The following is a 55,616-nucleotide window of genomic DNA, read 5'->3' as shown; positions in this document are numbered from 1 at the left end:
AACCGAGGGAACTACTCCCCTTCAGGAAACTAAAACCTTATAGGGGTAGGAACTCTGGCGCAAGATCAAAAAAGCCACGGGTGATACCCATGGCGTGTAACCGAGGAGCTTTAGTGCTGGCCCTCTGCAAACTCCTCAACCAGCTTGGCATTAAAGGCTGGCAGGTCATCGGGAGTACGGGAGGACACCAAGCCCTGATCGCAGTGGACTTCCTCATCTACCCACGTGGCGCCCGCATTGCGCAGGTCGGTCTGCAAGGAGGGGAAGGACGTCAAGGTACGACCCTTAAGAGCTTCAGCATCGGCCAAGATCCATGCACCGTGGCAGATAGCACCAAGCGGGAGATCCTTGCTCATGTGGTTGCGCACGATTTCTACTGCGGCCTTGTCCAAGCGCAACAGGTCGGCATTGTCGGTACCGCCAGGCAAGATAATGCCATCGAAAGACTCGCCGGTTGAATCAGCGGTAACGGCGTCAACGGAAATCTCCGTGCCCTTCTTGCCGGTAATAGTACCGGACTTAGGGGCGATGACGCGCACGGTAGCACCAGCGTTCTTCACGGCCTCCAGCGGAGAAGTCAGCTCAGAGTCTTCGAAACCATCGGTAGCGATAACAGCAATAATCTTGTTGTCTAGTTCAGCCATAATGTGACCTCCTATTATTTGAGTATGCCGCCCACAATAACGCGGAAGATTCTCAATCGCTACAATTTCTCCGCCTGCGCGGGCAGTGCCTTCTCCGTTAGGAGGCCCAAGACTTAGAAGACGCGGAATTAACCGCCGATCTTAAAGTCGCACACGTCGCCGTCTTGCATGATGTAGTCCTTGCCTTCTTGGCGGACCTTGCCGTGAGCGCGAGCTTCGGCCATAGAGCCAGCGGCTACTAGGTCATCATAGGAAACGATTTCGGCCTTGATGAACTTCTTTTCAAAGTCAGTGTGGATAACGCCGGCAGCTTGCGGGGCGGCAGAGCCCTGCTTGATGGTCCACGCGCGGGCTTCCTTCTCACCGGCGGTGAGATAGGTCTGCAGGCCCAGCGTGGCAAAACCCGCCTTGGCCAAAGTAGCCAACCCCGGCTCATCTTGGCCCACGGACTCAAGCAATTCGCGCGCTTCGTCTACTTCCAGCTCAAGCAGCTCAGTTTCTGTCTGGGCGTCAAGGAACACGGCCTCGGCCGGGCCGACGAGCTGGCGAAGCTCTTCCTTCTTTGCGTCGTCGGTAAGCACGGCCTCGTCCGAGTTAAAGACATAGAGGAAAGGCTTTGCCGTCATCAAGTGCAGATCGCGCACGAGCGAGAGGTCAATCTCGCCCTCCTTAGCTGCTGCGAAGAGGGTGCGGTCATCTTCTAGAATCTCCTGCGCCTTCTTGGTGGCTTCCACCTCAGCAGCCAGGTCCTTATTCTTGCGCGCATCTTTTTCAAGGCGCGGCAGAGCCTTTTCGATGGTTTGGAGGTCCGCGAGGATGAGCTCGGTATTAATAACGGAGATGTCATTGCGCGGGTCAACTTTGCCATCAACGTGGATGACATTGTCATCGGAAAAAGCGCGCACCACCTGGCAGATGGCATCTGCCTCACGGATATTGGCTAGGAAGGCGTTACCCATGCCTTCACCCTGCGAAGCGCCAGAGACGATACCGGCAATATCCACGAAGGACACGGTAGCGGGCAGGATACGCTCCGAGTTAAACATTTCCGCCAGGTGGGTCAGGCGGGAGTCCGGCAGCTCCACCAGGCCCACGTTGGGCTCGATGGTGGCAAACGGGTAGTTCGCCGCCAGGATCTCGGAACGGGTCAGGGCATTAAACAATGTGGACTTGCCCACGTTGGGCAGGCCGACGATTCCTAGTGTAAGACTCACGGGGCCAATCCTAACTCACCCACCTTCTTTTAAGGCAAGATGGTGGGGTGAGTTCTGATAACCAACCGCTGCCCGAGGCTCCCAAGACGGGCCTGGGCGATAAGTTTGATGAAAGCTTCGATACCAGCAAGCTGGAGGATGTATCGCCACATCCACCGGGCGATCAGGTAGATCGCTCTGTCATTGCCGGCGAGGTAGTTAAGTCTGCGTCCCTATGGGCGGTCCGCCTGCTCATCATCTGCGTTTTCCTCTACGCCCTCTACCGCTTGCTCGGCAATTTCTGGCAGGGCATCTTGCCAGTGCTTTTGGCCCTCATCATCTGCACCGTCCTAGCCCCAGTGGCTAAGAAGTTGCGCAGCATTGGCCTCCCCGCCGCGTTGGCGGCTGCCGTAACCATTTTGGTTTCTTTCACGGCAGTGGGTGGACTCATTTCCTTCGTTGCCCCGGACTTCATGCGCCAATCCCGCTCTTTGTACTTGCAGACGGTCTCCGGCATCCAAAGCCTGCAGCTCTGGGCACAGGGCCCACCCCTCAACCTCGATAGCGAGGATATGAGCAGCTACATCGATGAAGCGGCTTCCTGGCTGCAGCAGCGCGCTGGCGCCATCGCGGGTTCCGTCTTTACCGGTATCGGCACCGCTACCTCCATCTTGGTCACCCTCTTCATTGTGTTGGTGCTGACCTTCTTCTTCCTCAAGGACGGCGCCAAGTTCCTCCCCTGGCTGCGCGATGCCACCGGTAAACGCGCCGGCTGGCACCTTACTGAGCTACTCACCCGCGCATGGACCACGCTTGGAGGCTTTATTCGTGCGCAGGCAGTTGTCTCGCTTGTCGACGCCGTCTTTATCGGCATCGGCCTCGCCCTCATCGGCGTCCCCCTGGCCATGGCTTTGGCAATCATCACCTTCATCGCCGGCTTTATCCCCTTCGTCGGTGCAATTGTGGCCGGTGCCCTTTCCGTCACCATCGCACTGGTGTCCCTTGGTATTACCAAGGCCTTGCTCGTTCTTGGACTGGTCTTGCTGGTCCAACAGCTGGAGGGAAATGTCCTTTCCCCTTGGCTGCAGTCCAAGGCCATGGACCTGCACCCCGTCATCGTCTTGGTTTCTGTGACCGTAGGCTCTGCGCTATTTGGCCTGGTGGGAGGTTTCCTCGCGGTTCCGGCAGCCGCGATGTTCGCGGTGGCCTATCGCTACAGCCAAGATATGATGAAGCTCCAGTCGGGCGAAAAGACCGCCGCGGAGCTGGACTTTTCCACCGTAGCTGGCTACCTCATCGGCCGTTATACGGAGGAACAAGGGCGCTATAAGCGCGAGGCGTGGCTTAAAATGCCGGACTACGCAGCCCCAGAAGGCGCAGTGGCGGACGTAGCCGCGGACGGCAACTCCAATTCCCTCGACGCTGCCCTCAACGTGGAATCCACCCCGAAAGAGCATGAGAAGCCCGGCGTGCGCTCCAACCTGCGCCGTGCCCGCGATGCCTTCGAGGGCCTTTTGAACGGAGATTCGAAAAAATAGTGGGCTGTGTCGGCTGTACGTGCCATGCTGGGTTCCATGACTTCCACATTGCCCGTGCTGCTACTTTTTATCGGCCTCACCCTCGGCGCGGTAATGGGTTGGTTGGCCCATTCCTACTCCGCTGCTCGTTCGGCGCCAAGTGCCGAACACCGCGCGCTGCAAGAATCGCAGCGTCGCCAAGCTGAGCTCCAGCCGCTGGAAAAGGCCATGGACCGCTTGGGGTTTCAGCTCCAAGAAATTGAGGAAGACCGCACCGCGCTGCTCGCTTCCCTTTCTAGCCAGGTCCAGGCGGTAACCCGTACCTCCTCTCGTCTGACTGAACGCACTGACAAACTTGTTAGTGCCTTGCGCTCGCCCAATACCCGCGGTCGTTGGGGCGAGGTGCAATTGGAGCGGGTGGTTGAAATAGGCGGCATGACCAAACATGTGGACTTTGACTGCCAGGTTTCTGCTCCGCTGGGTGGTCGCATCGTTCGCCCAGACATGGTTATCAAGTTGGCTGGTGGCCGCCATATCATTGTCGATGCCAAGGTGCCTTTTACTTCTTACCTCGACGCGCTGGAGACCGATGACCCAGAAGAACACGCCGGCTTCTTGCGCCGCCACGCACACTTGATGCGTGGCCACGTCCAAGCACTATCGCACAAAGACTATATTGAAGCGTTTCAACCTACACCCGAATTCGTCATCCTGTTTGTCCCTGCAGATCCTTTCCTCGATGCTGCATTGTCAGTGGACCCAGAACTCATCGAGTATGCCTTTGAACGCAATGTAGTAATTGCCACCCCCAGCTCGCTTTTCGCCCTCCTGCGCACGGTGGCTATGGGGTGGCACCAAGAAGACATCTCAGCCAAGGCAAAGGAGGTTCAGCGCCTAGGGCGCGAACTGTACACGCGCCTGAATACACTTTCTGATCACTATGGCAGGGTGGGCCACAACTTGGAAAAGGCAGTCGAAGCCTACAATGCCACACTGTCCTCGCTAGATTCCCGGGTCGGCGTCACCGCCCGCAAATTGCACGAGATGGATATCCCAGGCCGCACGGACCGCACGCCACGGGAGCCCATAGCCATCGATACGTGGCCGCGCGGGCATTCGCCACTATAAATCCGGCGACTTAGTGCGTGGAAATAGCCATGGGCAGGCACGAACCGGTAGGATCTTCCGACGTGTCACAAGCCAAGCAAAGAAAGTCTTCCGCCGCCCAAAGCTCTGGACTCCCCAGCATCACGCTGGGCACGGGCCTTGGGCTGCTCGCGGCAATTTTGCTCACCGGCGCGTTGATTTCCATCCTGATGGGTACCATCGGGTGGGCTTACCTCGCCTTCCTCGTCATCGGCTCGCTGCTGGTGGCGCTCATCGTAGAAGAACGCGGCCTCTTCCTCACGGTGGCTTCCATCCCCATCTTGTATGCCATCACGGTGGTACTGGCCGGATTCTTTATTACCAAGGCCAACTTGCCAGAGGGAGCATCACCGTTTTCCAAGACGGCTACCGTAACCGCAGCTTTCCCCCTTGTCCAAAGCTTTCTCTGGCTCCTCATCGCTTTAGTAGGCGCAGGAATCATCGGCTGGTTGCGATGGGTCCGCTACCGTAAGACGGCACGTCGCACCGCTAAAATGGAAACTTCCTCTCGCCGTTCCGATGCTGAGCAAGACCGCCGCAATCGCGCTGAGCGTTTGTCGGTCGCTGACTTGATGGCGCGCGATAGGCTGGCAAAGGAACCTACTAAAATTCAAGCCACTCCGCAGCGCGCCCGCGCTTCTCACGCATTAAAGAAGTCCCGCCCCGCGCCCAAGGATCGTCTGCGTGGACGCGACCGAGAGGAACGCCGCCGCCTCCAACAAGAGGAACGCGCAAATCCAATGCGCCCGGATCCAACCCGGCGCGCCGGCGATTCGGTACCGGCGTCTCAGGAGCACAAGCAAGCGCCCAAGCAAGGTTGGGACGATAACCTCTATGACGAGGACTAAAATAAAAGAAAGGCCCGGAAACGGGCCTTTCTTTTATTTTAGATGTAGTTTAAGCACGCGCTCATTTAAGTGCGTGCTGGGCGCAGGTCGCGCGGCAGGGCGAAGGTAATCGTCTCCGTAGAGGTAGTTACCTGTTCTACGTCGCTATAGCCACGCGCATCGAGGAATTCCAACACCTCGCGTACCAGCAATTCTGGTACCGATGCACCACATGTGACTCCGACGGTGCGCACGCCTTCCAGCCAGGCATCGTCGATCTCCTTGGCAAAATCTACGAGGTGTGAAGCCTTAGCACCAGCCTCGAGCGCCACTTCGACCAGGCGCACCGAGTTAGAGGAGTTTTTAGACCCCACCACAATCATCAGGTCGCACTTGGGGGCAATGGCTTTGACGGATTCTTGGCGGTTTTGGGTGGCGTAGCAAATATCGTCTGAAGGCGGATTTTCCAGATGCGGGAAACGCTCGCGCAGTTTATTGACGATGGTGATCGTCTCATCCACCGAGAGCGTGGTTTGGGACAGCCAAATAAGCTTCTCGTCCTGCAGGAAATCCGGCAGCTTAGCAACGCCCTCGACGCCATCCACAAGGTGGGTAACCTCCGGTGCTTCGCCGGCGGTTCCTTCCACTTCCTCATGTCCTTCGTGGCCAACCAAGAGGATGTGATAGCCATCGCGCTGGAAGCGCTGGGCTTCCTTATGCACCTTGGTTACCAATGGGCACGTGGCATCCAACGTTAGTTGCTTGCGCTGCGTTGCCTCTGCCCGAACGGCCGGGGAAATACCATGGGCGGAAAAGACTAGGTGGGCACCTTCTGGGGCTTCAGAGGCCTCGTCAACAAAGATGACGCCGCGTTCTGCCAAAGACTCTACGACGTAGCGGTTGTGCACGATTTGCTTGCGTACATAAATGGGCGCGCCGTACTTTTCCAGCGCCTTTTCTACGGTTTCAACTGCGCGATCTACGCCTGCGCAGTATCCGCGCGGTGCCGCGAGGAGAACATTTTTACCTTCAGTCATGGCTCCCAGAGTATCGAAACAGCACGCAAAACAATAGTGGGGCCCACCGCCGCCATTCCGGCTACCCCGAGCGGGGCAATCATCTGCGCTGGCCCCTAAACTAGGCGGAAGAACACGGCAGACTGAAGAAAGGGAGGCTGTGTGAATCAACCGGCAAATACTCCGGATACTCCCTGGCCCGTTGGTAAAGTCAACGACCAAGTCAAGGGCTGGATCGAGCGCTTGGGCTACCTGTGGGTAGAGGGTCAATTAACCCAAATTAATTTCAAACCCACCTGGAAGCTGTCCTATCTCACGCTGCGTGATGTACAGCAGGAAAAGTCCGTGCAGCTGACTTGCCCATCATCAATGTTGCAGTCATTGTCAGCACCGCTAAAAAACGGCGACCGCGTCATTGTCCATGGCAAGCCGGCTTTTTATGCCGGCCGCGGTTCTTTTTCACTGTGGACCACGGAGATTCGTCATGTGGGCATAGGTGATCTACTCGCGCGCATTGAGAAATTACGCCAGCAGCTTTCGGCAGAGGGACTTTTTGATCCTGCTCGCAAGCGGCCACTGCCCTACCTGCCGCACAAAATTGGGCTGATTACCGGCCGCGGTTCGGCCGCGGAGCGAGATGTGATGGCGGTAGCTCATGATCGCTGGCCAGCGGTGCAATTCCGGGTACTCAATACCGCGGTTCAAGGTGCGAATACCGTGCCAGAGGTTATCGATGCCCTCCAGCAGCTAGATGCGGATCCAGAGGTAGACGTCATCATCATCGCCCGCGGTGGTGGCTCTGTAGAAGACCTGCTTCCCTTCTCAGAAGAAGCGCTGCAACGCGCGGTCGCGGCTGCTGGCACTCCGGTGGTCTCCGCCATCGGCCATGAGCCGGATAGCCCGGTGCTCGATAACGTCGCGGATCTGCGCGCTGCCACGCCTACCGACGCCGCAAAGCGCGTCGTCCCCTCCGTGGCCGAGGAGCGTGCCGTTATCGCAGAGGCACGCTCCCGGATGGCTGCCGCCTTGCGCGGCTGGGTGGAAAGGGAGCGACGCGGCCTGGACAATATTCGTTCCCGGCCCGTCATGGCAGACCCCATGACCCCCATTCGTACGCGCCGCGAGGAAGTAGAGCGCACTCGTGACACCATGCGCCGGGAAATTGAGGTCATGGTAGAACGCGAGACCCGCCACGTGGAGTCGCTGCGTGCTCGCGTTTCAGCTTTGGGACCTTCAGCAACTCTTGCCCGCGGGTATTCCATCGTCCAAGTGGTACCCAAAGATGGCTCCGGCCCCGAAGTTGTCACCTCTTATGAGCAATCCCCTCCCGGCGCGCAACTGCGCATCCGCGTGGGCGATGGATCTATTACCGCTGTTTCTATGGCCTCCCAGGCCGCCGATTAATCACCGAACAAGGAGAAAATAATGTCAGAGGACACCATTGGCACCGGTCAACCAGGCCAGGATGCTTTTACCCCAGTAGAAAAATTGAGTTATGAGCAAGCCCGAGACGAGCTCATTGAAACCGTAAAGATCTTAGAGCTCGGGCAGATGGGCTTGGATGAGTCATTGAAGTATTGGGAGCGCGGCGAGGCCCTTGCCCGAACGTGCGAGGCACATCTCGACGGCGCAGCAAAGCGCGTTGAAGCAGCGCTCGAGAGGGCCGAAGTAGCAGACGCAGAAGGAGACGAGTAGTGCAGATTTATGGGTATCCAGGTGAGCGGGTGGATTTTGTGTCGAAGTCTGCGGCCGCCGGTTCCATCATGGCGGGAGACTCCCGGGAATTCGTAGAGGAATTCTTTGGCCCAGCACATACCCGCGATGATGACGAGGTGAGCTATTTCTCCCAATCCGTGGTGCTGCGCTTTACAGGCGATAAGGTACGCGAAATCGCTATTTATCCGCAGCGTTCCCAGCGTGAGCGCATCGATGTTTTTGTAGGAAAGACGCGCCTTAGCGGCTTAGATGAGGAATCCCTCGCAGAGGTCATTGCCCAGGCCGGCGACGGTCTTAGCGCCACCGCTGCGGCAGAAGGATTGGGCGAGGTTATTTTTCGGCTATAGGTGCGGCGTCGATAAACGCAGCGGTAGCAGCCTCAAAATCGCTATCGTCTGCGGCACCGGAGATAATGAGGCGGGCGTCGCCCAAATCTGTCACCCACAGGCGGCGCACGGAGTCGTCATCACTTTCTAGTACCCGCACTTGGTGCCCTTTGACCTCACGGGCAGATTCGATGCCGCGGTAGTTGGCGTCGTATTCCTTGCCCGCATCATCGGCCGCCACCTGTGTCTGAGTAGACTCCACAAACCCTTGGTCAGCGGTCACCCAGCTGACCACGGTGGCGTTTTCTCCTCCCATATCAACGCGGCGGGCAGCATTAGCCTCCCAGCCCTCTGGCATATCAGGATTGCGAATAGCGCCAATTCCTGCGCGAGCTTGGGTTTCAAGGAAGGTTTGTTCATCCACTTCCTGCACTGCTCCCTGTTGAGTTTCGGAATTGATCGAGCATAGGCCGGTCGCTCCAACGGCCAGCAGCATCATGATCACCACGACGGCGAGGGACAGGGAGATATCCTTCGCGCCTTCAAAAATCTTTGGTCTTTCTTCTGCAGCCACGCGCCTTAGTATCGCACGGTGTGCTTCCAAAAAGCCACACGGCCCCTTCTCCCCCGAAAGTTTGATGAATCCCCCACAAATGGGGCGCAAAATCGGACCCATTAGAGCAAAAAAGTGCGAGAATGGAAAGGTAGAGCATCAAGGGGAACACCCCTCGATGAGAAAACTATGGAAGGCAACCACTACACATGTCCGAAAATACGTCTTATCTTCCTGACCGCAACCTGGCGATGGAACTGGTCCGTGTCACCGAGGCAGCAGCGCTCGCTTCCGGCCGTTGGGTAGGCCGCGGCCAGAAGAATGAGGGCGATGGCGCGGCGGTCGACGCCATGCGTAAGCTCATCAACTCCGTTGCAATGAACGGCGTCGTTGTCATTGGTGAGGGCGAAAAGGATGAGGCCCCTATGCTATTTAACGGCGAAGAAGTAGGCACCGGCGAGGGCGCCGCCATGGATATCGCCGTGGACCCCGTTGACGGAACTCGTTTGATGGCAGAAGGCCGCCCCAACGCTATCTCCGTCATCGCGGCCGCAGAGCGCGGAACCATGTATGACCCTTCCGCAGTCTTCTACATGGAAAAGATTGCTGTTGGCCCAGAAGCAGTCGGCGCTATCGACATCAACGAGTCAGTGGAGTGGAACATTAACTCCGTGGCTAAGGCCAAGAATATTCGCCCCGAAGATCTGACCGTGGTGGTCCTTGATCGCCCGCGCCACGAGCAGCTCATCTCGGAAATTCGCGCCGCAGATGCCAAGGTACGCCTCATTATGGATGGCGACGTTGCAGGCGCCATCGCCACCTGCCAGGATTCCAACTCCATCGACATGATGATGGGCATCGGCGGCACCCCAGAAGGCATCATCACCGCCTGCGCTATGCGCTGCATGGGCGGCGAAATCCAAGGCAAGCTGTGGCCAAAGGATGAAGAGGAAGCAGAAAAGGCCCGCGCAGCCGGCCACGATTTGGACCGCGTCCTCAAGACCACTGACTTGGTCTCCTCCGAAAACTGCTACTTCGCTGCCACCGGCGTGACCAATGGTGACATGCTGCGCGGTGTTTCCTACCGCAATTCCGGCGCTACTACCCGCTCACTGGTTATGCGATCCAAGTCCGGCACCATTCGCTACATCGACTCCATCCATAAGCTATCCAAGCTGCAGGAATATTCCGTAGTAGATTACACCACCCCGACCAAAAACTAGGGGGCACCCCCGAAGGCGGACCTCCTGGTAGATCTCCGCCATACTGGAAAGCACACACTACCCAATTAACTGAGGTGATCTTCACATGACTGAATACCGCATCGAACATGACACCATGGGCGAAGTAAAGGTTCCTACAGATGCCCTGTGGCGCGCACAGACCCAGCGCGCAGTGGACAACTTCCCCATTTCCGGCCGCGGCCTGGAAAATGCGCAGATTCGCGCACTTGGCCTCCTAAAGGCAGCTTGTGCTCAGGTAAATAAGGATTCCGGCAAGTTGGACGCGGACAAGGCCGATGCCATTATCGCCGCCGCTACTGAAATCGCCGAGGGCAAGCACAATGATGCTTTCCCTATCGACGTTTTCCAGACTGGTTCGGGCACCTCGTCCAATATGAATACCAATGAGGTTATCGCCTCCTTGGCACACCAAAATGGCGTGGAGATTCACCCGAATGACCACGTGAATATGGGCCAGTCCTCCAATGACACCTTCCCTACCGCCACCCACGTGGCCGCTACGGAAGCAGCCGTCAATGACCTCATTCCAGGTCTGAAGGTTCTGCACGAGTCCCTGAGCAAGAAGGCCAAGGAATTCGCCGACGTGGTCAAGGCGGGCCGTACCCACTTGATGGACGCCACCCCGGTTACCCTCGGTCAAGAATTCGGTGGCTACGCCCGCCAGATTGAGCTGGGCATCGAGCGGATCGAGGCCACCCTGCCACGCTTGGGCGAGCTGGCCATCGGCGGTACCGCCACCGGCACCGGCCTGAATACCTCTGCGGACTTTGGCGCTAAGGTCACCGAAGAGCTCAAGAAGCTCACCGGTGTTGCGGAACTAAAGGAAGCAGAGAACCACTTTGAGGCACAGGCCGCACGCGATGGCTTGGTGGAGTTCTCCGGCGCCATGCGCGCGGTTGCTGTGTCCCTTAATAAGATTGCTAATGACCTCCGCATGATGGGCTCTGGCCCACTGACCGGCCTGGCAGAGATTCACCTGAAGGACCTGCAGCCAGGTTCTTCCATCATGCCGGGTAAGGTCAACCCGGTCATTCCGGAGGCCGTCACCATGGTTGCCGGCCAGGTGGTGGGCAATGACGCCGCAGTCGCCTTCGGCGGTGCCCAGGGCCACTTCGAGCTCAATGTCTTCATCCCGATGATGGCACGCAACGTGCTCGAGTCTGCTCGCCTGCTGTCCAATGCCTCCCGCGTCTTCGCCGATAAGTGCATCAATCACATCGAGGCCAACGAGGAGCGCATGAAGCACTTTGCGGAGTCTTCCACTTCCATCGTGACCCCGCTCAACTCTGCTATTGGTTACGAGAACGCAGCCAAGGCCGCCAAGCATGCCTTGCATGAGAAAATCACTGTTCGCCAGGCCGTCATTGATTTGGGCTTTGTCGACGGCGAAAACCTCACCGAGGAAGAGCTGGACAAGCGCCTCGACGTGCTGAGCATGACTAACCGCGACCGCGATAACTTCTAAGAATCCGCCGCACCGCTACCCCGCCCGGGCAGGACCCGGGCGGGGTTTCGCATGCCTGGGGTAAGGGGGACGTCGGCAAGAGCAATGACACATCTCACATAAGGAAGGATGCACCTCTAAAATCACCCTTTTTGCACTTGGTGCAAGTTTGCACCGAGTGTAAAGTTGCATGGCGTGCAAGAAGAACTATCACTACGCGAGCAGAAACGCCTCGAGACGCGCCTGCGCATAGAGGATGCCGCCACAAAACTGGTGGATGAACAGTCCTTTAGCGCAGTCACCATTGAGCGGATCTGCGAAGTAGCCGGTATTTCTCGGCGCACCTTCTTCAATTACTTCGATTCCAAGGAATCCGCCGTTTTGGGCGCTCCAAGCACCGAGTTTACGGAAGAGATGCGGGAACTCTTCCTTAATGAGCCAACGACCAGCATGGTAGACCTCGTCCTTCAGTTGGTCAGACGGCATATGGAAGGCCACCACATCAACCCGACTATCCGGGATCGCCGCAAACGCATCTCCAATGATCCAGATGCAGCTGCGGCGGCAATAAGCCGGAAGCGAGCAAAATCCATTGAGCTCATCGATCTCATTGAAGAGCGCCTTAACAAAGAACCGGAGCTTCGCGTCCTTGACAACTGCTCTTCTAGCACCGAGGCGATGCTCATCGCCGGCCTCGTCCGTGAGGCACTTTGGTTGGCGATGGCATCCCCGGATGCAGATTGCAGCCTAGACCTCGGCGCGCGTCTCGATACTTCCCTCACGCTAATAACAGACTTTATGAAAGGAATGCGATGGTAGATACGGCTGCTAAGGCCCCTTCCCAGGGCCAGTCCCGCGCCGATAACCTCGGGCTTATTTTCTCGGCCCTAATGCTCACCATGCTGATGAGCTCCTTGGGCCAAATGATTTTCTCTTCTGCTCTTCCAACCATCGTTGGTGAGCTCGGCGGCGTCGACCACATGAGTTGGGTCATCTCCGCCTTCCTTGTCACCATGACCATCGCCATGCCTATCTCCGGCAAGCTGGGTGACATGTTGGGCCGCAAGTGGCTCTACATTGGGGGTATCGCCACCTTCGTCGTGGGATCCACCCTCGGTGGCTTTGCCAACTCCATGTCGCTGCTGATTATCGCCCGCGCCGTGCAAGGCTTTGGCGCTGGATTCATGATGATCTCTTCGCAATCCATCATCGCCGAGGTCACCTCCTCCCGTGAGCGCGGCAAGTTCATGGGCATCATGGGCGGCGTCTTTGGCCTGTCTTCCGTCCTCGGCCCCGTCCTCGGCGGCTGGTTCACCGACGGTCCGGGGTGGCGCTGGGGCATGTGGATGAACATCCCGCTTGGCATCCTCGCCATCATCGTGTGCACCTTGGTGCTGCACCTGCGCGTCGGTAAAGCCGACATGAAGCGCTTCGACTGGCTCGGCGCAACCTTCATCGCTATTACCACCGCGTCCCTTATCCTCATGACCACCTGGGGCGGCACCGAGTACGAGTGGGGCTCGTCGATGATCCTCACCTTAGGTGCCATCACCATCATTGGCGCCATCATCACCATCCTGGTGGAGCTGCGCGCCAAGGAACCGCTCATTCCAGTTCGCCTATTCAAGAACCGCAACATGGCCCTTACTACCTTGTCCGGCGTGGTGCTGGGCCTGGCAATGTTCGGTGTTCTGGGCTACATGCCTACTTACTTGCAGATGGTGCACACCCTGACCCCAACCAAGGCGGGTCTGATGATGATCCCGATGATGGTGGGCCTTATCGGCACCTCCACTGGCGTGGGCTTCATCATTGCCCGCACCGGCCACTACAAGGTCTACCCCATCATCGGTCTAGCCATTACCGCTGGTGCATTGTTCTGGATGTCTCACCTGACCGTAGAGACTTCCCTGAAGCAGCTGGGCTGCGAGTTCTTGGTCTTCGGCATCGGCCTGGGCATGGTTATCCAGGTCCTCGTGCTCATCGTCCAGAACTCCTTCCCACTGTCCCAGGTGGGTACCGCTACCGCGGCGAATAACTTCTTCCGCCAAATCGGTTCCGCACTGGGTGCTTCCCTGGTTGGCTCCATGTTCATCCACAATATGAAGGATGAGATGGCCACCCGCATGCCAGAAGCCTTCCAAAAGATGGGCCCTGAGGGCGCCGCCTATGCAGAAAAGTTTGGCAATGCCGACGGCGGTGCCAATAGCCTCACCCCAGATTTGGTCGCGTCCTTCCCCAAGCCAATCGAGGAAGCAATCCTCAATTCCTATAATGACGGCCTGACCCCGGTTATCGCTCTGATGGTTCCGTTGGTCATCGTCGCGCTCCTTCTCCTCCTGCCTCTGCGCGAGGAGCGACTGAAGGAAACCATTGACTAATGTCGCGCACACCTGCAGAAACTGAGGCTACAAGCCAAGAACTGCATGCCTTGCGCGATGCACTCCCGCTTGCCGACACCCCCATTGAATCCGCCCTCGGCTATGCTCCTGGCGGCCTGCAGGCGGCGTTGGATGTTCATGCCAACCCCATCGAGGTATGGCGCACTAGGGACTATCTAGTTTCCTTAGCCCGCGCACACGGTATCCCGATCCCGCGCTTTAGCCGCTTGAGCGATAACATGCGCTCATCGGCGCAGCGCTGGTTCGGCCCCTGGGACGTTCCTACGATGTAGCGGCCCCCACACCCCGCCCTTGGCGGGGTGTTTTTATTGCCAGAAACCCATCTGCCGCAGAACTTGGGACCCAATTCCTAAAATGGCAACGATGGCGGCAATGATGCCGATAGCCGCGCCGGCGCTCGATCCTCCACCAATGCCGCTTATCGCTGGCTTTTTGGTGACCGCTACCGTCTGGTTCAGTGCTTCTCCAGCCGGGCGAGTTTCCCCGTTGCGCGGCAGGTATGGAGTAATAAGCACCTCGGCCGTGCCTTCCTGCAAAGCCTCATATGTGCCGTCAGAATGCACCGCAAGAACCTCCGGATCGGACGAGGTTAGCGATGACCCCGGCACCCCTAACCGGGCACCGTCCCATCCCGCAATGCTTACGCCAATGCTGCCGGAATCGCCCACATGGGTACCGCCGCTAAAACCTATAGCCGCGCTTGCCAGAGCGGCTTCCGGTACCGCAATGGGAAATGCGTGCCGTCCTTCGAGGCGCTCTGAGGCGCCCGACACCGCGTGCTCGGAATAATGGCCGGCCGTCGTGCTTCCAACCTGTGCCTGGGCAAATTAGTGGTTGGCTGGGTTAAGCAAGCTGTAAATATGTCCCGCACCGCCAGAATAGGAACCGTTAGAGCGAATGAGCTGATTCCACTCGCTGCCAGAACCGCCATCAGTAGACCAGTTAGCAATGGCGCGTTCCATCGGTGAAGAAGTGAGGTTTTCTGCGAAAAAGGCGCCGGACTTTACCGTCCACGGCTCCCCCCGTCTCCACGGCGATGATCAAAATCGTAGTTTTCCTCCGCAGCGCGCTGTATCGCGGAGTGTTCCAATCCCCTGCTCCAGGATATGCCGTTGATATATGCGGTGCGGTCCGGTGCGACGTCGCGAAGCCTAGCACCAGCAAACGGAAGATTGGCATCCCAGGCCTTGGCGCGCAACTCATGCAACTGGCGGGTCACCGTCTCGATATGGGACTGTAGCTCAGGAGTGGCAAACACATAGGCCACACCACCATCAACCTGGGTGATGTCCAACTGGGCAACAGGCACCGAGCCTGCGGAGGGATAGGACACAGCTCCCGCTGTAGGAACAGAAAGCGCCCCTGCCGTCATAGCCGCAACGGTGGACAAAGCAAGGGCACGAGTACGCACAGACATTTAAAAGCCTTAGAGAGATAGCGTACGAATACTCTCTTAACTTTATTCCTGTGCGCTGGGAAAAGCTAACGCTTCTTTTCCTCCGGCTTGGGCAAAAGCAGCTCGTACACATCGGTATCTCGCCACTGGCCCGCAAGCTCGCCGTAGGTCATCTTCGCCATGTGAGAGTAAGTGCCCACCTTCACGAATCCACGGGACTTATGCAGCCCCGCAGAACCGGCGTTTTCAGGGAAGATCCACGAATGGATAGCCCACTTGTGCAGGTCCTTACATACCTCAATCAAGCGATCCAAAAGTGCGCCGCCGATGCCGCGGCCCTGCGCCTCGGAGCCCAAGTAAATAGAATCCTCCACTACTCCGTGGAAGACGGTGCGGGTAGATACCGGCGCCGCAGACACCCATCCCAAGACCTTCGAATCATCATCGGCTTCAACAGCCACATGCACCGAGGGCATGATTTTGCCGGCTTTGAATTCTTCAAAGGTCAGGGATCGGGTCTCGTAGGTGGCGTGCCCAGTATTGAGTCCCTGTTCATAGATCTCTCGCATCTGGGGATAGTCCGCCGCGGTAAAGGGGCGGATGCGGAAATCTTTCTTCTTTTCGTCCGAAGACGTCTGCTTGGCGTTCTCGCTCATATTCAACATTATTACTGGGCAATGCCCAGCTTCGCCACGCTGTACACATCACGATCGCCATACGCGAACATGTCTGGCCTAATCGCCGCCTTCCAGCAGGTCGGTGACGAGCTCCGCAATGGCGGAACGCTCAGAGCGCTGGAGCGCAATATGCGCGAATAGCTCGTGCCCCTTGAGCTTTTCAATCACTGCCTGGACGCCATCGTGGCGGCCCACGCGCAGGTTATCGCGCTGCGCTACGTCATGGGTGAGCACCACCCGTGAGCCCTTGCCTAGCCGAGAAAGCACGGTGAGCAAAACATTGCGCTCTAAGGACTGTGCCTCGTCCACAATAACGAAGGCATCATGCAGGGAGCGGCCGCGAATATGCGTCAAGGGCAAGACCTCAATCAGGCCGCGCTCATGTACTTCTTCCATCACGTTTTCAGACACCAAGCCTTCCAAAGTGTCATAGACTGCCTGCGCCCACGGGTTCATCTTGTCTGATTCGGTGCCCGGAAGGTATCCCAACGACTGCCCACCTACCGCATACATCGGGCGGAAGACTACGATACGGCGATGTTCGCCGCGCTCGAGTACAGCTTCCAATCCGGCGCACAGGGCGAGTGCCGATTTACCAGTGCCGGCGCGTCCGCCAATGGAGACGATTCCGATATTGGGATCCATCAGCAAGTCCAAAGCTATGCGCTGCTCCGCGGAGCGTCCTTGCAGGCCGAAGGCATTGCTATCGCCGCGCACGAGCTCCACCGCACCTTCCGCGGTGATGCGCCCCAGCGCGGACTGCGCTCCCGCTACCAGGGTAAGTCCGCAATGGACTGGCAGCTCCTCCACGGCAGTGCCCTTTTCAGTGTGAACGCCGTCTAGCATGACTTCCCCATCACGGTAGAGGGCATCGATGACATCCGAGCTGGTTTGCACGGTTGCCATTCCGGTATAGCCGGTCAGGACCACATCCTGGGCGTGGTACTCATCCGCCTGCACACCAACCGCGCCGGCTTTCACGCGCAGTGGCACGTCCTTGGTGACTAGCACGGTATCTTTACCTTCGTGTGCAAGGTTGAGGGCGCAGGCCAGAATACGGTGGTCCCCCTCTGGGCCACGGAAGGCAGAGGGCAACAAGGATTGGTCTTGATGGTTCAATTCCACGCGCAGGGTGCCGCCATCTACGTTCACGGGGACCGGCTGGTCTAGCGCCTCATAGGTAGCGCGCAGTTCCTCCAAAAAGCGAAGAGCTTGGCGGGCGAACCAGCCAAGCTCCGGGTGATGACGTTTTCCTTCCAGTTCAGAAATAACCACAACGGGAAGGACCACATCGTGCTCTGCGAATTTGCGCAGAGCCCAAGGGTCAGAAAGCAAGACCGAAGTATCCACTACATAAGTCTTGGTAGCGACGGTGTTATCGGTTGTGGCAAGCGGAGTAGAAAGTACAGAGGGACGAGTCATGGTGGCAGGGTTCTCCCTTGAAATGCGGTAGATCAAACTTCTTCCGTATAGCCCCAAATTCCGGGGTTGCCACCCAACGTAGGCACCGAAGGTTGAAATTACATGGGTGCAAGATGAACTTTAAGAAAACGAAAAATCCCTCCGCAGCGGATGCTGCGAAGGGATTACCTCAAAAAGAGCTTTTTACTTCTCTACGGAAGAGGTGAACTTGCCGCTCTCATCCTGGAGCCAGGAGATAACGCCATTGTCGAACTGCTGGGTCCAGCCCTTGCCCTCAGTAGCCTTCTCCTCGGCAGCCTTAGGCAGGCCTACCTCTGCATCCAGACCGCCCTGCTCCTTCCAGGTTTCAGCGATCTTGCCGACGATTGGCTGAGCCTCATCGCCGTCCTTAGCCATAGCCAGCAGGTTGCCGCCATCGAAGGTTGCCAAAGAACCCTTATCGGAGGACTCTACGCTCTGCACGTCGCCCCACTCAGCCTTCTTCTCCTCGATGGCAGACGCCAGAGCTGCCGGAACCTCCTGGTCACCATTGGCGGTGGAGACGGTCTTGGTGTCGCCGTCCTTGGAATCAGCATCCTCAGACTCGGAACCATCCGCATCCTCAGACTCGGAGGATTCCGCGTCCTTATCCTTTTCGGAGGTAGCTTCATCAACGGCGGAGCCAGCAGCGTCGGAAGCATCAGCTGCTACGGAACCGGCGGTGTCCTTAGCGTCGTTAGCTGCATCCTCGGCATCGGAGCAAGCTACGAGAGCAACGGACAGGGTTGCGGCAGCAAAGCCACCTACGATACGACGAGTCATCTTCTGCATTTCTGCATCATCCTTTCATCAAGAAAGTAAGTTAATTCTAATTTTTATTAAATCGCCCTTCATGACGAACGAAACCCACCGTAATGACACCACCCAGCGGGCGCCACCCACACGGACAGGAAGCAGACAGCAAACACTAAAGTACTACCTCCGTTTGCGCTGCTTAAAAGCCTTCTTTTTATTTTGTAACGAATTGTTAACGTTTCTTCGCGCTTGCTTAGCCCTCGCCTTTTCCCTGGCGCTTCGCTTCGGTTTCTCCTGCCGTGAGGACCGTGCGGTGCGGCCCTTGGCGACGCCCACGAAGTCCTGAATTGCCTCTCCGTCATCCTCCTTGCGCCATACCAGGGCAATCTCCGTCACCGGCACGGACTCATCCTTTAGCCCGAGTGGCACCACCTGTTTCTTGCTGAGCACCTTGAGCAGGGGGCGCGGTGCAATCGCGATTCCCACATTGGCTGCCACCACTTGGAGGGCATCGCGGACCGCGGGGACATCAACGAGCCCGGAATCGGCGAGGCGGTAGTTGAGGTGTTCATCTGCGACGTCGGCAAGCGTGAGTTCCTCGCCTACTTCGGCATAGACCGAGTCCTTCGGAACCGCAATTCCTGGAGCCTCTTTATAAAGGCGCACCACATGAAAGGAGTCATCCACGCGGGCATCCGGCAGACGCGCGAGGGCCACATCCACCTCTCCACCTAGCAGCGGAGCTAGCGCATCGTCTGCATCAACGGTGTATAAACCACCATGAGCAGTATTTTCTTCGAATCGGCGGAACCACTTTCCAGGCTCCGTACCGGTGGCAAAAGCTAAGCGCAGCATAGAGGACAGTCTACTGAAAGTGCTACGGTAAAAGCGTGACTGAAGAACATAAGCAACCATCCGGCACCGCCATGCGTGCCCAGACCGCAGCGAAGAAGCTTGGCATCTACCTGCCCGCTGCGCCGGACGAGTTTCAAAATAGTGCCATTAGCCACGAAGAGCTGCGCGAATTGCAGCATAACCCGCCCGAGTGGCTGCAAACCTTGCGTCGCGAGGGTCCTCACCCCCGCCCGGAAGTCGCTCATAAGCTAGGCATCTCTGTTACCGCGCTCAAGAAAAACGATATGGATAAGCCGCTAACCACAGCGGAAATCAATCAGCTCCTCCAAGAGCAACCAGAATGGCTCCAGCAGGCCCGCGCCACCATGGCGCAGGCCCGTGGACATGAGGTAAAGGACTAGACCAGCTTCCAGTCCTCGAGGCCCTCATACAGCGGGTAGTGCTGGGCAATCTTGTCCACGCGTGCGCGGAGGGCCTCCACATCGGCGTTCTTGCCCTGTACCAAGGCGGTGCCGATGATATCTGCGACCTCGGTAAAGGCCTCAGCATCCAAACCGCGGGTTGCCAGCGCAGAGGTACCAATGCGCAGGCCAGACGTGACCATCGGCGGACGAGGGTCATTCGGGACGGCATTGCGGTTAACAGTGATGCCTACTTCATGCAGCAGATCCTCTGCCTGCTGGCCATCCAACTCGGAATTTCGCAGGTCAGCCAAGACCAAGTGCACGTCGGTGCCGCCGGTGAGCACGTCCACGCCAGCCGCCTTAGCATCCTCCGCGGTAAGGCGCTCCGCCAGAATGCGAGCACCCTCCAAGGTGCGCTCTTGGCGCTCCTTAAACTCCTCGGTCGCGGCAATCTTCATGGCAATGGCCTTCGCAGCGACTACGTGCATCAGCGGTCCGCCCTGCTGCCCTGGGAAGACGTTGGAATTGATCTTCTTGGCATACTCCTGCTTGGCCAAAATCATGCCGGAGCGTGGGCCACCCAGGGTTTTGTGCACGGTGGTGGACACGATATCAGCGTGCGGCACCGGGCTCGGGTGCAGGCCGGCGGCCACGAGGCCAGCGAAGTGAGCCATATCTACCCATAGGTAAGCGCCGACCTCATCAGCAATTTCACGGAAGGCCGCAAAATCCATGGTGCGCGGGTAAGCAGACCAGCCACCAATAATAACCTTTGGCTTCTCTTTCAGCGCTTGCTCCCGCAGCTTATCCATGTCCACGCGCATGGTCTCTGGGTCCACCTCGTAGGCGGCAACATCATAAAGCTTGCCGGAGAAGTTCAACTTCATGCCGTGAGTCAGGTGACCGCCGTGAGCGAGGGACAAGCCCAAAATCTTGTCTCCTGGCTCAGCAATGGTGGACAGCACCGCAGCGTTCGCCTGCGCACCGGAGTGTGGCTGAACATTGGCGAATTCCGCGCCAAAAAGCTCCTTCGCGCGGTTACGAGCCAGGTCCTCCACGACGTCGACATGCTCGCAGCCTCCGTAGTAGCGGCGGCCTGGGTAGCCTTCAGCGTACTTATTGGTGAGCACGGAGCCCTGCGCCTGGAGCACGGCGCGAGGCACAAAGTTCTCAGAAGCGATCATTTCCAGAGTTTCGCGCTGGCGGGAAATCTCTCCCTGGATAGCGCCGAATACGTCCGGGTCAAGGTCGCGGAGGTCAGAGGTAAAAGAAGCCATAAAGTGTGGTCCCCTTCTCAATATCAAGCGGTATGGGCTGCTGCATATCTTATCGTGCCCAGCACCCGAAGGGGGCATACTTTTACCCATGGATTAGGCAAGTGCGACAATAGAGCCATGGCGCGCACATTGGATTCGAGTCCCTACCTAGATTTTGACCGCGAGACCTGGCGTGGTTTGCGTAAATCCATGCCCCAGGTGCTCACGGAGACCGAGGTTGAAAAACTTCGCGGCCTAGGAGACCGCATTGACCTAGATGAGGTGGCTGATGTCTACCTCCCTCTCTCCCGCCTTATCCACATGCAGGTCACAGCGCGCCAGCAGCTCACCTCAGCTACTGAATCCTTCTTAGGAAATCCTCCAACGCACGTTCCGTTTGTCATCGGCGTGGCAGGTTCGGTGGCGGTAGGAAAATCCACCACTGCCCGTCTTCTACAGGTGCTTCTGCAGCGTTGGGATTCTCACCCCGAGGTCGCGCTCGTTACTACCGACGGCTTCCTCTTCCCCACCAAGACCTTAAAAGAACGCGGTCTCATGCAGCGCAAGGGATTTCCGGAATCCTATGACCGGCGCGCATTGCTCCGCTTTGTCACCGACGTAAAATCAGGAAAGCCACTGGTCAAGGCTCCACTGTATTCGCATATCAGCTATGACATCGTGGACGGAAAATACCAGGAAGTCCATCAACCTGACATCCTGATCCTAGAGGGTCTCAATGTGTTGCAAACAAGCCCTACGCTCACCGTGGCGGATCTCTTTGACTTTTCAGTCTACGTTGATGCCCGCACCGATGATATCGAGCAGTGGTATATTAATCGCTTCCTCACCCTGCGCCACACCGCTTTCCGCGAACCTAATGCCCACTTCTCTGCCTTTGCAGATATGGACGATGAGGAAGCGCGCGCCCAAGCCCGTGAAATTTGGCAGTCCATCAACCTGCCCAACCTCGTAGAAAATATCCTGCCCACCCGCATACGAGCCTCCCTCGTACTCAAAAAGGGCTCGCATCACTTGGTGGAACAAGTGCGGATGCGCAAGCTCTAGCGCTTATTTACCAAAGCGGCGCGAACGTTGGGAATAGTCCCGCAGGGCACGGAGAAAATCCACCTTGCGGAATGCCGGCCAGTAGGTATCTGTAAACCAGATCTCCGAGTACGCGGCCTGCCATAGGAGAAAGCCCGAAAGTCGTTGTTCACCAGAGGTACGGATAACCAGGTCTGGGTCCGGAAGCCCCTTAGTGTACAGGTGCTCACCAATAGATTCTGCGGTGACGCGATCCGCCATCTCCGCAGCAGAGGTTCCTTTCTCGGCTTCCGCGCGCACCAAGTTCTGCACTGCGTCTACGATTTCTTGGCGTCCGCCATATCCCACTGCCACATTGACGATGACTCCGGTATTGTCCTTAGTTTCCGCTGCCGCCGCCACCATGCGCTGGCGAATATCATCCGGGAGCAGATCAAGGTGGCCGACAAGGCGGACTTGGCAACCGACATCGCTGTGGGATAGGTGCATAACCACATCCGAGATGATGTCAAATAGCAGCTCTACTTCTTGTTCGCTGCGCTTTAGATTCTCCGTGGACAGCAAATAGATGGTGACTACTTCGATATCGGTATCGCTGCACCATGAGATCATCTCTCCAATTTTCTTCGCGCCTTGGCGGTGACCGTGGCTGATATCGGTAAAACCAGCCTCGCGCGCCCACCGGCGATTGCCATCGGCCATGATGGCAATGTGTTTGGGCTGCGGCTTGCCTTTAATAAGGCGCGCCAGACGCGCTTCATAAGCCGGGTAAGCCAGCTGTTTGAGAGAACTCACGCTCATTAGTCTATCCGCCTAGAAAATGGACTTTTTGCGGTTATCGTAAATGCCAGCTTCTTTCATCGCCTCATCCACGGCTTCCTCATCAAATGGATCGATACCGTGGTCTTCCGCAAACATCATGCGGCGGCGGAAGCGTGAGTAACGGCGGTGAAAATTCCATCCCGCGATTAACACTGCAACTCCCATTAGGGCCAAGATCAGCAAGCCGATGGGCGAAGCTTTGCCAAATTCAGGACCCATTGGACCGCCTTCGGCGCCCTGGGTGCCTTGAGCAAGTACAAATGCATCATTTGCGGCTAGAACGAAAGAGCCATACACGCTCATGTCTTAAGCCTCCTCTTTTTCTTCGATGCCTGCAAAAAGGTTGTTTTCTGGCAAGGAGGTAGAAACGCGGGTTTTCGCCAGCTCAAACTCCTCGGTGGGCCACAGGCGTTGCTGTACCTCCACCGACGTCGCCAAGAAAGCACCAGCCGGATCAATCTGCGTGGCATGCGCACGCAGAGCCTCCTCGCGATTGCTGAAATAGTCTGCGCATTCCACCTGGGTCGTTACACGCGCCATGATATCTCCAAACGCGGTGTCCCAGCACGCCAGCATCGGCCCATAGGGGCTAGTTTTGCCCTCCTCCAAGAGCAAATCATGGAATATCTTCATGCGCTGATAGACGAAGCCATGCGAGTAGTACAGCTTTAGCGGCGTCCACGCCTCACCCAACTCTGGGTGATACTCGGCATCGCCGGCCTTTTCCCACGCAATCATCGAGGCCCGATGCACCATCAAATGATCTGGGTGCGGATACCCGCCATTTTCGTCATAGGTGATGATGACGTGTGGGCGAAACTCGCGGATCACCTGGACAAGTTCCTGCGCAACGGTGTCGTCTCCCTGCAACGCAAAGCAGCCCTCCGGTAGCAGCTCTTCCATAGACTTGCCTTCAACCGGATCCGGCAAACCGGAGTCGACGTAGCCCAGCCAGCGATGGTGCACGCCTAGCGCACGCGCAGCTTTAGCCATTTCTTCCCGACGAACCTCGCCCATATATTCCTTGATCCCAGGGCGGTCCATGGCGGGGTTAATCACATCGCCGCGCTCGCCGCCGGTACAGGTCAGCACCAAAACCTCGTTGCCTTCTGCGGCATAGCGCGCGGTGGTTGCAGCCCCCTTGGAAGACTCATCGTCCGGGTGCGCGTGGATAGCTAGTAGGCGAAAATCGCTCACTGAAAATCCATCCCCTTATAAATCTAGGTTCTTTGAACAGATGATTATCCTAGTAGATAATTGGAAAACAGTGGTCCTCGGCTAGAGTGGGAAGCATGACTTCCGCCGGAAAATCTCGCTCAGCCGCCCGCTATGGCTCTCGGGGGCCTTCTGAAAAGAACTCAGGTAGCTGGACTAATAAGGCGCTGGTGCTGATCTTTATCGCCATTTTTATCGCGCTCATCTTCTTTGGCTTCCGGTACTTTCAACAAAAGGAGCGCGTGAACGCGCAGGTTTCCATCGTGACCCAAGAGGTTTTGAGCGATGACACCACCCGCGTCTGGGTCGACGTCACCCGTAACCACACCGATGAAGAGGCTTATTGCATTGTCCAAGCCTTTGATTATTCCAAGTCCGAAGTAGGCCGACGCGAGTTTCCTGTTCCCGCTGGCGGAAATGAAACCCAGCGTATCGCTGTTGACGTCCCGACCAACGCCCGCGCCGTCGCTGGCGGCGCTTATGGTTGCTCTGGCAATATCCCCGAATACTTGGATATGGATAACCCTGACTACGCGGAAAGCCGCTAGCCGCGTGTGCTAGGATTTGTAGCGCCTAGAACTGGGCATTTGCCTAGTTCCACTTTTACTTATGGCCCCAGGGACTACTAGGGGCTTTGACCACAATTCCTATCTACGGAAGGTTGCAGAATGGCTGAGCAGCAAAAGCAGTACATCACCCCAGAAACCAAGGCGAAGCTCGAGGCCGAGCTGCAGGAGCTTATCGATCATCGCCCAGTAGTCGCGGCTGAGATCAACGAGCGCCGTGAGGAAGGCGACCTCAAGGAGAACGCCGGTTACGATGCTGCTCGTGAAATGCAGGACCAGGAAGAGGCCCGCATCAAGCAGATCTCTGAGGTCCTCGCGAATGCCACCACCGAGCGCGGTGCTGTTCAGGAGGGTGTAGCCCACACTGGTTCCGTAGTTCACGTTTACTACAACGGCAACAAGGACGATAAGGAGACCTTCCTCATCGGTACCCGCGCCGCTGCTTCTGACAACAAGGATTTGGAAACCTATTCGGAGCAGTCGCCACTGGGCGCTGCCATCCTCGGCGCGCAGGAAGGTGAGACCCGCGAGTACACCGCTCCGAATGGCAAGACCATTTCCGTCACCATCGAATCCGCTGCGCCGTATGATTCTGCTAAGGCCGCTACTCCGCGCGAGTCCTAAACTTTAAGCCAATTACCACTTTGGAGAAAGAGCATATCCCCATGAAGAAGTTCTCCCGTTACGCTGCCGCTGGTCTCGTCTTCACCGCCGGCCTCTCCCTCGCTGCTTGCCACCCACCCAACCAGCAGGACTCTGATTCCAAGGTAGAAAATGCTTCTACCTTCACTGGTGAGGCCCCAATGCAAAAGGACGCTGACACCAGCTCTTCCGCACCTGAGTCCGTTGTTCAAGAGCAGCAGCCTGTAGTTGAGTCCGGTGTCCCTGAGGAGCCAGCACAGCCGCACCTGAATGGTACCGCCACCGAGCTGCCGCAGCAGTAAAAAGACGGAAGGGCCGAGGGTTTCCTCGGCCCTTTTTCATGTTATTTTTCCACGTTTACTTCCCGCACCCAGTCCCCGATTACGCCGGGCACTACAGCGGGCGGCTCGCCTAATAGGTCGCGTTTATTGGGGTCCCTTTCGACCTGCGTAGTCACGGACTTTACGCGCTTTTTCTCACTATCCTTACCGCGCATCCCCATCATCGGGCCATAAGCCCGCGCCCCGCCAGTAGAACGACCGGCATTGCCCCCGCGCGTTGCCGCGCTGTTTTCGCCGCTTCCGGTTCCAATACCAAGGCTGCCGCCCGCACCGGCACGCATACCGGGTCCTCCTACGGTTCCTGTACTGGCGCCAAGACCTGCGCGCGAACCAACTCCAGCGTAGGGAATTGCCGCGCCAGTTCCGCGTCCAAGGCTTTGGCCCAGTTGCGCACCTCTTCCGGCATGCCTTATATCGGCGCTACTGCTTAAGATTCCCGGGCCGGCTCCGAACCCACCACGCAGTGGCTGTTGCTTACCAAGAGCACCGCGACCGGCATCTGCAGGCCTTCCGGATACCATCATCGGTGCCATACTCCCGCTCGCGGAATGCGCATTAGCTGGTGGCGCAACCGGGCCGCTACCGTTGAGCGCCCCCGTACTCACTCCAGCACCAACGGGATGTGCTGTGCCACTAGGAACCTGCCCCATCACCCCATTCGCTGCGACAGCCCCCGGCATCGATGCCCCTTGGGTGGAAACTTCGTTACCCCCAATGGTTACTTGTTCTCCCAGCCCCAGCCCTTCCAGCGCATTTCTGCCACTAGTATGCATCTGCTGGTGAAAATCGCTGATTTCCTGCGGGCTCATCCCCACAGCATCCAACCCGTTCACGTTTCCATTGACAACGTCAAAGTTTCCGGGGCCCAAATCGCCTCGCGCAATCGCCTCCGCAATCTTTTTCGGCCACACCACTGCTTCGGTAGTGTAGCGCTGACCATCACCTTCTACTCCGACGAGTCCCGCATCGACGCCTCCGCCTCCCGACGCCGGCGATTGCTCCATCAATGCATGCTGGTAAGGCATGGCCTCTATGGCGAACCGCTGCAGGTCTGGTTGCAGCATGGCCAATGCGGCCTTTTCCGCAATTTCACGCTCCACCGGTTCTGGGATTGCCATCACTTCCATAGCCATAGCCATCGCCGCCGGCTGCATCCCCATGAGCTTGGCATGGAATCCGGTTAGCTTCTCCCCCATGACCTTTGCATTTGCCACAAAATGGCTTCCCGACGCCGCCACCTCCCGAATCTTCGCCGCAGCCCTCGACGTAGCCTCGCTATCATTCTCGCTTTCCAAAGACCCGGCTGCTTCTTCTAACCCGCTGACAATATCGTCGACTTCCGACGCCAATGAGCTCCACCGCGCATTTGCCTCCGACACATTCCAAATCTGTGTCGACATCAGGTCCGTCGCAAGCTTCACGATGTCTGTACCCACATTCACCACCGGCATAGAAAACCCGAAGGGACTGTACCCTGGCTCCGGCTGGTTCATAATCGGCATAGACTCAATGCCTATGTCCCCACCCGCATCCGCAATCTCCATTCCCCTGCTATTCGCGTCCTCCTGCGCCTGAAAGCCACGTGCTTCCCTCCCCAAAGAATCAGAAAGCCAATCAAGCTGTTTAACAAAGCTGGAAATGGAATTCCGAGCAGATCCAGGATCCGAACTCAAAACTCGCTCATGAATTGCACCAACATGATCGATTCCAGTCACCGAAGAAAAGCTGCCGGTTAGAGGGCTTTCAGCAGCAATATTGTTGCCAGCAATGCCTTGATTCAACCGCTCAATTTGATTTATATTTCTGCTTACATTAGCAACATTAATTTTCATTTATTCCCCCGAATTTCAGTTAAATTAAATCTTTCGTCACTTTTCCAGCTTTTTCGCAAGCGCTACTTTCGGTGTTTCCAAAGCTATTCGCTGAAACCGTAACCACTCCTCGCACAGTAGATAGCGTTGCACTGCACGCGAGCTCCGGGAAAATTTCTCCCCGCTGAATTACAACTCCAGACAATTCGCTATCTGTAGTTTCTACCACCAAATTTGGATTTACTTTCGAATCATCAAATGGTTCGTAAGTAGAACTGATGGAAAGAACTGTCTCCTCAGAAATTGCTTTGTAGCTACACCCCTTATGACCAGACTCCGCAATATCCGGGTCCTCATAGCGTTCCAGCCCAAGCTCTTGCAATTTGGCTTCCGAAATCTCTACACATGGATCGAACACTTGGAACCCTGGCTGAGTCGGGTCGAATTCCCCCAGTGGCGGTAGGACGCCGGAAGATTCCCCCGACCCCGTGGCGCCGGCCTCCCCCGATTGGCCGGCGCCTTTCACATTTTTCTCACCGTCGGTGCGTGCCGATTCCCCCCGATTGCTGTCCGCGTCATCCCCCAGGTCCCCGTTGGTTCCCCCTGCACCGTCGGCCGAACTAATGCCGCCAGTTTCGTCCACATTCGTGGTTTCCTCTGACGCGCTCCTCGTACCGATGTCCGCAACGCAGCTACCCAGCACAACGGAGCTACTGACCATCAACGTTGCTACGGTTACCTGACGCTTCACAACAATCCTTCGCGCACTCACTTTCTGACGAGAGGAACAAGATAGTGAAGAAGAGAACTCTTCACTTCGTTTTCCTGTTCCGGTACACAGCATGCACGGAACTCCAAAAATTTTCTACGCAACCAAGAAGGTTAACGGCGATTTAACAAAATTATTCGCCCCATATGTCACATCCATAACGCCTAAAAGGCGAAGTTTCCTGCTTATTAGCTGTACTACTCCTGAGACCGCCCTTCTAGACCAAATAAAGCCTAAACCCTCACTTTATCCCCCGAACTACCCCACTAATTACACGCTTGTAAGCGTTTTATGGCAGCAAAAAGGCCCGCATCTCAGTGCGGGCCTACGTGAAAAGTTGATTAGTCTCGCTGGAAATAGCTCAAGAAACGAAGAATCTCAGTGTAGAGCCAGACCAAGGTCACAGCGAGGCCGAGAGCTACGCCCCAAGCATTGCTAGCGGGAGCGCCGGCACGGATCATACGGTCAGCCTGATCAAAGTCAGTCAGGAAGGACAGCGCACCAAGAACGATGCAAACAAGCGAGAAGATGATGGCAATCGGGCCGCCATCACGCAAAGGGTTGAAGTCGAAGAAGATTGCACCCAGGAAGTTAACCAACGCCATGACAGCAACTCCGGCGACCAAGCCGAAGAGGATCTTGGTGAATTTCGGGGTCACCTTAACTGCACCGGTCTTGTACACGATCAACATGCCGATGAATACACCAATGGTTCCAACGATTGCCTGGCCGATGATTGCCATTCCGCCTTCACCTTGGAAGTTCACATTGGCAAACATGAAGGAGAAGCCACCAACGAATAGTCCCTCAAATACGGCGTAAATCAGTGTGACCGCAGCAGAACCCCACTTCTTGCCAAAAGAAGCAACCAGCACAGTAATGAAGCCACCGATGCCACCGACCAGAGTCAAAGCCATGGCAATACCTGGATTTACCATTCCCAGCCCAAAATTGATGGCTGCGGCGACGATGATGACGCCGAGGGTGATGCCTGTCTTGGTGACGACGTCATCCACGGTCATTGGACGAGCAGCTTCGTCCCCGTATCCAGAATTTTGGCGGGTACTATTTTCGGTCAGAGAACTCATTACCGGATTGCTTGAACGCACGGTTGTCCTTTCTAAGAGAGGTGCAATTTAGCTATCTCATCCTGTTCAACGAGACACCGCCCTATAAAGTTCCGCAGTCTTTCCATGTAGCTAAAAGTTTTGCGAACAGTTTCCGCATAAAGGCTGTGGAGACTTACCAAAACAAAATCTCGAGACACCATAGGAACGATGTCTCGAGACTTCACACGGTGCCCCCAGTGGGACTCGAACCCACACTGAATCGATTTTAAGTCGACTGCCTCTGCCGATTGGGCTATGGGGGCAAGGCAAGGAATATTTTAGGCTACCTTCCCCCGCAAGAGTTAACGAGGGGTACCCTCTGCAGCGAGACCTGCAATAATGCCGTCGAGAATGTCCTTTTCACTAATGAAGAAACTACGCGCAGCGCAATTTCGCTCGATTAGTTGCATGATACCTTCCACGGCTACTGCCCCACCGCCGATGACATCGGCACGGCCGGGGTGAATGACGGGGTTGAGGGCGCGGACGTCGGAAGGCAGGGCAATAAGCTGCTGCAAGAGCACGCGCAGGGCACCGAAACGGAGCTCAGAGCCGTGAATGGCATCGGCATCGTAACGCTCGAGGCCTTGCGCCAGTGCGGACAGTGTGGTGAAAGTGCCCGCACAGCCGACGATGGTACGAGCCTTAGAAATAGGTACTATGTCCTCGACCTCGGCTGTTCGCTCACCGACGTACTCCGAAGCGATCTCGATCTCCGATTCGGTAGGTGGATCGGTGCGCATGATGCGCTCGGTCAGCCTGACGCACCCCATGCGCGCCGAATGAGTACCCAAGATTTCGCCATCCGCCGTTCCTACAACGAACTCAGTCGAGCCGCCGCCCAGATCAATCACGCAAAATGGACCGCGGTCCGGCTCTAAATCGGCCACAGCGCCATTAAAGGACAACAGGGCCTCTTCCTCACCCGAAACAACTTCTGCCTGAGCACCTGGCTGGATTTGGCCGAGCAGATCAGCGGTCATATCGAAGAATTCCTGCTGATTCTTGGCATCGCGAGTAGCAGAGGTAGCGACCATCCGCACCCGGGAGACCTTTTCAAACTTCATTTGGCGAACATAGCCCTCCAGGGCCACGCGTGCACGGTCAAGAGCCGCAGGGGCGATTTCACCTGTGGCGTCCACGCCCTCTCCCAGACGGATGATTTCCATCGTACGAGTAATATCGCGGACCTTGCCATCATCTTGAACTTCAGAGATGAGCAGGCGAATCGAATTTGTTCCGCAATCAATCGCAGCAACGCGAGTCATAGCATTCCTCCTATTCCGCGTTAGAAAAATCGAACTGCGCTAGGTCAATTCCCAAATCTTCTACCGTGGGCCAATCCTGGGGGATAGCGCTTCCTCGAAGCTTGCCATGGTCGGCGGCCATAGCTACCGCTTCAGTTCCCAACCGGAAATGCTGCGGCCCCTCAGCCAGGGCGTAGGCAATGAGCACGTGCAGGCACTTCACGCGATCCGGCATACCTCCACCGGAGAAATCGGTGCCGAGATCTTCGATGTCATTGCGCTTGGACAAAAAGTATTCATGTGCACGCTGGTAATCAGCAGCCAAGTCCTCATCCTCACGCAGTCGGGATTCCATCCACTTCATGACGTGGGCAACTTCCAAGCGCGAAGCTTCGGCCGTAAGCCGTGGGTCAGTGAGGTAATAGAGGGTGGGGAATGGAGTGCCGTCGGCAAGCTTGGGTGCTGTCTTAATCACCGCAGGCTGGCCATCTGGCGTGCGATAAGAAACCTCCAGCACTCCGCGCGGAGTGCGGCCCAATTGCTCAGTTACTACAGCGATGTCTGCATCAGTGACGGTCATGCGGACAATTATCGCACATCCGCTTTCTCTTCCGGTGCCGGCTCAATCGGAAGATGATTTACCTGCTCGGATGGCGCTTCTTCTTTAGGGGGTTCAGCCACGGAATCCCACAAGACCTCATACCAGTCGCGGGAATCTTCTTCCTTCTGACCGTCTGTGGTGAGCTGGTCTTCCGGCTTAATCTGCGGGTCAATGATGCGATAGGCAGTTTCGCCCTCATCAACAACCCCGAATCGGCGCCGCGCCTCCTGCTTGATGTACTCATCGGATTTAAATTTATCAATCTTTTCCAGCAAAGCAGCTTTTTCATCTTGCTTGGCAGCGATTGACTCATTCAAGCGGGCAATTTCGGACCGGCCATGATAGTAATTGCGCAGGGGAACAGCGATAACCAGCAATACAACCAGCACGATAGCCACGATCACGCCTACTCCGGCGATACTCATCCGGTCTGGCTTTTGCTTCTGCTTTAGTTGTGCGTGCTGAGCTTTACGGACATCTGCAGCACGCGAGGCTACCGGAACCCTAGTGCGGCTCCGGTTTCGCTGCATCTTTCTTTCGCGTGCCATAGGTTTCCAATCCTAGCGTCGTCACTCCTGTAACAGAGACTTGGCACGCGCATTTTGGGTACACTAAAAGAAATTCTCCCTCCCAGTAAGGAATTTTTATGTCCCTCAAGCGCCTCCTACCCGTACTTACCGCAAGCCTATTTCTCGCCAGCTGCAGTCCCTCTGCCCAAGACGGTGAGTATCCCGTCTACGGCGACGATTACGATCTAAGCACCCAAGACGGCATGGCCGACTACCTCAAGGAATATAAGACCCTGCCAGATGATTACATCGACCACGATGCTAAGGAGCTAGACGGGAACGATAAGCCGGAGAGCTTTGAAGCCAACGCAGCGTCCGTCAAGAAGGCCGGCGAAGTTACCTGTAAGAATGACGAACTGCTGCAAATCGCAAAGGACTTCTTCCAAGGCGATACGGACAAGCTAGGTAAAGCTGTAACGTCAGCAGGCGGACCCGATGAAAAATATGGTGACGTTTTTGAGGCCCTCGACATCCCCGATGACGCACCTGATAATGACAAGTATATGGCCGCAGCGATGACCCCGCTGGGGGCTGTTATGTCCTGTGGCGATGAGTTCAGCGATGAAGAACTGGAAAAGGTCGCGGCGTCCATGCACACGAGCTAAAGGCTCGAATCATATTCCCCTCACTTAAGGAATAGTCATGCCCCTCAAGCGCCTTCTTCTACTAGTAGCCGTCGGCACTCTACTGAGCGCCTGCAGCATTTCCGACCAAGAGGAAGAATCTACCGCCCAGACTAAATCCTCCACGCCCAACAGCACTACCAGCAGCGAGGTTCCCACCACCACAAGCAGAAGCTACGATCTCAATACCAAGAGCGGCTTCATCTACCACATCAAAGAGCATGGGACGATTCCGGACTACTATTTGAATGTGTTCGCCTCCGGAGCTTCCGAGGCCGAAGAAGGCCCCACCAGCTACGAGGTCAATGCCACGACCCTGAAGAAGGCGGGTGCTGTTGCTTGCAACAATGATCAGATCCTGGACGACGCCAAGTATTTGCTAACCCATGGCGAAGGCGCACTTGCGGAGCTTGCCGCCAAGCCCGAAGAGTTTGATCAGAAATACGCCCCCGCCTACGAAGCGCTTGATATATCAGCCGATGCCCCTCCTGAAGACAGGCTATTCAGCCTATACATGGCCAGTGTTGGCTCTCTGGCAACATGCGGTGATAAATACACCGATAAAGAACTCGAAGCAGTCGCTGACGCTATCTTCAGCCTCTAGCCCTCCCCTGCAATTTCGCACACAATTTCGCTTTTGGCCTTGCAGGACTCGAATGAGTGTTTTAGACTAAGGGACGTAAATTCGATTAGGTGTGCGATTTATTTCAGGGGGACTATTTTGTGACAGCTACCGACACACCGTCAAAGAAGGCCTATTTTTCCACCAATAACCTCGACGACACCGTCTGCCTCCTGGCCTTGCTCCAGCGCATTCAATCTTGGCAGTTGTACCAATCTGTGCTTCCACGATTAGAGGACGATGTCGAATGCACCACCGCCGCTCTATCTAAGCGTGTGGGTCTGAGTTACTGGCGAGTTCTATCCGCGCTCCGCTCCCACCTACGCATGCAGGAATTGCCATTGACCACAGCGGTGCAAACCGAACATTGGATCCTAGACCTCCCGCGGCTGCACGTAATTGATGCCGAACTTGCCCCGCTTGGCGACGACGCAGAAAGCATCCAACTAGTCGATGCCGCCCTCGCGGACTTCCTTACCCCAAAGGAACCTGCTCAGCATGTCCCCACAGAATCCGAAATCCGGAGGTTCTTGCGTGACTATATCGACAGGATACTCATGCCAGATATTGAAAAGGAAATCGAGCGATCCGTTTCCATCTCCTATTCCAAAGGCCAAGCCACCATCACATTAAAAACGGATAAAGCCACCGCCAGCGCTATATCCCGCCATATCGACAAAGCAGCGCGAAAGAAAAACATCACCAAACCAGAGGCTTTGGAGGCGTTAATCTTTAACCGAACCCAGACAAAGGTAGTAATTAATACTTATGCATCTGGCGATGATGCATCTCGGGTGTATATCCCTTCGGCGGGGTGGTGCGTACTTACGGAGCAATTAAATAGTTACTCCATGACTCGTGAGCTGTGCCCGCAAGAAACTTCTTCTTACGTTCCCACCGAACAAATCAGAACATGGGTCCACGGTCGCGATGCCACATGTCGCTGGCCAGGGTGCTCAATGCCAGCGCATTATTGCCAGCTCGATCATCGAGTGGAGTATGCCGACGGTGGACCGACGAGCGTCGATAATTTGGTAACGCTGTGTCAGCACCACCACAACGTGAAGACCGATGGAAGAGCGCGGTACATCATGGATCCGATCACTGGGGACGTCGTCTGGCTCTTTTCGGACGGCACCTTCGAGATTGATCGCGCCCAAGGACCTTTGGCACCGCGCACCGTGAATTGGAAGCAAACTTGGCAACAATATCTGGACATGCGAAAGCGCCCCCGCAGTAATACGAGGGCGCTACACAAGGAGGCGATTAAGCCTTAAAGCGTGGGAATGCGGAGCGGCCAGCATAGACTGCGCCGTCGCCCAGCTCCTGCTCGATGCGCAGCAGCTGGTTGTACTTAGCTACGCGCTCGGAGCGGGCTGGAGCACCGGTCTTGATCTGACCACAATTCAGTGCGACAGCCAGATCAGCGATGGTGGTGTCCTCGGTTTCACCGGAGCGGTGGGACATCATGGTGCGGTAGCCATTGCGGTGAGCCAGCTCGACGGCATCGAAGGTCTCGGTCAGGGTACCGATTTGGTTTACCTTCACCAGCAGTGCGTTGGCAGCCTTCTTCTCAATACCTTCCTGCAGACGGGCAGGGTTGGTAACGAAGAAGTCATCGCCAACAATCTGTACCTTTTCGCCAATGGCGGTGGTAAGGGCGGTGTAGCCGTCCCAATCGTCTTCTTGCAGAGGATCCTCGATGGAGACAATCGGGTACTCATCGATGAGTTCCTCATAAACCTTGGACATTTCTTCAGCGGTATGCTCGCCGCCTTCGAAGTGGTACTTACCGTCCTTGAAGAACTCGGAGGAAGCAACATCGAGCGCGAGGGCTACGTCCTTGCCCGGCTCGTAGCCAGCCTTCTTAATGGCGTCAACGATGACGTCCAGAGCAGCCTTGGTGGAATCAACGGAAGGAGCGAAGCCACCCTCGTCACCCAGACCAGTAGACAGGCCCTTGTCCTTCAGCACTGCCTTCAGTGCGTGGTAGACCTCGGCACCCATGCGCAGAGCTTCAGCGAAGGACTCAGCACCAATCGGGGCAATCATGAATTCCTGGACGTCAACGCCGGAGTCAGCGTGTGCGCCACCGTTGAGGATATTCATCATCGGCACTGGCAGTACGTGAGCATTGGGGCCACCGATGTAGCGGTACAGCGGCAGTGCAGCGGACTCTGCGGCGGCCTTGGCTACGGCGATGGAAACGCCCAGGATAGCGTTAGCGCCCAGCTCAGACTTGTTATCGGTACCGTCCAGCCTAATCAATGCTTGGTCAATGAGGCGCTGATCGTCAGCTTCGAAGCCAGCAATCTCATCGGAAATCTTCTCATTGATATTCTCAACAGCCTTCAAAACACCCTTGCCCAGGTAGCGCTCGCCGCCGTCGCGCAGCTCATGGGCCTCGTGCACGCCGGTAGAGGCACCGGAAGGAACGCCTGCTACGCCGCGGGCGCCATCGTCAAGGAATACCTCTGCCTCAACGGTTGGGTTGCCACGGGAATCGAGAATCTCGCGGGCGAAAGTGTGGATGATATCAGCCATGCTGTTCTTCACTCCTCATCAAAATGTTCGCTCTGGACCAGCCGGCCCAGCCACGTTCTCAATTGTTGCAGAAAACGTTGCCGTGTGACACTACTTGGCACTTTGTGGAACTGAGTAAGCATTGGCGGCGTGCGCAACCTTATGTAAATAGTCGCTGGACTGATTGTAATTTAGGATTGCTTCCTTCCATTGATCTGGATTAGAGAGATCTCTGTCACCGAAGCACAAAAGTCCGGCCGCCCCAACAGCGGCGTCATCGATTTGGTTGGGATCAGCCTTCCCATCACCATTGGCATCAGCGCCCACCGCTTCCCACGTGGTGGGGATAAATTGCATTGGGCCTACGGCGCGATCGTATTCGGAGTCTCCATCGATTTCGCCGTTATCGGTGTCTGGGGTGTGGGCCGTGTTGTTCAGGCCATCGAGGGCGATGCCGTTGATGGGGGGTTGGGGGTAGCCGGCGTCGTCAAGCTTGGAGTGCTTAAACCAATTGCCGTTATAGGTACCGTGGCGTGTTTCTACATAGCCCAAGCCGGCAAGGGTATTCCAACGCAGGTGGCAATTGGGCCACTTTTGCTGAGCAATGAGCTCAGCATTGCCATAGGCACGCAGGGCGGCCGGCGGGATGCCAGTGCGATCAGCTAAGTCAGAGGCCCAGTAGGTGAGTTTATCTGCGGTGCGTCCGGGCGCATTGACGTCAATGTGCGCGACCTCTTTACCTTCAACGGGCGGGATGTTTTCAGGTACGGGCTGCTGAGAAGTACCGTGCCCAGTCAATAGCCATGCTACTAGCGCGATGATCACGACTACGGCTACCCCGCAGCCCCCGAATATCTGCAGCAGCCTCTTCATGGGAAGCTATCCTACATCTCCTTGCCGGCGCGCCACAGCCGCTCTTGCGTGTCAACATCGACTATCTCAGCCGTGCCATCAAAAAGGTAAGGGGCGCGGGCGCGCATTTTGGTGACGAAGCTCTGGGCGACGTCGTCAAGCGAAAAGGCAGAGATTTCCGCATGGAAAAGTATCTGCAGGAAGATATCGCCCAGCTCCTTGAGAATCTCGCTTTCCGGCTCACGATTGCGCACGGCCGCGGCGAATTCGGCGGACTCTTCCTCAAGGTAGGGCAAAAGGGAGGCATGGGTTTGTTCACGCTCCCATTCACCAATGCGCCGCGCAGTGGCCATAGTCTGGCGCGCCTGCATGACAGGATCCGCGAGGGATTCGGCCCGAATGACCGACTCCCCAGTAGCTATGCGAGCGCGGGTTTCAGGATCACATTCGTCGGTGCTGACTAAGGTTCCGATGGAATCTTCCCCTACGAGGAGATCGGAAAAATTCCACCGCACGGAAACGGGAACTTCACCGGTGAAGTAAACGGGGCCGCGTAGCTTCCCGTGTGCTTGCATGGGGATCATCGTGGGCCAACGTTCATCGAGCAACAGCACAGTCATGTGCACAAAGTCTAGCCCGAGTTCCCATTATGGGGCTATTCAAGGTATTTTAGGCCAATGACCTCCAGCCAGAATAAATCCCACTCCGTGACGTTGTGGACCCTCGTCGCGCTCATTATCGGTTCCACCGTTGGCGCGGGTATTTTCTCGCTGCCGCAAAACATTGCCTCCGTTGCCGGCCCAGGCGCGATGCTCATTGGCTGGCTGGTAGCGGGCGTCGGCATGCTCTCCGTGGCTTTTGTGTTCCAGATTTTGGCCCGCCGCAAGCCGCACCTTGATTCTGGCGTCTATTCCTATGTGCGCGCCGGCCTCGGCGATTTTATTGGTTTTACCTCGGGCTGGGGTTACTGGCTGGGCTCCGTTATGGCGCAGGTGGGGTATGCCACCCTCTTTTTCAATACGCTGGGCCATTACCTGCCGCTTTTCGACGCCGACCATTACTGGTCCTCCGCCATCGCCGTCTCCCTTTTGTCGTGGGGAATTTTCGCGGTACTCGCCCGCGGCATCAAGCAGGCCGCCTTCATGAACCTCATCACCACGATTGCCAAGATCGTGCCCATCCTGGCCTTCGTGGTGCTCATTGCTTTCCTCGGGTTCAGCTGGGATAAATTCACCGTGGATTTCTGGGGACGCGCTTCCGAGGCCAGCGTCTTTGAGCAGGTCCAAGGCATCATGCTCTTTACAGTCTGGGTCTTTATCGGTGTTGAGGGCGCCTCCGTCTATTCCAAGCAGGCCGCTAAGCGCACCGATGTTGGCCGCGCCACCGTCATTGGCTTCGTCTCCGTGCTGGCGCTCTTGGTCTCGGTTTCCACGTTGAGCTTTGGCGTAATGACGAAGGAGGAGTTGGCCGCGCTGCCGGATAATTCCATGGCCTCGGTGCTCACAGAGGTCGTCGGCCCTTGGGGCGGCGCGCTGATTTCCATCGGCCTGTGCCTCTCGGTCCTCGGCGCCTACGTTTCCTGGCAAATGCTGTGCGCTGAGCCCATCGTCATGATGGCCATCGATGGCCTTATCCCCCGCCGTATCGGCACCATCAATGTGGCCGGCGCCCCGTGGGTAGCCCAGCTGATTTCCACCTCTGCCATCCAGATCTTCATCGTCGTCTTCTACGTCAACGAGGCTTCTTATGCCGCGATGGTGCAGCTCGCCACCATCATGTACCTCCTGCCCTATATCTTCTCTTCGCTGTATCTGCTGCTGCTAGCGATACGGGGCAAGGGTGTGACCCACCCGCACGCCGGAACGCGGTTCGATCTCTCTGGGCCGGATATTCCCAGACGCGAAAACCGGCGCCACTTTGGCATCGCGCTGGTGGCCTTCGTGTACTCGCTGTGGCTCATTTATGCCGCCGACCCGGTTTATATTCTCTTTGGCGCCCTCGCCGTCGTGCCGGGAATTATCCCGTACGTGCTCACCCGCCTATCGCGCCGCGAGAAGCTTTTTAATGGATTTGAGTGGTCAATCGTCATCGTGGTGCTGGTGGCCGCCACCGTCGCCGCGGTCGGCCTCGCCCAAGGATCGCTGGAGCTCTAATCACCTGCCCCGCCAGCCGGGCCAGGTCGATACCCTCACCCCGCCATCGCAAGTGGTCTTGCGCACAGACAGTTTAGTACGGTTATAACACCCCACTAATTCCTGTGACTATCACTTCTTTGGAGCACTTGTGACTCAAACCAATGCTAGCGTCATGCCATCTGCTACTCATACCGGTTCGGACCCCGCGGCAGGAAAGGCCTGGGCGGAGCGGATCAAAGAGTTAGCGGAGCAACGCAATGCGGTGATTCTGGCGCATAATTACCAGATCCCGGAGATTCAAGACGTTGCCCACCACACCGGCGATTCCCTGGCGCTGTCCCGCAAGGCGGCGGAAACCGATGCAGATATCATCGTCTTTTGCGGCGTGCACTTCATGGCGGAATCCGCCAAGATCCTGTCGCCACATAAGAAGGTCCTCATCCCCGATGAGCGCGCGGGGTGTTCCCTGGCGGATTCCATCACGGCCGAGGAGCTGCGCGAGTGGAAGGCCGAGCACCCCGATGCCCTGGTAGTCAGCTACGTCAACACCACCGCAGAGGTCAAGGCGCTCACCGATGTCTGCTGTACGTCCTCCAATGCCGTCGATGTGGTCAACTCACTGCCGGCGGATAAAGAAATCCTCTTCTGCCCCGACCAGTTCTTGGGTGCCTACGTAAAACGCAAGACCGGCCGGGAAAATATCCGCATTTGGGCCGGCGAATGCCACGTACACGCCGGCATTAGCGCCCAGCAGCTAACCCAACAGACCCAAAATAACCCGGACGCGGACCTGTATATCCACCCGGAGTGCGGGTGCTCCAATTCCGCGTTGTACCTGGCCAACGAAGGCTTGGTGGCACAAGATCGCGTGCACATGCTTTCTACCGGGCAGATGATCACCCAGTCCCAGAAGCAGCCGCAGAATAAGGTGCTTGTTGCTACCGAGACCGGCATGCTCCACCAGCTGCGCCAGGCCGCGCCGGACATCGATTTTCAGGCCGTCAATGACCACGCCGAGTGCAAGTACATGAAGATGATCACCCCAGCGGCCCTTGAGCGCTGCCTGGTAGAAGAGACCGATGAGGTCACTGTGCCTGAAGATATCGCGAATGCGGCACGCAAGTCCCTCGAGGCCATGATTTCCATTGGCAACCCCGGCGGGGGCGAGTAGATGGAGCGCCTGCTGCTGCCGGACTGCTCCGCGCTCATTGCCACGGCCCTGGAGGAGGATTTCGCCTTTGGGCCGGATTACACCTCGCTTGCCACGGTGCCGGGTGAAGCCCGCTGCACGGCGGAGTTCACCGCGCGCGAGGCCGGCACCATCGCAGGCTTGGGCCTTATCGAAGAGGTCCTTGAGGCCACCGCCCAGCGCTTAGCCCAGTGGGGCGTGGATACCGCGGGCTCCGCGCTTGCCGATGCCCCAGCCCCTACCATCACCCTCCACTCCACCGACGGCGACCGCGTTGCCCCAGGCCAGGTCATCGCCACGGTGCAGGCGCCTACCCTCCTCGTGCTGGCCGCTGAGCGCACCATGCTCAATATGGTCTCGCACGTAAGCGGCATCGCTACGCAGACCCGGCGTTGGGTCGATGCCATCGCAGCAGCAGCGGACACAGGGACCCCGAATAGCGTTAAGCAAGCCCAGGTGCGCGATACCCGCAAGACCCTGCCTGGCCTGCGCGCGCTGCAGAAATACGCCGTGCGCGCCGGCGGCGGGGCGAACCACCGCATGGGCTTGGGCGACGCCGCCATGATTAAGGACAATCATGTGCTCGCCGTGGGTGGCAGCGTGGCAACGGCCCTGCGCCGCGTGCGCGAGCATACCCCTGACATTGCCTGCGAGGTCGAGGTCGATACCTTGGACCAGCTCGAAGAGGTGCTCCCGCTGCACCCGGATATGGTGCTGCTGGATAACTTCGCGCTTGCCGATGTCCTCACCGCCGTCCACCGCCGCGACGCGCGCAGCCCATCCACGGCCCTGGAGGCCTCCGGCGGATTAACCCTCAACCAAGCCGACGAGTACGGAACCTCTGGCGTGGACTATATTGCGGTGGGCGCGCTTACCCACTCGGTACGCGTGCTAGACATCGGGCTCGATTTTTCCTAAGCGCGCCGACAAGGGCGCCGACGTCCTCGTCGGCGCGCTCCTAGTCGACGGTGTAGTGGCTATTCCCCTACGCTGATGACGCTACCTGCGGCGGATTTCTCGCCGGTGACGGTGATCGATTCGACATCGAAAAGCGCGCTCAAAAAGTCCGCCGCCCACTGAATAAGCTCCGTGTCGCGCAGCTTGGGCGAGGTGACATTGCGCCCCGCCTTGGGGAATGGCACGTTGATGGCCTTCGCCGCCGCGCGGAAGCTGGATCCTGGATACAAACGCTTGAGGCGCACCTGCTTGGAATCCGGCAGCTCCACTGGGTGGAACTTGATACGAGTGCCCTGCACAGTAATATCCGATACCCCGGCGCGGCGCGCTTGGTGACGCAGGCGGGCGACGGACAGTAAGCGTAAGACCTCCTGTGGCAGCGGGCCAAAGCGGTCTTCCATTTCCTCAATAACGGCCTTGAGATCATCGTCATCTTGCGAGGCTGCAAGCTTGCGGTAGACCTCTAGGCGCAGGCGCTCGGAATCGATATAAGCCTCCGGGATATGCGCGTCCACGGGGAGATCGATACGGATTTCTTTTGGCCCCTCATCCGTCACGGTAGGAGCTTCGCCGCGAGCGAGAGATTTGAAGGTTTCTACCGCCTCGCCAACAAGGCGGACGTAAAGGTCGAAGCCAACGCCGGCAATGTGGCCGGACTGCTGGGCACCGAGCACGTTACCGGCACCACGCATCTCCAAATCCTTCATGGCTACTGCCATGCCTGCACCAAGGTCGTTGTTCTGGGCGATGGTGGCTAGGCGGTCATAAGAGGTTTCCGTAAGCGTAGCGCCCTTCGGATACAGGAAGTAGGCATAGCCGCGCTCACGGGAACGACCCACGCGCCCACGCAACTGGTGTAGCTGGGACAGGCCCATATGGTGGGCGTTTTCCACAATGAGGGTATTGGCATTAGCAATGTCCAGGCCGGTTTCCACGATGGTGGTACACACAAGGACATCATATTCGCGGTCCCAGAAGCCTTGGACGGTCTGCTCCAGCACTTCCTCGTTCATCTGGCCGTGCGCGACGACGACGCGAGCCTCAGGTACCAAGTCACGCAGCTCGCGGGCCTTCTTTTCAATATCAGAGACCTTATTGTGGATGAAGAAGGTTTGACCATCGCGCAGCAGCTCGCGGCGGATGGCCGCGGCGACCTGCTTGTCTTCATAGGCACCGACGTAGGTCAGCACGGGGTGGCGGTCTTCCGGCGGGGTAAGGATGGTAGACATCTCGCGAATGCCCGCCATGGACATCTCCAAGGTGCGCGGAATAGGTGTAGCGGACATGGTGAGCACGTCCACGCTGGCTTTAAGAGCCTTGATATGTTCCTTGTGCTCCACACCAAAGCGCTGCTCCTCGTCTACGACGATGAGACCAAGGTTCTTCCAGTGCACACCGGTCTGCAGGAGGCGATGCGTGCCAACGACGATATCGACGCTGCCATCGGCCAATCCCTTAAAGATGTCTTTGGCTTCTTTCTTCGAGGTAAAGCGCGAGAGCACCTCGATCTTGACAGGGAAGCCGGTCATGCGCTCGCTGAAAGTATCAAAGTGCTGCTGCGCCAACAGCGTGGTAGGCACCAAAACGGCCACCTGCATGCCGTCTTGTACGGCCTTGAAAGCAGCGCGGATGGCCACCTCGGTCTTGCCATAGCCCACATCGCCGACGACGACGCGGTCCATCGGCACCGTAGATTCCATGTCCTGTTTGACGGCGTCGATTGCAAGCATCTGGTCTTCGGTTTCGACGAAGGGGAAATTATCCTCCATCTCCGCCTGCCACGGATTGTCAGGGGCGAATTGGTGGCCGGGTGCTGCTTGTCGCTTGGCATAAAGCTCAACGAGTTCGCCCGCAATTTCGCGTACTGCGGCGCGCGCCTTCTTCTTGGTGTTCTTCCAATCGGAGCCGCCCATCTTAGACAGGTGGGGCGATTCGCCGCCGGTGTACTTGCTCAGCAAATCCAGAGAGTCCATGGGGACCCAGAGCTGGTCGGCGGGCTGGCCACGTTTCGAGGGTGCGTATTCGAGCACGATATATTCGCGGCGGCTGGTCTCATCGCCGGACTGGATGGTGCGTTCGGCCATCTTTAAGAATTTGCCAATGCCGTGGGTTTCGTGCACCACAAAATCGCCCTGTTTTAGGGCAAGCGGATCGACCTTATTGCGGCGCTTGGCGGGGCGCCGCTTCGCTTCGGCGATATCGCCTACGCGGTTGCCGGTCAGATCGGTTTCGGTGACGACGACCAGCGGGAGGGCCTCGGCGTCCTTGGGCTTTTTCACCTTGGGGAACACCAATCCAGCATGGCTTAGCGCCTGATAGAGGGTGACTTCTCCGGCGGTGGGCTCCCAGCCAGGGGTAGCAACCTTAGTGCGGATGCCCTTTTCCGCGAAGCGATCCACCATGCGCTTGATAGCGCCCTGTGCCGGAGCGATGAAGGCCGCACGGCCCCCGGCGTTGGTATGCGCGAGGAGTTGGGCCATCATGGCATCGATTTCTTCGATATTGCCGCGCGGGGTGGGCCCTGGCTCGAATTCGAGTGGGAGGGTCTCTTCTTCTGGGGCGGCAAGCATTCCCGGTGGGGAAAAAGTCCACAGCGGCAGGTCGGACTCGCCGATGGAAACCTCGAGCGATTCATAGGAGCGGTAGCTCGAGGCCTCGGTATCGAGTCCTTCGGTGGCCAATGGGCCATCAGCACCCATGGCCGCGGCTTCCCAGCCAGCGGCGAGGAACTCAGCATCGGTCTTTTCTAAATCCGCGACGCGGCGACGAATCTTTTCCGGGCCGACCATCACCACGTGAGTGGTGGGGCGGAGGAATTCGGGGAGGGTGATCATGGGGGCGTCGGAAAGCACGGGCAAAAGCGCCTCCATGCCTTCGGCCGGAATGTGCTCGCTCACCTTGGTCAAAAGCTCCACCAAGGCGGGATTACCGGGGTGCTTGACGGCAAGGTCGGCCGCACGCTGAGCAATAGCATCCGTAATAGGAAGCTCGCGGGCAGGGAAAATATCTACGCGGCCGACCTCGATTTCCGGGATGGTGCGCTGGTCAGCTACGGAAAATTGGCGGATATCGGTAATCTCATCGCCCCAAAACTCAACGCGGACCGGATAGTCCAACGTGGTGGGGAAAATATCGATAATGCCACCTCGGGTGGCGTACTCGCCGCGCTTGGCCACCATGTCTACGTGTTTATAGGCGCGGAACTCAAGCTCACGGACCACCTCATCGAAGTCATACTCATGGTCTTCTTCGAGGTGAATGGGAGCACGACCTTCCACTTCCTTGAGGATAGGCTGGGACAGCCCGCGGGCAGCGGTGACGATGACCTGCGCATTGTCCAAGTTGTGCAAAACCTGGGCGCGGCGGCCGATGATGTCGACGCCAGGGCTCAAACGCTCGTGCGGCAGTGTCTCCCATGCCGGAAACATGGCCACCTTTTCCCCCAGCATCGCCGTAAGCTCTGCGCTAAGGTCTTCCGCCTCGCGGCTGGTGGCGGTCACCACCAGCACCGGGGCGTGATGGGCCAAAGTTCCCAAGGCCCACGGCCGAGACTGATCCAAACCTGTGATGTGGAGGTCTTCCCCCACATGAGAAATCATGCCCTTAAGCTTGGGGTCCGAGGCTGCTACCTTGAGCAAGCCGGCCAGCATTGGGGTCGCCATCTATTTGCCTCCTAGCTTGGGCTTTAGTTCCATACCGGACAAACCATTCCAGCATAGATTGACAATATGCGTGGCGACGACTTCCTTGTCCGGGTTGCGCTCATCTAACCACCATTGCGCCGTGGTAGATACCATTCCTACCAGCGCTTGGCCATAAATATCCGCCAAATCCGGCTGGATACCACGGTGTTCAAACGCTTCTCGCAAAATATAAGACACCTGGCCTACCGCGGAATTTAACAGCGTGGAGAAACTGCGTTCATCGCCCGGCTTGGCATCGCGCACCAGAATGAGAAATCCATCGGTTTCTTCCTCAACATAGGTCAAGATGGCCATCACGGCCTGCTCGATGCGCTCGCGCCAGCTGCCGTTTTCCAAAGAATCAGTAATGACCTTTTCCAGTGCCAACATCTCGCGGTCAACAACGACCGCATAGAGGCCTTCCTTACCCCCAAAGTGCTCATAGACAACGGGCTTGGATACCCCGGCGCGAGCCGCGATCTCTTCGACACTGGCCCCTTCAAACCCTAGTTCCGCAAATGCGGTGCGTCCGATGGAAATGAGTTGTTCGCGCCGTTCTCGGCCGGTCATCCTTTGTCGAGCCATACCTTCTACCCTATCCCCCGCCCCGCAATTTGTGATTTACCCGGGTGCGTCAGGTACGCTATGCCTACAGCAATTTGCTGTGTTTCCCCATGGTGTAATCGGCAACACTACGGTTTTTGGTACCGTCATTCTAGGTTCGAGTCCTGGTGGGGAAGCTTTTTCATGTCCCCCTCTACCAGCAAAAACGCTGGTGAGAGGGGGTTTCTCATTTTTTGGCTTCCAGCCGTTTCCAGTCGTTTCCAGCCGTTTCCAGTGGCTTATGTCGTCAAAATGTCGTCAAAATGTCGTCACGTTTTCGCCCCAAAACACACCGTCAAAAACCACTTACACCAGCAACTTCCCACACACATAAAAATGGCTCCGAGCCGAAAATCGACCCGGAGCCATCTCCCCCGAACGGCAGCTGCCACCAAGAAGTATAGCACACTATAATAGAACTAGATAGCTAACAATAGCCGAAAGATTTGGGGGAAATAATGGCAGGACGCGGTCCCGCACCGAAGAATCCAAAATCACGTGCGAGAAGAAACCAACAAAACATCGAACAACGAGAAATCGTTGTCACTTTCGTACCGCAGCCCAAACTCACCGACATCTACGGCCCTACCAACCCCGCCACAGACGAGCCCTGGACAAACCAAACACTCCGCTTCTGGGCCACCTTGTCCGAATTTCCACCATTGAAGACTCAAGGCCTCCAAGAAACTCAGTGGCTTGATTTAGCACGCACCATGATTCTTGATGACGCCTACAACCGCGGCGATACTAAACTCGGTCCTGAACGCCGCCTGCAGCTCGCCCAATACGGCATTACGCCTGACAGTCTTGCCCGCCACCGCATCACCATGGCCACCGCAGACGAAGCTGAAGATAAGCGCCGCGCTTCCCGCGCTGCAGCAGACGTACGCGGCCGCTACCGTAGCTTGAAGGCGGTGGACTAAACCCATGCCTTTTAAACCCCGAGAGCCCGGAGAATTCCCCTCACTAGGTTGGGAATGTTTAGCGTGGATTGAAGAAAACCTCGCCCAGCCAGACTGCGCCGAGTACCAGCCCCTGGTGCTCACGCCTGAGCAGGCTCGTTTTATTCTTCGCTACTACAAGCTCGACCCTGAAACTGGACAACGTGTCTATACACGCGGGATTCTCTCCCGCCCCAAAGGCTGGGGTAAGTCGCCAATTATGGGCGCTATTGGCGCGCTCGAAGCACTAGGACCAGTGTGCTTCGGCGGGTGGGATGCATCAGGGCAGCCCGTGGGAGTTCCATGGTCTGAATTCACCACACCAAAAGTACAGTTTGCCGCGGTCAACGAAGACCAATCCAAGAATGCCTATGGACCATTGCTAGAAATGCTTCGAGATGGTCCAGCTATGCGAAATTATGACATTGACCCCATGGAGACGTTTGTTGCTCTTCCTAAAGGCCGCATAGAATTCATTACCGCGGGCGCATTGTCAAAGGAGGGCGGACGGCCTGTGTGGTTTTCCGCCGACCAGACCGAGGCGTGGACTCAGAGCAACGGTGGTGTGAAGCTAGCTGCAGTGCTACGCCGCAACACAGGCAAGCTAGGCGGCCATTCTATCGAGACCCCTAACGCCTATAGGCCCGGCAGCGGCTCAGTTGCTGAGGAAACCTTTAAAGCCCTCGAACTGCAGCAGCAGGGGCGGCTTAAGCGAGAAACGATTCTAGTAGACCACAGAGAAGCCCCTGATGACACGGACTTAGCTGACCATGATTCCCTTTACCGCGGTCTGGTACATGCTTATGGCGACTCGGCTAAAGATAATGGTGGCTGGGTGGATATTGAGCGCATCATTACCGAGATTTGGGACCCATCGACCGACCCTTCCGATGCGCGACAGTTTTACCTTAATCAGATTGTCTCTTCGTCCGATTCTTTCCTCTCCCACCTCGAGGTAGATGCCATTGAGGATAGGGATAAGGCTGTACAGCCAGGAGACAAGATTGTGTTGGGCTTTGACGGGTCAAGAGGCCGTGTGCGTGGTAATGCGGATGCGACCGCGCTGATTGGCATGCGCGTAACAGACGGGCATCTGTTCGAAGTTGCGGTGTGGCAGTCGAAGAACCCACGCGACCCGGACTGGGAGCCAGATACGCGGCAGGTTGATGCAGTAGTGCGCGACTGCTTTTCTCGTTACCGTGTCGTCGGCATGTACTGCGACCCATCCGGCTGGACTGAGCATGTTTCAGCGTGGGAAGCAGAATTCGCCCCGAAGCTAAAGGTTAAGGCCACCTCGTCGCATCCGTTGATGGCGTGGCCGCGGGGTAAAAGTGCCGCGGTGTACCAATCACTAAGCGAGTTTAGGCAGGCGGTAGTCAACCGCGACATTACCTACGACGGTGGACCGTATTTGCGCGCACACTTGTTGAACGCGAAGCGCAGGGAAACACGTACTGGATATTTGCTTTATAAGTCGTCACCGGAGTCTGCTGATAAAATTGACGCAGCGTATGCAGCAGTCATGGCCTATAAGTGCTACTTGGATGCTGTGTCTCGAGGGGTGTCAAAGCCGAAGAAGAAGAGGGGGTCATTCGTTTTATGATTCGGGGGCTAACGCAAAATGAAGAAGACATTCTAGGAGTCTTAAATACCGAAGTCACAGGACACCGGCAGGGTAATAAGCAGCTGGCGTCATACTATGATGGGACGCATCGTGTGCAGCGCATTGGCGTGGCTGTGCCTCGTACATTGTCGGATATTGGGGTTGTTTCCGGATGGCCGGCAACCGTAGTGGATACCTACGGTGATTTGCTACGCATGGATGGGTTCATCTCGCCTGACTATGGCGAGCAGATGCGGCTAGTCACACGTCGGTTCAATGTTCCGCTTCGAGTCTCTGAAGCTATCTTGGACATGTTGATTTTCGGTCTGGGTCTACTAGCTGTAGAGCCCGACCCACACGGCGTATTCCGCCTGCGGTCAGTATCGCCCTTATCTGGCTCACTGCTGTGGGATGACGCCACAAACGGGCCAGTGGCCGGGTACCGCCGCTCTGGGGTTAATTCCGACGGCGTGTACCGCGAAGTACTCTACCTGCAGGGCGAAGTCATCGTTATTTCCAAAGACTCAACCGACATGGGCACGGTGCGCTCAGTGGAGCGTTTCGACGTTCCTGGAGGCGGGTTCCCGATGTTCAGACTGCGCAATCGCCTGCGCACTTCGCATTGGTCTGGACAGTCAGAAATAACACCAGCCGTGCGGTATCTTACCGACGCTGCCGCCCGTACTTTGGAAAACATGGAGTACAATTCCGAGTTTTATGCTTCTCCTCAACGCTGGGCCACCGGCGCCTCACCCGAGGACTTCGGATACGACCCGGAAGGCATGACGGAGTTCGACCGCGTTGAAATGGGCTGGCGTACCTCTATCGGCAAGATGCTTGTCATCAACGGCGATGAAGACGACCCCAAGCAGCCCAGCGTCGGACAATTCGCGTCGTCTCCTCCTACTCCATTTATCGAGCAGGTACGTGCCTATTCTCAGTTGATCGCTTCTGAGTCGAAGATTCCTGCACAGTATTTTGGTTTCATGACGGAAAATCCGCCCTCGGGTGACTCGATTCGTGTGTGGAAAGAGCAACTGATTCGCGCCTCTGAAATTAAGACGGAATTAATGAATCCGGATTTGCTGGAGCTGGCCCGCGTGCTAGTGCAGGTGTCTGACCTCGACCAGGACGTCGGCATTGAGGACCTCGTCGACGGGCTCGAAGTGGATTGGCGTGACCCGGCTACTGCGTCCAAGGCCGCTGATGCTGATTGGGCTCTAAAACTACTAACTTCCGGAGTACTCGCACCTGATTCCGAAGTACTGCTGAAGAACCTGCATTTTTCAGCCGCCGACCGACTCCAAATCGAGCAGGAAAACCGCAGTAAACGCCTATCACAACTGGCAAAGGTGCTACAGGCCTCGACACCTCAAGACCAAGAAAATACCGAATCGCCACACCAAAACTCCGAAAAGGTGGCACCGTCACCGCGTGAAAACGCCAGCGACGACGCCAGGCAGGAACGCTAGATGAACGCGGTAGACCCACAACGGCCTTGGTCCTCAATCACACCCGTCGTCGACTCCATCGCCCGCCAGGCCATTACGGACCTCAACTCACGCGCCCTCGTGATACCGGACTTGACGGCGGACCCTTACCGACAAAAAGAACTCCTCCGGCAAATGGTGCGCGAAACCATCGACTCCTACGGCACCGCCGTCTCCGACGCCACAATGGCGTGGCTAGAAGAACAGGAAGACTACATGGGAATGCGGCCGGTGGAATGGAAACCTCAGCGAGTGGATTCCCAGCAGGTTGAAGCCCGGATGGCACATGATTTCGCACCGCTGTTTTTTGAGGAGCAAGGTTACAATCGCACGTTGAATTCGATGGGGTTTATCGTCGCTGATGAATTGTATTCCAGGCAGCGTAAAAACACTGAGCATACGGCGTGGAAAGGCGGGGGTTCGTGGGCTCGCGTTGCGCATCCTGGGGCATGTGCGTTTTGCACCCTTTTGGCCTCTCGCGGTTTTGATTACACGTCCCGGTCTACTGCTGGTGGTGGGTATTCCGGTGCTCACTTTCATGACCATTGCCGGTGCCTTGTGATATGCCGTAAACGCGGCCATGTTGAGCTTCCAGAATCGACGATTAGAGCGCAAAAGATTTATAAAAAGGCCCTGGAAGAAGTTGACAGCACGAATCCGGATGCTGTGCTGAAGGTTATGCGCCAGGTGGGTGACCTGAGCAAATGAACACGTGTGCTATTATTTTGGGTGGTTACGGTTTGTATCCGGAAGGGATGAATGAGGCCGTAGTCCACAAACTGAACATTTAGGGGGAGACTGTGCCGCACGAGGACGCACGCACTGACAAGTCCGAAAAGGACACCACCAGCGTGGATGCTGCCACCAACGCCGCAAAGGCTGAATCCGAAACCGCACCACCCGACTACCGTAAAAAGTACGAGGACATGCGGTCCCACTCTCGCACGTGGGAAACCCGGGCGGAAAAATCATTAGCGCAAGTTGAGCAGCTTACCGCGGATAAAGAGAAACTCGAATCCACGATTAAAGACCTACAATCCGAGCTCTCTACGGCCCATAGGCAAGTTGAAGATGCTCAGCACAATCGTGATTTGATTATCCACATCGCGGAACTCGGCGGCGACGTAGAGCAACTATTCGATTCGAAAAGCTTCTGCGCAGCTGTCGATAAGCTCGACGCTGACGATGACGATTTTGAATCCACGCTTAAAGACCTCATCGGTAAGCACTCCCCCGCCGCCCCTACATCGTCGCGACTTACCTGGGAATCACCTAATCAGGGCATTTCTCGGGGTGAGGAGCTGTGGCAAAGGCGTAAAAAGCGCCAGGGGGCGTAGTCCGCATTCATCACATCATCGGGGGATATTATGCACTTTCGGCCAGAATTTGACCGTTACTCTCCCAGCGACCTGTCGTGGCTGGGCTCTCGCCACGCAGTAGATAACGCCGAAACCGGCACGCTGGGCGAGAAGACTACCCATATTCGCACGTCCGTCCTGCCCTCTGGCACCGCCTTGCACCGCGAAGGCGACTACTGGGTGCCAGTGACGTCAAAGACGCAGTCCGTGGACGGGTTTCTGCTGACGGACCAGGACAATAATCCAGGCGAGGTTGTGCCGATTGTCTGGCACGGCCGTGTTCGCATTGACCGCCTTCCGGATTCCAACAACCGCGTGAACATCGCAGATTGCGACCATGCAGAGTTCACATTCGTGCACGAACCGAACGGTTCCTTGTGGAATGAGGATGGCTCCACCAACTTCGATGCCATCGGCGACGTACGGGAGGATTAATCATGGGTTCTACGCAAATTTGGAACGAGGTCCTCTCGCCTGAGGACCTGACTATCTACGCAAACCACTACCTGAACGACCTGCAGGCCGCCGGTGGTTCCCTGTCAGCTTACTTCCCAGACCAGCTGATAAACGATACGGTCTTCAGCTGGATGACCGAGCAGGACACCGGACGCCTGGCTGAGGTGCGCTCTGCAGACGCTGAGACGCCGATTGGCTCCATGGGCGGCGGCCAGAAGGCCATGATGCAGATGCCTCTGATTGGTCAGAAGGTCCGCATCAACGAGATGGACCAGCTGCGTAGCTTCCACCAGGGTGATTCCCAGTTCCAGGAAGATGACATGACCAAGGCCACCGAGACGGTTGTCCGCGCAGTTGCTAACCGCGTCGAGGTCGCCCGCGGTGACGTTCTCACTACTGGCCGTGTGCGCTATATCGAAAATGGCGCCATCGTCGACGCCGGCATTGGCCGCGATGAGGAATTCGAGGTCACCCCGAAGAAGCACTGGGATGACCAGGACTCCGGCGCCCTGGAAGACATCATCTCGTGGGCTATGGCCTATGAGGATGCCAACGGTACCAAGCCGGGCACCATTATTGCCTCGCCGAAGGTTATCCAGAAGCTGCAGACGAATAAGCAGTTCCGCGATGCGGCGAATACCACCGGCGAGCTGGCTCGAGTCTCCTCCGGCGCTATTAACGCTGTGCTGCAGGACCAGGGACTTCCGGGCATTACGTCGTATTCTCGTTCTGTGCGTGATGGTAAGGCTGCGCGCCGAATTCTCGATGAGAATACGCTGTACTTCCTGCCGCCGGAGACTCAGTCTGGTCTGCTGGGCTATACCGTGTGGGGCCAGACGGTGGAGATGAACTCTCCGGAGTACAACCTATCTGGCGCTGGTCAGATTGCGGTGGGCGCTTGGCGTGAGAACGACCCGATGGCGTATTGGGTTCGTGCTAATTGTGCTGTTCAGCCGATTCTGACGAATCCGAATATGGCCATGGTTGCTCACGTGGTTAAGCCTGGTTCGACGAAGAAGGCTGGCCGTAGCGCTAAGTAGTCCAGTTTGGGGGTTCACGTGGACACATATTGCACGATTGACGACGTTACTGACCGTTTAACCATTGAGGCGGATAAGGACGATAAACGTCTTATTTCGGCGATGGTTGATGAAGCCATGGTTGCTATTGATGCTTATTTGGGTAAGCATTTTGATGAGTCAGTTCCGGCGGCGGTTCGTGTGGTGTGTGCTCGTGTGGCTGCCCGCGCTGTCTCTCGTGGCTTGTCGTCTGCTCCTGTGGGTGCTGAGTCTCAGTCGTTTACTGCGGGTCCGTTTTCGACGAGTCAGAGTTTCGGGTCGAATTCGAATGCTGGCGGCGTTTTCTTAACGGCTGAGGATAAGCGTATGCTGCGCTCGGTTAGGGGTGGTCGTCGTGGCGCGTTCACGGTCTCGCTCTACTAAGTCGGGGTACCCACTCCCCTACAATGTGCAGGTTCGCCGTCGTGAGGATTCGGGGGAAGATTCTTTCGGTAATCCAGCAACTAGGTGGGGTAAGCCAAAGAATATTCGGGCTGCTGGTTGGTCTATTAGCGATTCCCCGGAATCTGGTCCGGATGATAAGGATATTCGGCGCGTGGATTGGGCCGGTGCGTTGTTTGCGCTTCCAGGTGATGTGCATGCCGGTGATTTAGTTCAACTCGGTGGTGTGGATTTCGTGGTTGCCGATGGCGGCCATGATTTCACGCATGGGCCGTGGTGGGACCCGGGCTTGGCGGAGTATAAGCTGCGTATTTTTGAGGGGGTAGAGCGTGGCTGACAACTTTAAGTTCAAGATGAATCACCAGTTTTTTAACCGCGTGCTCAAGGAATCATCGGAAACTAAGCAACTGGTTGATAACAAAGCCGAGGAGTTCCGGTCGAAGGTCGGCGAGCACTACGTCGTCAAGGAAGCGGAACCTGGTCATCGTAGGTGGCGTGCGCTTATCGTGCCGACTCCGTATGACTGGGAGGCCTACGGGCACGAGAAGAAGCATAATGCTTTGCAAAAGGCTGTAGGCGCCTACCCGGTCGCCTCGAAGTCACCGAAGAAGGGAGATTAAGTAATGCGGCATCCATCTGCGATTGTTGTCTCATGCTTAAAGCGGTGGCTTAAAGGCTCCGAGTTCGACGGAGTGCATGTAGCTACCAAGGTTCCGGATGGGTTTGTTGGTCCTATGGTTCGGGTTGATGCTGCTGCTCCTGACCGAGAGACACCGGTTACGGACCGCACTCGCATCATGCTGCAGGTCTACGGCACCGACGATGAGTACTGCGTGGACTTACTGTCCGCCTGTCTGGAGGGTATGGAGGTCTCTTACCGTGCTGAGGGGGATATTTTGGATTGGGATACTGATACCGACCCATATATTTTCCCTGACCCGGATAGGCCTTCTGCTATTCGTTGGCAGGGCGCGGGCACATTGTGGACAGCGCTAAGTTAAGTATTTTTCATGTATAGTATGTGGTAACTGCTCTGCTTGGGGTGGTTACTCGGGGTAAAAAATTTGGGGGAATTCGCATGTCACGTATGCGACAAAACATTGTTGTCGGCGCGCCCGAGGTCAAAAGCGGCGGCGCCGCATGGATTGGCATGGCGGGCATCAACCCGCTACAGACACCACACTCTGCGTCTGTCAGGGTGGCTGCACTACCAACTGTCAACAAGTTCAGCCCAGCTGGCTACATCAGCGAAGACGGACTAACCAAGACTGTCGACCGTGATACCGAAAAGGTTGTGGACTGGAATGGTGACACCATGGCAGTGTTGCAGTCCAACCACTCGGTGCAAATCAAGTGCAAGTTCCACGAGATTGTCAATTCTCACGTTGCTACCGCCGTAATGGGCGAAGGCAACTTCCGTTCCCGTCATGATGGACGAGCAGTCCAGATGATTGACAACGCTACGGAAACTCCGTACCGCTCATTCATCTTTGACATTCACGGCGGCGAAGACCTGAAGGGACGCTTGTTCATCCCGAATGGTCGCGTCACCGAGCTCGACGACCAGGTGTTCTCGCGAGGTGAGGTCGTAGGCTTCGACGCCACGATTGAGTGCTTCCCGGATGAAAACGGAAACAACCTCTACACCTACATTGACCGCCGCAACGTCAAGAAGGATGACGATGACCGCTTCCCAGATGATGGGCTACCGGTTGTGTCCCTGGCAGAAATTGAAGACATTGTCCGTAATGCCCTCGATGGTCTGCCAATCTCGCCGGATTTGGTTGCGGGTCTTTTCTACTCGCTCATTGACGGTAAGGGCGGATTGAACCTTGATTTCATCGAAAAGCTCACTACGCACCTGGCACCGCTTAACGGCGTGGACGATTTGCTGCAGCTGATTTCCGACCTGTTGGAAGGCAAAGACGCCGCCACGCTGATTAAGGACGTGGAAGCACTACCGTTTACTCCGCTGAATCGTCACAACCGTTGGGCCCAAGCAGTTGTAGACCTGCTTACCGGCTCCGGCGGACGTCAAACCATTGATGACCTAACCGGCGGAATCATCTAAACACTCACCTATTCGGGTAATTTTAAACACTACATTTTGGGGGAATATTTCATGGCCAACAACGACAGCCTGCTTTCTCAGATCACTAACTCCATCCGCGACCTGCAGCAGGAAGGCGGCGTGGAAAAGGACACTGCTGATTCTCTCACCGGCATGTTCTCTAATTTCAATACCATCATCGACAAGATTTCCGAATCCATTCCGCAGCAGGTCTCCATGCTGGGGCGCACTGTCAAGGACGCCAAGACCCTTGCCGATGACCTCAAGCAGATTCTCGGCGGACCATTGGTCTTCCCAGGCACTGGCGTTCCTTCAGCTATCAAGGGCATCGAAGACGCACAGACTCGCCTACATGACCTCGTGGCCGAACAGTTCGGCGATGCTGAAGCTCTCCCCGACAAGGCCGCAGAACATGTGAAAGAACTAGCAGACCACGCCGGCAAGGTTGGTGCCGCTGTGGATGATTTCGTTGGTTCTTCGTACGCTAAGAAGCTGTTCGACGGAATCACCCCGGGCGATGGCTTCCCAGAACTAGTAAGCAAGTTTGACGCTCTTCCCGAGGCTGACCGCAAGAAGCTCACGGACTTGGTCACCGGCATTGGTTCCTCCGCCCAGCCAATCGGTGCTGCCCTCATCAACATTCTGCGCGCATTCAACGAGGACACCAAGGAGGAAAAGTAATGGAATACAAGTACACTGACCGCGATAGCTACGGCGAATTCAACCCCACCCACCTCGTGGACCGCCTCGAATCGGCCGGCGTTATTCCACACGAAATGGCAGACGCACTCACCCAGGTTTCTAGCGCACTGCTGAACCTGGGTGACGATACTCGCAGTGAAGTTGAAAAGGCTATTTCTACCCTGGTGGATGAAGCTGAAACCGGCCAGGAAGTCCTGGATACCCTCAAGGCGAATATCGATACCGCTATTCATGAGCCGGACCCGCTGAAGAAAGTTGCCGACTTTAAGTCCGCGGCTGATGAGCTCGTTGATGGGCTTGAGGGACAGCTGAAGGACCTTGGTCTGGAGAAGGTCTCTGACCTTTCTGAGATTCGTTCTGTTGCCCGTGACTTTGCTGAGGCGTTGGATACGCTGAATGCTTCGGCACCGATTGCACAGGTGGTTAAGAAGCTGCCTGGTGGTGCTTTGCCTGGCCATGTGTTGGAGGCTTTGGCTGAGCTGCGACAGGATGAGCTTGATGAGCTGGCGAAGCACTTTGACGCTGTCACTGAGCGTGGTGGCAAGCTCATTGGCGAGTTGGCTTCCTTGGGCGCTGATGAGGCTGTGCGCAAGGCTGTGAAGGCTGCTGAGGGATTGTCTCCTTTGCTGGCTGTGGCTTTGGCAGCGGGCTCTGTTGTTGCCCAGGGCGCTGAGGCGGTGGGCCTGACCCCCGGAAAGTGGACACGTCGGGGGTTAGCTATGCTGCTCTAGTCAGTGTAGCTGAATTCTCGGCTTCAAAGACGTCAGGAGCTGAAAGATTGCACCAGGAGTGCCGTCGGC

62 protein-coding genes and 1 tRNA gene are annotated in these 55,616 nt (G+C 56.8%); 36 read left to right on the top strand and 27 right to left on the bottom strand.

What is annotated here, in order from left to right:
- Positions 1-110 precede the first annotated feature (110 nt).
- Positions 111-644 carry a type 1 glutamine amidotransferase domain-containing protein gene (locus tag RAE07_RS07890; protein WP_259824413.1) on the bottom strand — a complete coding sequence of 178 codons (534 nt, stop codon included), beginning with the start codon at positions 642-644 and terminating at the stop codon, positions 111-113.
- A 128-nt stretch (positions 645-772) separates the two neighbouring features.
- Positions 773-1,858: a redox-regulated ATPase YchF gene (ychF, locus tag RAE07_RS07885; protein ID WP_259824415.1), complete on the bottom strand. Its 1,086-nt coding sequence runs from the start codon at positions 1,856-1,858 to the stop codon at positions 773-775.
- Positions 1,859-1,905: 47 nt separating this feature from the next.
- Here ychF and RAE07_RS07880 point away from each other — a divergent pair, with 47 nt between their 5' ends.
- From RAE07_RS07880 to RAE07_RS07870, 3 genes are all read left to right on the top strand, one after another.
- Positions 1,906-3,375: an AI-2E family transporter gene (locus tag RAE07_RS07880; RefSeq protein WP_023021873.1), complete on the top strand. Its 1,470-nt coding sequence runs from the start codon at positions 1,906-1,908 to the stop codon at positions 3,373-3,375.
- A 36-nt stretch (positions 3,376-3,411) separates the two neighbouring features.
- The gene (locus RAE07_RS07875) at positions 3,412-4,482 is read left to right on the top strand and encodes a DNA recombination protein RmuC (protein WP_034656472.1); all 1,071 of its coding nucleotides are present in this window, start codon (positions 3,412-3,414) and stop codon (positions 4,480-4,482) included.
- 62 nt (positions 4,483-4,544) lie between these two features.
- Positions 4,545-5,348 carry a DUF6542 domain-containing protein gene (locus RAE07_RS07870; protein ID WP_259824416.1) on the top strand — a complete coding sequence of 268 codons (804 nt, stop codon included), beginning with the start codon at positions 4,545-4,547 and terminating at the stop codon, positions 5,346-5,348.
- A 65-nt stretch (positions 5,349-5,413) separates the two neighbouring features.
- On the opposite strand, the gene RAE07_RS07865 is transcribed toward RAE07_RS07870, so the two are convergent.
- The gene (locus tag RAE07_RS07865) at positions 5,414-6,364 is read right to left on the bottom strand and encodes a 4-hydroxy-3-methylbut-2-enyl diphosphate reductase (RefSeq protein WP_023021876.1); all 951 of its coding nucleotides are present in this window, start codon (positions 6,362-6,364) and stop codon (positions 5,414-5,416) included.
- 141 nt (positions 6,365-6,505) lie between these two features.
- Here RAE07_RS07865 and xseA point away from each other — a divergent pair, with 141 nt between their 5' ends.
- From xseA to RAE07_RS07850, 3 genes are read left to right on the top strand one after another with little or no spacing between them, the layout of a single operon-like run.
- Positions 6,506-7,747, top strand: a complete 1,242-nt coding sequence (xseA, locus tag RAE07_RS07860) for an exodeoxyribonuclease VII large subunit (RefSeq protein WP_317001675.1) — start codon at positions 6,506-6,508, stop codon at positions 7,745-7,747.
- Positions 7,748-7,768: 21 nt separating this feature from the next.
- On the top strand, positions 7,769-8,038 hold the full coding sequence (locus RAE07_RS07855; RefSeq protein ID WP_259824418.1) for an exodeoxyribonuclease VII small subunit: 270 nt from the start codon (positions 7,769-7,771) through the stop codon (positions 8,036-8,038).
- Complete coding sequence (locus tag RAE07_RS07850; protein ID WP_259824419.1) at positions 8,038-8,406, top strand: hypothetical protein; 369 nt, start codon at positions 8,038-8,040, stop codon at positions 8,404-8,406. Before RAE07_RS07855 ends, RAE07_RS07850 begins: the two co-directional genes overlap by 1 nt.
- Here RAE07_RS07850 and RAE07_RS07845 read toward each other — a convergent pair.
- Positions 8,390-8,959 carry a DUF4245 domain-containing protein gene (locus RAE07_RS07845; protein WP_034656435.1) on the bottom strand — a complete coding sequence of 190 codons (570 nt, stop codon included), beginning with the start codon at positions 8,957-8,959 and terminating at the stop codon, positions 8,390-8,392. The genes RAE07_RS07850 and RAE07_RS07845 overlap by 17 nt on opposite strands.
- Before the next feature lie 188 nt (positions 8,960-9,147).
- Here RAE07_RS07845 and glpX point away from each other — a divergent pair, with 188 nt between their 5' ends.
- The 5 genes from glpX (at position 9,148) to RAE07_RS07820 (ending at position 14,300) form a co-directional block, all read left to right on the top strand.
- On the top strand, positions 9,148-10,161 hold the full coding sequence (gene glpX, locus RAE07_RS07840) for a class II fructose-bisphosphatase (protein ID WP_200287823.1): 1,014 nt from the start codon (positions 9,148-9,150) through the stop codon (positions 10,159-10,161).
- An 85-nt stretch (positions 10,162-10,246) separates the two neighbouring features.
- Positions 10,247-11,647 carry a class II fumarate hydratase gene (locus RAE07_RS07835; RefSeq protein ID WP_259824420.1) on the top strand — a complete coding sequence of 467 codons (1,401 nt, stop codon included), beginning with the start codon at positions 10,247-10,249 and terminating at the stop codon, positions 11,645-11,647.
- Positions 11,648-11,821: 174 nt separating this feature from the next.
- Entirely contained in the window at positions 11,822-12,445 is a 624-nt protein-coding gene (locus RAE07_RS07830) for a TetR/AcrR family transcriptional regulator (RefSeq protein WP_086588121.1), read from the top strand.
- Positions 12,439-14,007, top strand: coding sequence for an MDR family MFS transporter (locus RAE07_RS07825; protein WP_086588122.1), 1,569 nt, complete (start codon positions 12,439-12,441; stop codon positions 14,005-14,007). Before RAE07_RS07830 ends, RAE07_RS07825 begins: the two co-directional genes overlap by 7 nt.
- Positions 14,007-14,300: a DUF2316 family protein gene (locus RAE07_RS07820; protein ID WP_259824421.1), complete on the top strand. Its 294-nt coding sequence runs from the start codon at positions 14,007-14,009 to the stop codon at positions 14,298-14,300. The genes RAE07_RS07825 and RAE07_RS07820 overlap by 1 nt, the downstream gene beginning before the upstream one ends.
- Before the next feature lie 33 nt (positions 14,301-14,333).
- Here the strand turns inward: RAE07_RS07820 and RAE07_RS07815 are convergent, their stop codons facing one another.
- The 7 genes from RAE07_RS07815 to RAE07_RS07785 all read right to left on the bottom strand — a co-directional run bounded on the left by RAE07_RS07815 (position 14,334) and on the right by RAE07_RS07785 (position 19,152).
- Complete coding sequence (locus RAE07_RS07815; protein ID WP_284835696.1) at positions 14,334-14,801, bottom strand: hypothetical protein; 468 nt, start codon at positions 14,799-14,801, stop codon at positions 14,334-14,336.
- 54 nt (positions 14,802-14,855) lie between these two features.
- Positions 14,856-14,990, bottom strand: coding sequence for a hypothetical protein (locus RAE07_RS07810; RefSeq protein ID WP_259824423.1), 135 nt, complete (start codon positions 14,988-14,990; stop codon positions 14,856-14,858).
- Between the two features lie 41 nt (positions 14,991-15,031).
- A complete protein-coding gene (locus RAE07_RS07805) occupies positions 15,032-15,445 on the bottom strand; it encodes a hypothetical protein (protein ID WP_259824424.1) in 414 nt (137 codons plus the stop codon).
- Between the two features lie 65 nt (positions 15,446-15,510).
- The gene (locus tag RAE07_RS07800) at positions 15,511-16,089 is read right to left on the bottom strand and encodes a GNAT family N-acetyltransferase (RefSeq protein ID WP_023021887.1); all 579 of its coding nucleotides are present in this window, start codon (positions 16,087-16,089) and stop codon (positions 15,511-15,513) included.
- A 69-nt stretch (positions 16,090-16,158) separates the two neighbouring features.
- Complete coding sequence (gene phoH2 / locus RAE07_RS07795; RefSeq protein ID WP_316327737.1) at positions 16,159-17,523, bottom strand: RNA 5'-3' helicase PhoH2; 1,365 nt, start codon at positions 17,521-17,523, stop codon at positions 16,159-16,161.
- A gap of 183 nt (positions 17,524-17,706) precedes the next feature.
- Entirely contained in the window at positions 17,707-18,333 is a 627-nt protein-coding gene (locus tag RAE07_RS07790; protein ID WP_023021889.1) for an LGFP repeat-containing protein, read from the bottom strand.
- A gap of 144 nt (positions 18,334-18,477) precedes the next feature.
- Entirely contained in the window at positions 18,478-19,152 is a 675-nt protein-coding gene (locus tag RAE07_RS07785) for a LysR family transcriptional regulator substrate-binding protein (RefSeq protein ID WP_023021890.1), read from the bottom strand.
- 71 nt (positions 19,153-19,223) lie between these two features.
- On the opposite strand from RAE07_RS07785, the gene RAE07_RS07780 reads away from it, so the two are divergent.
- Positions 19,224-19,553 carry a DUF5997 family protein gene (locus RAE07_RS07780; RefSeq protein WP_023021891.1) on the top strand — a complete coding sequence of 110 codons (330 nt, stop codon included), beginning with the start codon at positions 19,224-19,226 and terminating at the stop codon, positions 19,551-19,553.
- On the opposite strand, the gene glyA is transcribed toward RAE07_RS07780, so the two are convergent.
- The gene (glyA, locus tag RAE07_RS07775; protein ID WP_023021892.1) at positions 19,550-20,833 is read right to left on the bottom strand and encodes a serine hydroxymethyltransferase; all 1,284 of its coding nucleotides are present in this window, start codon (positions 20,831-20,833) and stop codon (positions 19,550-19,552) included. The genes RAE07_RS07780 and glyA overlap by 4 nt on opposite strands.
- A 117-nt stretch (positions 20,834-20,950) precedes the next feature.
- Here glyA and coaA point away from each other — a divergent pair, with 117 nt between their 5' ends.
- Positions 20,951-21,877: a type I pantothenate kinase gene (gene coaA / locus RAE07_RS07770; RefSeq protein WP_023021893.1), complete on the top strand. Its 927-nt coding sequence runs from the start codon at positions 20,951-20,953 to the stop codon at positions 21,875-21,877.
- Positions 21,878-21,880: 3 nt separating this feature from the next.
- Here the strand turns inward: coaA and RAE07_RS07765 are convergent, their stop codons facing one another.
- Genes RAE07_RS07765 through mca form a run of 3 tightly spaced genes read right to left on the bottom strand, consistent with a single transcriptional unit; the run spans position 21,881 to position 23,875 of the window.
- Positions 21,881-22,657 carry an isoprenyl transferase gene (locus RAE07_RS07765; RefSeq protein WP_239205320.1) on the bottom strand — a complete coding sequence of 259 codons (777 nt, stop codon included), beginning with the start codon at positions 22,655-22,657 and terminating at the stop codon, positions 21,881-21,883.
- A 12-nt stretch (positions 22,658-22,669) separates the two neighbouring features.
- Positions 22,670-22,981 carry a hypothetical protein gene (locus RAE07_RS07760; RefSeq protein ID WP_023021895.1) on the bottom strand — a complete coding sequence of 104 codons (312 nt, stop codon included), beginning with the start codon at positions 22,979-22,981 and terminating at the stop codon, positions 22,670-22,672.
- 3 nt (positions 22,982-22,984) lie between these two features.
- Complete coding sequence (gene mca / locus RAE07_RS07755; RefSeq protein ID WP_317001674.1) at positions 22,985-23,875, bottom strand: mycothiol conjugate amidase Mca; 891 nt, start codon at positions 23,873-23,875, stop codon at positions 22,985-22,987.
- Positions 23,876-23,970: 95 nt separating this feature from the next.
- On the opposite strand from mca, the gene RAE07_RS07750 reads away from it, so the two are divergent.
- The 3 genes from RAE07_RS07750 to RAE07_RS07740 all read left to right on the top strand — a co-directional run bounded on the left by RAE07_RS07750 (position 23,971) and on the right by RAE07_RS07740 (position 25,403).
- On the top strand, positions 23,971-24,441 hold the full coding sequence (locus RAE07_RS07750; protein WP_023021897.1) for a DUF4307 domain-containing protein: 471 nt from the start codon (positions 23,971-23,973) through the stop codon (positions 24,439-24,441).
- 120 nt (positions 24,442-24,561) lie between these two features.
- Positions 24,562-25,083, top strand: coding sequence for a transcription elongation factor GreA (gene greA / locus RAE07_RS07745; protein ID WP_200287834.1), 522 nt, complete (start codon positions 24,562-24,564; stop codon positions 25,081-25,083).
- 41 nt (positions 25,084-25,124) lie between these two features.
- Complete coding sequence (locus RAE07_RS07740; RefSeq protein ID WP_023021899.1) at positions 25,125-25,403, top strand: hypothetical protein; 279 nt, start codon at positions 25,125-25,127, stop codon at positions 25,401-25,403.
- 41 nt (positions 25,404-25,444) lie between these two features.
- Here the strand turns inward: RAE07_RS07740 and RAE07_RS07735 are convergent, their stop codons facing one another.
- The 7 genes from RAE07_RS07735 to RAE07_RS07705 form a co-directional block, all read right to left on the bottom strand.
- Positions 25,445-27,274, bottom strand: a complete 1,830-nt coding sequence (locus RAE07_RS07735; RefSeq protein ID WP_311201233.1) for a hypothetical protein — start codon at positions 27,272-27,274, stop codon at positions 25,445-25,447.
- A gap of 19 nt (positions 27,275-27,293) precedes the next feature.
- On the bottom strand, positions 27,294-28,004 hold the full coding sequence (locus RAE07_RS07730; RefSeq protein ID WP_023021901.1) for a DUF3558 family protein: 711 nt from the start codon (positions 28,002-28,004) through the stop codon (positions 27,294-27,296).
- 359 nt (positions 28,005-28,363) lie between these two features.
- Positions 28,364-29,131, bottom strand: coding sequence for a Bax inhibitor-1/YccA family protein (locus RAE07_RS07725; protein WP_200287838.1), 768 nt, complete (start codon positions 29,129-29,131; stop codon positions 28,364-28,366).
- A gap of 189 nt (positions 29,132-29,320) precedes the next feature.
- Positions 29,321-29,394, bottom strand: a tRNA-Leu gene (locus tag RAE07_RS07720).
- A 39-nt stretch (positions 29,395-29,433) separates the two neighbouring features.
- Positions 29,434-30,399 carry a Ppx/GppA phosphatase family protein gene (locus RAE07_RS07715; RefSeq protein ID WP_239205316.1) on the bottom strand — a complete coding sequence of 322 codons (966 nt, stop codon included), beginning with the start codon at positions 30,397-30,399 and terminating at the stop codon, positions 29,434-29,436.
- A 10-nt stretch (positions 30,400-30,409) separates the two neighbouring features.
- Positions 30,410-30,958, bottom strand: coding sequence for a DUF501 domain-containing protein (locus RAE07_RS07710; RefSeq protein WP_259824428.1), 549 nt, complete (start codon positions 30,956-30,958; stop codon positions 30,410-30,412).
- A gap of 8 nt (positions 30,959-30,966) precedes the next feature.
- The gene (locus tag RAE07_RS07705; protein WP_316328584.1) at positions 30,967-31,527 is read right to left on the bottom strand and encodes an FtsB family cell division protein; all 561 of its coding nucleotides are present in this window, start codon (positions 31,525-31,527) and stop codon (positions 30,967-30,969) included.
- Positions 31,528-31,625: 98 nt separating this feature from the next.
- Here RAE07_RS07705 and RAE07_RS07700 point away from each other — a divergent pair, with 98 nt between their 5' ends.
- The 3 genes from RAE07_RS07700 (at position 31,626) to RAE07_RS07690 (ending at position 34,070) form a co-directional block, all read left to right on the top strand.
- Positions 31,626-32,153, top strand: coding sequence for a hypothetical protein (locus RAE07_RS07700; protein ID WP_023021906.1), 528 nt, complete (start codon positions 31,626-31,628; stop codon positions 32,151-32,153).
- Positions 32,154-32,190: 37 nt separating this feature from the next.
- Positions 32,191-32,775: a hypothetical protein gene (locus tag RAE07_RS07695; RefSeq protein WP_200287846.1), complete on the top strand. Its 585-nt coding sequence runs from the start codon at positions 32,191-32,193 to the stop codon at positions 32,773-32,775.
- 119 nt (positions 32,776-32,894) lie between these two features.
- Positions 32,895-34,070 carry an HNH endonuclease signature motif containing protein gene (locus RAE07_RS07690; RefSeq protein WP_317001673.1) on the top strand — a complete coding sequence of 392 codons (1,176 nt, stop codon included), beginning with the start codon at positions 32,895-32,897 and terminating at the stop codon, positions 34,068-34,070.
- Here RAE07_RS07690 and eno read toward each other — a convergent pair.
- The 3 genes from eno to RAE07_RS07675 all read right to left on the bottom strand — a co-directional run bounded on the left by eno (position 34,060) and on the right by RAE07_RS07675 (position 36,788).
- Positions 34,060-35,337 carry a phosphopyruvate hydratase gene (gene eno / locus RAE07_RS07685; RefSeq protein ID WP_239205311.1) on the bottom strand — a complete coding sequence of 426 codons (1,278 nt, stop codon included), beginning with the start codon at positions 35,335-35,337 and terminating at the stop codon, positions 34,060-34,062. The two genes, RAE07_RS07690 and eno, sit on opposite strands and share 11 nt — an antisense overlap.
- Positions 35,338-35,427: 90 nt before the next feature.
- Positions 35,428-36,189, bottom strand: a complete 762-nt coding sequence (locus tag RAE07_RS07680; protein ID WP_049361510.1) for a lytic transglycosylase domain-containing protein — start codon at positions 36,187-36,189, stop codon at positions 35,428-35,430.
- Between the two features lie 11 nt (positions 36,190-36,200).
- Complete coding sequence (locus RAE07_RS07675) at positions 36,201-36,788, bottom strand: MazG nucleotide pyrophosphohydrolase domain-containing protein (protein ID WP_248099067.1); 588 nt, start codon at positions 36,786-36,788, stop codon at positions 36,201-36,203.
- Positions 36,789-36,845: 57 nt separating this feature from the next.
- Here RAE07_RS07675 and RAE07_RS07670 point away from each other — a divergent pair, with 57 nt between their 5' ends.
- From RAE07_RS07670 to nadC, 3 genes are all read left to right on the top strand, one after another.
- Positions 36,846-38,321 (top strand): amino acid permease, encoded by a 1,476-nt coding sequence (locus tag RAE07_RS07670; RefSeq protein WP_023021912.1) that lies wholly within the window; start codon positions 36,846-36,848, stop codon positions 38,319-38,321.
- A 130-nt stretch (positions 38,322-38,451) separates the two neighbouring features.
- Complete coding sequence (gene nadA / locus RAE07_RS07665) at positions 38,452-39,474, top strand: quinolinate synthase NadA (protein WP_023021913.1); 1,023 nt, start codon at positions 38,452-38,454, stop codon at positions 39,472-39,474.
- Complete coding sequence (gene nadC, locus RAE07_RS07660) at positions 39,475-40,410, top strand: carboxylating nicotinate-nucleotide diphosphorylase (RefSeq protein ID WP_316328586.1); 936 nt, start codon at positions 39,475-39,477, stop codon at positions 40,408-40,410.
- A gap of 59 nt (positions 40,411-40,469) precedes the next feature.
- On the opposite strand, the gene mfd is transcribed toward nadC, so the two are convergent.
- Positions 40,470-44,111 (bottom strand): transcription-repair coupling factor, encoded by a 3,642-nt coding sequence (gene mfd / locus RAE07_RS07655; protein ID WP_317001672.1) that lies wholly within the window; start codon positions 44,109-44,111, stop codon positions 40,470-40,472.
- A complete protein-coding gene (locus RAE07_RS07650; protein ID WP_316328588.1) occupies positions 44,112-44,717 on the bottom strand; it encodes a TetR family transcriptional regulator in 606 nt (201 codons plus the stop codon).
- Between the two features lie 476 nt (positions 44,718-45,193).
- Between RAE07_RS07650 and RAE07_RS07645 the strand changes: the two genes are divergently transcribed.
- The 14 genes from RAE07_RS07645 to RAE07_RS07580 all read left to right on the top strand — a co-directional run bounded on the left by RAE07_RS07645 (position 45,194) and on the right by RAE07_RS07580 (position 55,547).
- Positions 45,194-45,658, top strand: coding sequence for a phage terminase small subunit (locus tag RAE07_RS07645; protein ID WP_317001671.1), 465 nt, complete (start codon positions 45,194-45,196; stop codon positions 45,656-45,658).
- A gap of 4 nt (positions 45,659-45,662) precedes the next feature.
- On the top strand, positions 45,663-47,279 hold the full coding sequence (locus RAE07_RS07640) for a terminase large subunit domain-containing protein (RefSeq protein WP_317001670.1): 1,617 nt from the start codon (positions 45,663-45,665) through the stop codon (positions 47,277-47,279).
- Positions 47,276-48,751 (top strand): phage portal protein, encoded by a 1,476-nt coding sequence (locus tag RAE07_RS07635; protein WP_369075970.1) that lies wholly within the window; start codon positions 47,276-47,278, stop codon positions 48,749-48,751. Before RAE07_RS07640 ends, RAE07_RS07635 begins: the two co-directional genes overlap by 4 nt.
- Positions 48,752-49,477 carry a VG15 protein gene (locus RAE07_RS07630; RefSeq protein WP_269966434.1) on the top strand — a complete coding sequence of 242 codons (726 nt, stop codon included), beginning with the start codon at positions 48,752-48,754 and terminating at the stop codon, positions 49,475-49,477.
- Between the two features lie 92 nt (positions 49,478-49,569).
- Positions 49,570-50,106, top strand: a complete 537-nt coding sequence (locus RAE07_RS07625; protein WP_317001668.1) for a hypothetical protein — start codon at positions 49,570-49,572, stop codon at positions 50,104-50,106.
- Positions 50,107-50,136: 30 nt separating this feature from the next.
- Complete coding sequence (locus RAE07_RS07620) at positions 50,137-50,562, top strand: hypothetical protein (RefSeq protein ID WP_317001667.1); 426 nt, start codon at positions 50,137-50,139, stop codon at positions 50,560-50,562.
- Positions 50,563-50,564: 2 nt separating this feature from the next.
- Positions 50,565-51,623, top strand: a complete 1,059-nt coding sequence (locus RAE07_RS07615; RefSeq protein WP_317001666.1) for a major capsid protein — start codon at positions 50,565-50,567, stop codon at positions 51,621-51,623.
- 18 nt (positions 51,624-51,641) lie between these two features.
- Positions 51,642-52,025, top strand: a complete 384-nt coding sequence (locus RAE07_RS07610; RefSeq protein ID WP_284816930.1) for a Gp19/Gp15/Gp42 family protein — start codon at positions 51,642-51,644, stop codon at positions 52,023-52,025.
- Between the two features lie 25 nt (positions 52,026-52,050).
- Entirely contained in the window at positions 52,051-52,380 is a 330-nt protein-coding gene (locus RAE07_RS07605) for a hypothetical protein (RefSeq protein ID WP_284816929.1), read from the top strand.
- On the top strand, positions 52,373-52,663 hold the full coding sequence (locus tag RAE07_RS07600) for a hypothetical protein (protein ID WP_259825038.1): 291 nt from the start codon (positions 52,373-52,375) through the stop codon (positions 52,661-52,663). Before RAE07_RS07605 ends, RAE07_RS07600 begins: the two co-directional genes overlap by 8 nt.
- A 3-nt stretch (positions 52,664-52,666) precedes the next feature.
- Entirely contained in the window at positions 52,667-53,044 is a 378-nt protein-coding gene (locus tag RAE07_RS07595; RefSeq protein ID WP_284816925.1) for a hypothetical protein, read from the top strand.
- Between the two features lie 77 nt (positions 53,045-53,121).
- Positions 53,122-54,114, top strand: a complete 993-nt coding sequence (locus RAE07_RS07590; RefSeq protein WP_317001665.1) for a phage tail tube protein — start codon at positions 53,122-53,124, stop codon at positions 54,112-54,114.
- Between the two features lie 51 nt (positions 54,115-54,165).
- A complete protein-coding gene (locus tag RAE07_RS07585; protein ID WP_317001664.1) occupies positions 54,166-54,795 on the top strand; it encodes a hypothetical protein in 630 nt (209 codons plus the stop codon).
- The gene (locus tag RAE07_RS07580; protein WP_317001663.1) at positions 54,795-55,547 is read left to right on the top strand and encodes a hypothetical protein; all 753 of its coding nucleotides are present in this window, start codon (positions 54,795-54,797) and stop codon (positions 55,545-55,547) included. The genes RAE07_RS07585 and RAE07_RS07580 overlap by 1 nt, the downstream gene beginning before the upstream one ends.
- The last annotated feature ends 69 nt before the right edge of the window (positions 55,548-55,616 follow it).

Origin of the sequence: Corynebacterium nasorum (assembly GCF_032821635.1) — a bacterium.
GTDB lineage: Bacteria > Actinomycetota > Actinomycetes > Mycobacteriales > Mycobacteriaceae > Corynebacterium > Corynebacterium kefirresidentii.
This window is presented reverse-complemented; position numbering and strand designations above follow the sequence as displayed.

What these genes read in the sequence shown, in the direction of transcription:
- RAE07_RS07710 (WP_259824428.1), bottom strand. Translation starts at nt 30,958, where the DNA reads ATGACCGTCACTGATGCAGACATCGCTGTAGTAACTGAGCAATTGGGC.
- RAE07_RS07740 (WP_023021899.1), top strand. Translation starts at nt 25,125, where the DNA reads ATGAAGAAGTTCTCCCGTTACGCTGCCGCTGGTCTCGTCTTCACCGCC.
- RAE07_RS07810 (WP_259824423.1), bottom strand. Translation starts at nt 14,990, where the DNA reads ATGGAACGCGCCATTGCTAACTGGTCTACTGATGGCGGTTCTGGCAGC.
- RAE07_RS07820 (WP_259824421.1), top strand. Translation starts at nt 14,007, where the DNA reads ATGTCGCGCACACCTGCAGAAACTGAGGCTACAAGCCAAGAACTGCAT.
- RAE07_RS07760 (WP_023021895.1), bottom strand. Translation starts at nt 22,981, where the DNA reads ATGAGCGTGTATGGCTCTTTCGTTCTAGCCGCAAATGATGCATTTGTA.
- glyA (WP_023021892.1), bottom strand. Translation starts at nt 20,833, where the DNA reads ATGGCTTCTTTTACCTCTGACCTCCGCGACCTTGACCCGGACGTATTC.
- RAE07_RS07635 (WP_369075970.1), top strand. Translation starts at nt 47,276, where the DNA reads ATGATTCGGGGGCTAACGCAAAATGAAGAAGACATTCTAGGAGTCTTA.
- RAE07_RS07890 (WP_259824413.1), bottom strand. Translation starts at nt 644, where the DNA reads ATGGCTGAACTAGACAACAAGATTATTGCTGTTATCGCTACCGATGGT.
- RAE07_RS07680 (WP_049361510.1), bottom strand. Translation starts at nt 36,189, where the DNA reads ATGAAGAGGCTGCTGCAGATATTCGGGGGCTGCGGGGTAGCCGTAGTC.
- RAE07_RS07705 (WP_316328584.1), bottom strand. Translation starts at nt 31,527, where the DNA reads ATGGCACGCGAAAGAAAGATGCAGCGAAACCGGAGCCGCACTAGGGTT.
- RAE07_RS07615 (WP_317001666.1), top strand. Translation starts at nt 50,565, where the DNA reads ATGGGTTCTACGCAAATTTGGAACGAGGTCCTCTCGCCTGAGGACCTG.
- RAE07_RS07650 (WP_316328588.1), bottom strand. Translation starts at nt 44,717, where the DNA reads ATGGCTCGACAAAGGATGACCGGCCGAGAACGGCGCGAACAACTCATT.
- eno (WP_239205311.1), bottom strand. Translation starts at nt 35,337, where the DNA reads ATGGCTGATATCATCCACACTTTCGCCCGCGAGATTCTCGATTCCCGT.
- RAE07_RS07750 (WP_023021897.1), top strand. Translation starts at nt 23,971, where the DNA reads ATGACTTCCGCCGGAAAATCTCGCTCAGCCGCCCGCTATGGCTCTCGG.
- RAE07_RS07590 (WP_317001665.1), top strand. Translation starts at nt 53,122, where the DNA reads ATGTCACGTATGCGACAAAACATTGTTGTCGGCGCGCCCGAGGTCAAA.
- RAE07_RS07855 (WP_259824418.1), top strand. Translation starts at nt 7,769, where the DNA reads ATGTCAGAGGACACCATTGGCACCGGTCAACCAGGCCAGGATGCTTTT.
- RAE07_RS07875 (WP_034656472.1), top strand. Translation starts at nt 3,412, where the DNA reads ATGACTTCCACATTGCCCGTGCTGCTACTTTTTATCGGCCTCACCCTC.
- RAE07_RS07800 (WP_023021887.1), bottom strand. Translation starts at nt 16,089, where the DNA reads ATGTTGAATATGAGCGAGAACGCCAAGCAGACGTCTTCGGACGAAAAG.
- coaA (WP_023021893.1), top strand. Translation starts at nt 20,951, where the DNA reads ATGGCGCGCACATTGGATTCGAGTCCCTACCTAGATTTTGACCGCGAG.
- greA (WP_200287834.1), top strand. Translation starts at nt 24,562, where the DNA reads ATGGCTGAGCAGCAAAAGCAGTACATCACCCCAGAAACCAAGGCGAAG.
- RAE07_RS07645 (WP_317001671.1), top strand. Translation starts at nt 45,194, where the DNA reads ATGGCAGGACGCGGTCCCGCACCGAAGAATCCAAAATCACGTGCGAGA.
- RAE07_RS07865 (WP_023021876.1), bottom strand. Translation starts at nt 6,364, where the DNA reads ATGACTGAAGGTAAAAATGTTCTCCTCGCGGCACCGCGCGGATACTGC.
- RAE07_RS07695 (WP_200287846.1), top strand. Translation starts at nt 32,191, where the DNA reads ATGCCCCTCAAGCGCCTTCTTCTACTAGTAGCCGTCGGCACTCTACTG.
- RAE07_RS07735 (WP_311201233.1), bottom strand. Translation starts at nt 27,274, where the DNA reads ATGAAAATTAATGTTGCTAATGTAAGCAGAAATATAAATCAAATTGAG.
- RAE07_RS07675 (WP_248099067.1), bottom strand. Translation starts at nt 36,788, where the DNA reads ATGACTGTGCTGTTGCTCGATGAACGTTGGCCCACGATGATCCCCATG.
- RAE07_RS07595 (WP_284816925.1), top strand. Translation starts at nt 52,667, where the DNA reads ATGCGGCATCCATCTGCGATTGTTGTCTCATGCTTAAAGCGGTGGCTT.
- RAE07_RS07585 (WP_317001664.1), top strand. Translation starts at nt 54,166, where the DNA reads ATGGCCAACAACGACAGCCTGCTTTCTCAGATCACTAACTCCATCCGC.
- RAE07_RS07670 (WP_023021912.1), top strand. Translation starts at nt 36,846, where the DNA reads ATGACCTCCAGCCAGAATAAATCCCACTCCGTGACGTTGTGGACCCTC.
- RAE07_RS07785 (WP_023021890.1), bottom strand. Translation starts at nt 19,152, where the DNA reads ATGCTGCGCTTAGCTTTTGCCACCGGTACGGAGCCTGGAAAGTGGTTC.
- phoH2 (WP_316327737.1), bottom strand. Translation starts at nt 17,523, where the DNA reads ATGACTCGTCCCTCTGTACTTTCTACTCCGCTTGCCACAACCGATAAC.
- RAE07_RS07700 (WP_023021906.1), top strand. Translation starts at nt 31,626, where the DNA reads ATGTCCCTCAAGCGCCTCCTACCCGTACTTACCGCAAGCCTATTTCTC.
- mfd (WP_317001672.1), bottom strand. Translation starts at nt 44,111, where the DNA reads ATGGCGACCCCAATGCTGGCCGGCTTGCTCAAGGTAGCAGCCTCGGAC.
- RAE07_RS07790 (WP_023021889.1), bottom strand. Translation starts at nt 18,333, where the DNA reads ATGCAGAAGATGACTCGTCGTATCGTAGGTGGCTTTGCTGCCGCAACC.
- nadC (WP_316328586.1), top strand. Translation starts at nt 39,475, where the DNA reads ATGGAGCGCCTGCTGCTGCCGGACTGCTCCGCGCTCATTGCCACGGCC.
- RAE07_RS07780 (WP_023021891.1), top strand. Translation starts at nt 19,224, where the DNA reads ATGCGTGCCCAGACCGCAGCGAAGAAGCTTGGCATCTACCTGCCCGCT.
- RAE07_RS07640 (WP_317001670.1), top strand. Translation starts at nt 45,663, where the DNA reads ATGCCTTTTAAACCCCGAGAGCCCGGAGAATTCCCCTCACTAGGTTGG.
- RAE07_RS07620 (WP_317001667.1), top strand. Translation starts at nt 50,137, where the DNA reads ATGCACTTTCGGCCAGAATTTGACCGTTACTCTCCCAGCGACCTGTCG.
- glpX (WP_200287823.1), top strand. Translation starts at nt 9,148, where the DNA reads ATGTCCGAAAATACGTCTTATCTTCCTGACCGCAACCTGGCGATGGAA.
- RAE07_RS07630 (WP_269966434.1), top strand. Translation starts at nt 48,752, where the DNA reads ATGAACGCGGTAGACCCACAACGGCCTTGGTCCTCAATCACACCCGTC.
- RAE07_RS07715 (WP_239205316.1), bottom strand. Translation starts at nt 30,399, where the DNA reads ATGACTCGCGTTGCTGCGATTGATTGCGGAACAAATTCGATTCGCCTG.
- RAE07_RS07580 (WP_317001663.1), top strand. Translation starts at nt 54,795, where the DNA reads ATGGAATACAAGTACACTGACCGCGATAGCTACGGCGAATTCAACCCC.
- RAE07_RS07765 (WP_239205320.1), bottom strand. Translation starts at nt 22,657, where the DNA reads ATGAGCGTGAGTTCTCTCAAACAGCTGGCTTACCCGGCTTATGAAGCG.
- RAE07_RS07825 (WP_086588122.1), top strand. Translation starts at nt 12,439, where the DNA reads ATGGTAGATACGGCTGCTAAGGCCCCTTCCCAGGGCCAGTCCCGCGCC.
- RAE07_RS07835 (WP_259824420.1), top strand. Translation starts at nt 10,247, where the DNA reads ATGACTGAATACCGCATCGAACATGACACCATGGGCGAAGTAAAGGTT.
- RAE07_RS07805 (WP_259824424.1), bottom strand. Translation starts at nt 15,445, where the DNA reads ATGTCTGTGCGTACTCGTGCCCTTGCTTTGTCCACCGTTGCGGCTATG.